The organism is Parabacteroides goldsteinii DSM 19448 = WAL 12034, from assembly GCF_000969835.1.
GTDB lineage: Bacteria > Bacteroidota > Bacteroidia > Bacteroidales > Tannerellaceae > Parabacteroides > Parabacteroides goldsteinii.
In genome coordinates this window covers 3,310,773-3,354,815 of the sequence record NZ_KQ033912.1, presented here as the reverse complement: position 1 = coordinate 3,354,815, position 44,043 = coordinate 3,310,773, and the positions used below count along the sequence as shown (strand labels likewise).

32 protein-coding genes (1 of these 32 cut by a window edge) are annotated in these 44,043 nt (G+C 43.0%); 13 read left to right on the top strand and 19 right to left on the bottom strand.

Features of this window, described 5'->3' with window-relative positions; translation table 11 throughout:
* Window positions 1-597: 597 nt before the first annotated feature.
* Both HMPREF1535_RS12255 and HMPREF1535_RS12250 read right to left on the bottom strand, forming a co-directional pair.
* Window positions 598-1,743: a 6-bladed beta-propeller gene (locus HMPREF1535_RS12255; protein ID WP_046146272.1), complete on the bottom strand. Its 1,146-nt coding sequence runs from the start codon at window positions 1,741-1,743 to the stop codon at window positions 598-600.
* Between the two features lie 150 nt (window positions 1,744-1,893).
* Window positions 1,894-3,585: a hypothetical protein gene (locus HMPREF1535_RS12250; protein WP_046146271.1), complete on the bottom strand. Its 1,692-nt coding sequence runs from the start codon at window positions 3,583-3,585 to the stop codon at window positions 1,894-1,896.
* Between the two features lie 139 nt (window positions 3,586-3,724).
* Between HMPREF1535_RS12250 and HMPREF1535_RS12245 the strand changes: the two genes are divergently transcribed.
* Window positions 3,725-5,014, top strand: coding sequence for a 3-keto-disaccharide hydrolase (locus HMPREF1535_RS12245; RefSeq protein ID WP_046146270.1), 1,290 nt, complete (start codon window positions 3,725-3,727; stop codon window positions 5,012-5,014).
* A 60-nt stretch (window positions 5,015-5,074) separates the two neighbouring features.
* Here HMPREF1535_RS12245 and HMPREF1535_RS12240 read toward each other — a convergent pair whose 3' ends face one another.
* The 6 genes from HMPREF1535_RS12240 to HMPREF1535_RS12215 all read right to left on the bottom strand — a co-directional run bounded on the left by HMPREF1535_RS12240 (window position 5,075) and on the right by HMPREF1535_RS12215 (window position 14,980).
* On the bottom strand, window positions 5,075-5,440 hold the full coding sequence (locus tag HMPREF1535_RS12240) for a Spy/CpxP family protein refolding chaperone (RefSeq protein WP_010800627.1): 366 nt from the start codon (window positions 5,438-5,440) through the stop codon (window positions 5,075-5,077).
* Between the two features lie 108 nt (window positions 5,441-5,548).
* Window positions 5,549-7,144 (bottom strand): beta-N-acetylhexosaminidase, encoded by a 1,596-nt coding sequence (locus HMPREF1535_RS12235; RefSeq protein ID WP_046146269.1) that lies wholly within the window; start codon window positions 7,142-7,144, stop codon window positions 5,549-5,551.
* A gap of 165 nt (window positions 7,145-7,309) precedes the next feature.
* Window positions 7,310-8,731 carry an FAD-dependent oxidoreductase gene (locus tag HMPREF1535_RS12230; protein ID WP_082150458.1) on the bottom strand — a complete coding sequence of 474 codons (1,422 nt, stop codon included), beginning with the start codon at window positions 8,729-8,731 and terminating at the stop codon, window positions 7,310-7,312.
* Between the two features lie 16 nt (window positions 8,732-8,747).
* Complete coding sequence (locus tag HMPREF1535_RS12225; protein WP_046146268.1) at window positions 8,748-10,391, bottom strand: RagB/SusD family nutrient uptake outer membrane protein; 1,644 nt, start codon at window positions 10,389-10,391, stop codon at window positions 8,748-8,750.
* Window positions 10,392-10,403: 12 nt separating this feature from the next.
* Window positions 10,404-13,745 (bottom strand): TonB-dependent receptor, encoded by a 3,342-nt coding sequence (locus HMPREF1535_RS12220; RefSeq protein WP_082150459.1) that lies wholly within the window; start codon window positions 13,743-13,745, stop codon window positions 10,404-10,406.
* A gap of 176 nt (window positions 13,746-13,921) precedes the next feature.
* Complete coding sequence (locus HMPREF1535_RS12215; RefSeq protein ID WP_046146267.1) at window positions 13,922-14,980, bottom strand: FecR family protein; 1,059 nt, start codon at window positions 14,978-14,980, stop codon at window positions 13,922-13,924.
* A gap of 164 nt (window positions 14,981-15,144) precedes the next feature.
* On the opposite strand from HMPREF1535_RS12215, the gene HMPREF1535_RS12210 reads away from it, so the two are divergent.
* Together HMPREF1535_RS12210 and HMPREF1535_RS12205 are read left to right on the top strand one after the other, a co-directional pair.
* Window positions 15,145-15,708 (top strand): RNA polymerase sigma-70 factor, encoded by a 564-nt coding sequence (locus HMPREF1535_RS12210; protein WP_046146266.1) that lies wholly within the window; start codon window positions 15,145-15,147, stop codon window positions 15,706-15,708.
* 731 nt (window positions 15,709-16,439) lie between these two features.
* Window positions 16,440-19,241, top strand: a complete 2,802-nt coding sequence (locus HMPREF1535_RS12205) for a TonB-dependent receptor (protein ID WP_046146540.1) — start codon at window positions 16,440-16,442, stop codon at window positions 19,239-19,241.
* 90 nt (window positions 19,242-19,331) lie between these two features.
* Here HMPREF1535_RS12205 and HMPREF1535_RS12200 read toward each other — a convergent pair whose 3' ends face one another.
* Together HMPREF1535_RS12200 and HMPREF1535_RS12195 are read right to left on the bottom strand one after the other, a co-directional pair.
* A complete protein-coding gene (locus HMPREF1535_RS12200) occupies window positions 19,332-20,618 on the bottom strand; it encodes a Gfo/Idh/MocA family protein (protein ID WP_046146265.1) in 1,287 nt (428 codons plus the stop codon).
* A 107-nt stretch (window positions 20,619-20,725) separates the two neighbouring features.
* Window positions 20,726-21,319 carry a rhomboid family intramembrane serine protease gene (locus tag HMPREF1535_RS12195; protein WP_046146264.1) on the bottom strand — a complete coding sequence of 198 codons (594 nt, stop codon included), beginning with the start codon at window positions 21,317-21,319 and terminating at the stop codon, window positions 20,726-20,728.
* 96 nt (window positions 21,320-21,415) lie between these two features.
* Between HMPREF1535_RS12195 and cls the strand changes: the two genes are divergently transcribed.
* Window positions 21,416-22,855: a cardiolipin synthase gene (cls, locus tag HMPREF1535_RS12190; protein ID WP_046146263.1), complete on the top strand. Its 1,440-nt coding sequence runs from the start codon at window positions 21,416-21,418 to the stop codon at window positions 22,853-22,855.
* Here the strand turns inward: cls and rsmD are convergent.
* Genes rsmD through HMPREF1535_RS12175 form a run of 3 tightly spaced genes read right to left on the bottom strand, consistent with a single transcriptional unit; the run spans window position 22,852 to window position 24,852 of the window.
* Complete coding sequence (gene rsmD, locus HMPREF1535_RS12185) at window positions 22,852-23,400, bottom strand: 16S rRNA (guanine(966)-N(2))-methyltransferase RsmD (protein ID WP_009859705.1); 549 nt, start codon at window positions 23,398-23,400, stop codon at window positions 22,852-22,854. The genes cls and rsmD overlap by 4 nt on opposite strands.
* The gene (locus HMPREF1535_RS12180) at window positions 23,388-24,215 is read right to left on the bottom strand and encodes a DUF3822 family protein (protein ID WP_009859706.1); all 828 of its coding nucleotides are present in this window, start codon (window positions 24,213-24,215) and stop codon (window positions 23,388-23,390) included. The genes rsmD and HMPREF1535_RS12180 overlap by 13 nt, the downstream gene beginning before the upstream one ends.
* 10 nt (window positions 24,216-24,225) lie before the next feature.
* Window positions 24,226-24,852 carry a hypothetical protein gene (locus HMPREF1535_RS12175; protein WP_009859707.1) on the bottom strand — a complete coding sequence of 209 codons (627 nt, stop codon included), beginning with the start codon at window positions 24,850-24,852 and terminating at the stop codon, window positions 24,226-24,228.
* 94 nt (window positions 24,853-24,946) lie between these two features.
* Here HMPREF1535_RS12175 and HMPREF1535_RS12170 point away from each other — a divergent pair, with 94 nt between their 5' ends.
* From HMPREF1535_RS12170 to HMPREF1535_RS12150, 5 genes are all read left to right on the top strand, one after another.
* Entirely contained in the window at window positions 24,947-26,362 is a 1,416-nt protein-coding gene (locus HMPREF1535_RS12170; RefSeq protein WP_046146262.1) for an ATP-dependent DNA helicase, read from the top strand.
* A 129-nt stretch (window positions 26,363-26,491) separates the two neighbouring features.
* Window positions 26,492-27,310, top strand: coding sequence for a hypothetical protein (locus HMPREF1535_RS12165; RefSeq protein ID WP_046146261.1), 819 nt, complete (start codon window positions 26,492-26,494; stop codon window positions 27,308-27,310).
* 13 nt (window positions 27,311-27,323) lie between these two features.
* On the top strand, window positions 27,324-28,028 hold the full coding sequence (gene rsmI / locus HMPREF1535_RS12160; protein WP_009859710.1) for a 16S rRNA (cytidine(1402)-2'-O)-methyltransferase: 705 nt from the start codon (window positions 27,324-27,326) through the stop codon (window positions 28,026-28,028).
* A gap of 19 nt (window positions 28,029-28,047) precedes the next feature.
* Window positions 28,048-28,920, top strand: a complete 873-nt coding sequence (locus tag HMPREF1535_RS12155; protein ID WP_010800641.1) for a Cbp1 family collagen-binding glycoprotein adhesin — start codon at window positions 28,048-28,050, stop codon at window positions 28,918-28,920.
* Window positions 28,920-29,612: a YjjG family noncanonical pyrimidine nucleotidase gene (locus HMPREF1535_RS12150; RefSeq protein ID WP_187386434.1), complete on the top strand. Its 693-nt coding sequence runs from the start codon at window positions 28,920-28,922 to the stop codon at window positions 29,610-29,612. Before HMPREF1535_RS12155 ends, HMPREF1535_RS12150 begins: the two co-directional genes overlap by 1 nt.
* 859 nt (window positions 29,613-30,471) lie before the next feature.
* Here the strand turns inward: HMPREF1535_RS12150 and HMPREF1535_RS12145 are convergent.
* The 5 genes from HMPREF1535_RS12145 to HMPREF1535_RS12125 form a co-directional block, all read right to left on the bottom strand.
* Window positions 30,472-31,467, bottom strand: a complete 996-nt coding sequence (locus HMPREF1535_RS12145; protein WP_046145281.1) for an IS110 family RNA-guided transposase — start codon at window positions 31,465-31,467, stop codon at window positions 30,472-30,474.
* 391 nt (window positions 31,468-31,858) lie between these two features.
* Window positions 31,859-33,439 (bottom strand): peptide chain release factor 3, encoded by a 1,581-nt coding sequence (locus HMPREF1535_RS12140; protein WP_010800643.1) that lies wholly within the window; start codon window positions 33,437-33,439, stop codon window positions 31,859-31,861.
* Between the two features lie 86 nt (window positions 33,440-33,525).
* Entirely contained in the window at window positions 33,526-34,386 is an 861-nt protein-coding gene (gene rfbD / locus HMPREF1535_RS12135) for a dTDP-4-dehydrorhamnose reductase (RefSeq protein ID WP_046146259.1), read from the bottom strand.
* Window positions 34,387-34,390: 4 nt separating this feature from the next.
* Complete coding sequence (locus HMPREF1535_RS12130) at window positions 34,391-34,939, bottom strand: DUF4924 family protein (protein WP_010800645.1); 549 nt, start codon at window positions 34,937-34,939, stop codon at window positions 34,391-34,393.
* Entirely contained in the window at window positions 34,936-35,862 is a 927-nt protein-coding gene (locus tag HMPREF1535_RS12125; protein ID WP_046146539.1) for a Mur ligase family protein, read from the bottom strand. The genes HMPREF1535_RS12130 and HMPREF1535_RS12125 overlap by 4 nt, the downstream gene beginning before the upstream one ends.
* A 95-nt stretch (window positions 35,863-35,957) precedes the next feature.
* Between HMPREF1535_RS12125 and HMPREF1535_RS12120 the strand changes: the two genes are divergently transcribed.
* From HMPREF1535_RS12120 to HMPREF1535_RS12105, 4 genes are all read left to right on the top strand, one after another.
* Complete coding sequence (locus HMPREF1535_RS12120; protein WP_046146258.1) at window positions 35,958-36,788, top strand: MBL fold metallo-hydrolase; 831 nt, start codon at window positions 35,958-35,960, stop codon at window positions 36,786-36,788.
* Window positions 36,789-36,913: 125 nt separating this feature from the next.
* Window positions 36,914-39,235: a glycoside hydrolase family 20 protein gene (locus HMPREF1535_RS12115; RefSeq protein WP_046146257.1), complete on the top strand. Its 2,322-nt coding sequence runs from the start codon at window positions 36,914-36,916 to the stop codon at window positions 39,233-39,235.
* Window positions 39,236-39,330: 95 nt separating this feature from the next.
* On the top strand, window positions 39,331-41,190 hold the full coding sequence (locus HMPREF1535_RS12110) for a sensor histidine kinase (RefSeq protein WP_046146256.1): 1,860 nt from the start codon (window positions 39,331-39,333) through the stop codon (window positions 41,188-41,190).
* A 104-nt stretch (window positions 41,191-41,294) separates the two neighbouring features.
* Window positions 41,295-43,781, top strand: a complete 2,487-nt coding sequence (locus tag HMPREF1535_RS12105) for an alpha/beta hydrolase family protein (protein ID WP_046146255.1) — start codon at window positions 41,295-41,297, stop codon at window positions 43,779-43,781.
* 148 nt (window positions 43,782-43,929) lie between these two features.
* Here the strand turns inward: HMPREF1535_RS12105 and HMPREF1535_RS12100 are convergent, their stop codons facing one another.
* Window positions 43,930-44,043 carry the 3' portion of a hypothetical protein gene (locus tag HMPREF1535_RS12100; protein ID WP_009859721.1) on the bottom strand. Its footprint extends 1,245 nt past the window's final position, so 114 of the gene's 1,359 nt are visible here — the last part of the coding sequence; its start codon lies beyond the right edge, outside the window — the gene reads right to left on this strand; it ends in the stop codon at window positions 43,930-43,932.

Here is a 44,043-nt window from a genome sequence, read left to right as displayed (position 1 = left end):
TTTTAATACTTGTACTACTTGTTGATATGTAAATCTTTCAAAGAACTTTCGCTTTCTTTTCGATTGCGGCTGCAAAGGTAAGGACTTTTTTTTAACTACCAAATTTTTTAGAAGAAAATTTGAAAGGTTTTTTTTGAGTCGCTGTGGCGGTTGGAATTTTGCTTAGAACCTCTAACCTCATCCCCTTTCCTCAGGTTACCTCTTTCATCATGTTGGTGCGCCGTTCTCTCTCGAATGCGGGTGCAAAAGTAGTAGATTACTATATACGATCCAAACTTTTTACCAACTATTTTTCATTTATTTTTTCACGGCAGGCACTGTAATATAATGTACGCACAAAGAAGACTGAAAAAATATTCCTCACTTACCGGTACTACCCGCATCTTTCGATTCGACTATACGGTTACTTTAGGTTTTTGTCAACTTATTTCAGGACACGACTTCCCTTTCTTTTATTCGTTCAATATATATCGAATGAATAATACACTATTATCAAATGAATAAAGCATATATGTCTTCTTTGCGTTTGATATATATCAAACGAATCACTTATACTGTAGCCGGGCTGAGTTCGATACTATTTTTTAAGATTTTGAATCAGAAGTTTTTTATCTTAGCCAGCATAACCACAGGATTATCCTCTTCCCCTAAATGAGCTGCTATTTCTTTTAACTGACCTTTCAATTTACCTTTCCCTTCAATAAGTGACAAAGCATCCAAAGATACGGCGAAAGCAACCTCTTCGTTTAAAGCACATACCGACAAATCCTCCTCACGATTATCAAAGTCAGCATTATGAACTATAGAATGATAAATCTTTTTTTCCTGCCTGTCATATATTAAATCAACAGTTGGCATTTTGTCATTCTTTTCGAAATCGCATTCCTTTTTCACCGTCTGCATAAAATAATAACGATCCGTCAAGACTCCCGGAAAAAGAAAAACTTCCGGCGTCATTGTCTGTACAGAAGGAGTCCTGACCATAAACGGACGAAGATCTCCGTTCGGCCGATGGGCATAGATAGTATCGGCTGAAGGTTCACTCAAAATCCAATCGCCCTGATAAGAAGATATAAAACTATTACCGGGAACACTTGCGTAAATCCCATCCGCTGCACGCTTTACGATTACCGGAGAGATTCTCTTCCCGTATGGAAGCTCAATATCCGTCCAGCTTCCATCTTGTGTAGACAAAAGAAAGAACGTAGACGAAGAAGACTCGTTCTCAGGCGAATAAACATTCTGAGAAAGAAAATGATTTTCATCATAATCGTACAAGTTCGTGACAAGTGCACCCTGTTTATAAGGGATTGTCCTTTTATAATTGCCATCCAAATCATATACCTGGATTTTACTTGAAGGACCGTCATTCACAAACATCTCATCCTCTTCTTTATTCAAATGAACATTAAAAGGCAATATATACTCTTCCGGACCTTGACCTCTACGATTAATCTTCTTCAATCCTTTGCCAGTCGACCGGTCAAATATCAAAATTTCTCCCTGACGAACATTCGTCAATACCAAGATATCTTTACCGACATCCGTGATCTTGCCTTTGACAACAAATTCATCCGTCGTCTCCAACGGAATATATTCCACATCCATAAAATCCTGCAAAACCAGTTCTTTCTTTGGATAATTTGCCGTAACATCTACTGTGACAAGACTGTCTGATTTATCAACTCCGCATCCCATTAATATGAATAGAATAGCACCCAACATAAGATTTCTACTTTTCATGTTTTCAGTTATATTAGTTATTAAACATAGACTATTTTATTTGGATTCGTAAAAGTAGAAACCGCCCCAAAGACCACCAAGGATTTGATGTCACAAAAATGTCACATTTTTAAGTATCTAATAAACAACATCATAGAGGGAATAAAAGTGTCAAAAGGTTTTGATGAACTTATCGAAATCCTGTGCGGATCCCTTCTCTTGAGTCAATTTTTCATACAAACGCTTACGTTTATTGGATATCGCCTGACTATTCACTGACAATAAAACAGCAATACGCCCTACCGGAATCTCCAATTTTACCAAATAACACACATTCAAATCCAACTCAGATATACGGGGATACAACATTCTTATCTTACCTGTAAAATCTTTATACAATATATGATCTATCATTTTAATGACCTCCGCCCATTGTACTTCATCCAGTTTTTTCCATTCTGCGTACACTCCCCGATATAATTCAGAGGTGAAGAACGGATGCGATGAATTTATCTTCTCCTGAACAGACGTTGTAAACCGGGAAGATTGTTCGGATAATTGGGCCACAACCGCTTCATACTGTTGTTCCAACTGCGCCATAACTGCATTTCGCTCTTCTAAATATTGCTGACTGTTCAAGTATTGCTGTTCCTTACGACGCAAAGACTGGTTAAGCTGCTCCTCCTTCTTTTTCCTTTCTTTCCACAGATAAAAAATGATACAGACGACGAACAGCAGACAGCCAACGCCCCCCAAAGAGAGTTTATACAACTTGCCTGTCTTACGATCCGATTCTTGCCGATAATATTCCTTTTTCTTTTCAATCTCACGATAGTCATACAGTCGTTGCAACCTGGCAAGGGTCTCCATTTTGGTCAGGTTATCAATCGAATCACGAAATACGTTATATTGCTCCTGATAAAAAGCATAAGTCGGCCAATTATGCCGGGACTTTTCGAATTGCGCCAAATATAGATAGAGATCTTTTAAGGTATACGGATCTGTACTTTGACGACAGAAAGACAGATAATGATATGCCGAATCTTTCTTTCCCATTCTTAAATAAAGACTCCCCAACGCCAGGCTGACTAAACAGGAATCCTCAACAGTCTCTGCCCGATCATAAGCCATATGAGCGCAAGACACCCCTTTTTCATAATCTCCCATCCGTGCATACGCACCAGTCAATTCATTAAACATACAAAATTTATGTACATCCGAAGTATACTTCAATGCTTTTGTATAATTAACGACCGCACTATCCAAACGATGCTCATTCAGATGAATCCGAGCCATATCCCTGAACACCAGCGATAAACGAACCGTATCCCGGTTTTTCTCAAAATAGCTGACAGCTTTTTGCTGGAAATGCGAAGCCTGGCTACACAATTCCTGATAGGTATACAACGTACCCAAATTAGCACATATACGTCCTAAGAACACGTATCTTTCCAATTCAATTCCTAATTTATAAGCTCTCAAATAGTAGTCCTGCGCCTGAATTGCATCGTTTAAATCTTGAAGAACAATTCCATAATAATAATATGCCTGCATCTTACGCTCGGGCAAATCATTCTTCTCATAATAACTCACTGCAATCTGTATCAAAGAATCTGAAGTATGTTTTATCTGCTTTCTATCTAGCACCGACGTATACAACAGACACCAAAGAGCTTGTTGTTGCTCTGATAATTCTTCCATCTGTTGAATACTATCCAACAATATCAACGCCTTGTCCGGTTCTTTCTCAATAGATTTTTCTGCCACTCTCAACAAGGCAGTCACTTCACCCTTTTTGCTACCAAAAAACACAAAGCCGAGCAGAACCAATAGAAGGGAAAAATGTAGTATCCACTTATCCATAGGTATGATTTAAGGCATGCAAGATAAAACTTTATTTTCAGAAAGACAGTTACCCTCTTCGTGTATTTTTGCAGAATCTTTTAAATAACTTTTTTATCTTTGCAATTTATCATTATCATTAATTTAAACTTAATCTAAAATGGAATCAGTAGTGAAAAGAGTAACAGCCACAAGCTTATTGGCCTCTTGTGCAGTATCATTGGCCTTGTTTACCTCTTGTGCAGGTGTTGAGCAAAACACGCTTACTCCCGAAGAAGTCGCTGACGGATGGCAACTTCTTTTCGACGGAAAAACACTCAACGGGTGGAAAGACTATAACGGAACCACCCTGACACAACCCTGGCACGTAGTAGACGGATGTATCCAGGCAAAAGGTGACGGCAGCGATGCCAGCGGTTATATCGTAACCGACAAACAGTATGAAAACTTCGAATTGTCATGGGACTGGAAACTATCTAAAGGCGGTAACAGCGGTATGCTTTATCATGTTGTTGAACGTCCGCAATTTGCCGTACCCTATGTAACAGGTCCGGAATATCAGTTGATCGACGAGCCTAACTTCCCGGAACCTCTGGAAGAATGGCAGAAACTAGGTGTCGATTATGCCATGCATTTGCCTGACAAATCCAAAATGAAGGTTAATCCGCAAGGCGAATGGAACAACTCCAAGATTGTATTCGACAATGGCCATGTAGAACATTGGCTGAATGGTCAAAAAATCCTAGAATTCGAAGCTTGGACAGACGATTGGCATGAAAAGAAAAACAGCGGAAAATGGGCAAACGCTCCTGAATACGGTTTAGCTAAAAAAGGTGTCCTCTGTTTACAGGATCATGGTTATCCAGCTTCTTTCCGTAACATAAAGATCAAAGAACTTCCCCGTAAGTCCAAAGAAGTCAACCTCTTCAACGGTGTTGACCTGAAAGGCTGGGAAGCATATGGTACAGAATTATGGTATGTAAAAGACGGTTTACTGATTTGCGAAAGCGGTCCGGACAAAAAATATGGTTATCTGGCAACACGTGATTACTATGATGATTTCGACCTGACAGTAGAATTCAAACAAGAAGCCGACGGTAACTCTGGCGTATTTATCCGTTCTTTCATTGAAGAAGACGTAAAAGTAAACGGATGGCAGGTTGAAGTTGCTCCTAAAGGACACGATACCGGCGGTATCTACGAATCATACGGACGCGGATGGTTGATCCAGATCCCGGATGAAAAAGAAACAATCCTGAAAGAAGGCGACTGGAACACCATGCGTATCAAAGTGCAGGGTGATAATGTACAGACCTGGTTGAATGGCGAAGAAATGGTTAACATCAATGATGAAAAAATCGGTGCCGGCCAGGGCCGCATCGCTTTACAGATCCACGACGGTGGTGGCATCAAAGTATTATGGCGTAATCTGAAACTGAAAACGTTATAATCAACTAATAACACATAAAAATCCCCGGCGGAATGCTCTGCCGGGGATTTTTTATTTCTATCATCTACGTCCATGTCCTTTTTTACGAGGAGCTTTTTTTTGTTTTTCCTGATACTGCTTATATTGTTCGTCCGTCAGAATCTTCTTAATTTGAGCCTCTTTTTCAGTACGCATGGCTGTCATTTTTTCCCGCATCTTTTCGCGGTCATCTTTTACAGCCTCACGTTCCTTATTCATTTGTTCCCGGAAATCAGCCTCAACCTTACGAAACTCCGCAGCTTGCTTATCGTCGAGTTTCAATTCCTCGATCATTTTTTCACTACGTTGAGAGGGATCTCCCTTCTTTCCCTGACGATTACCACTTTGTGCAAAAACTGTTGCCGAACTAATCAGGATAACCAAAAACAATCCTATTACCTTCTTCATAAACTAATACTTATTACTAAATTAATATTTTCCTGTTTGTGAAGCGCTTCGATATAATAGACTTTGTTACATGGAAATAGTTTAATCGTTCTGCAAAAAAAATATTTTTTATTCAGTCGGTCCTATCACTATTCCTTCAGCAGCCCATTTATTCTTAAAGTAATCAAGAGATTTCAGGAAACGATTGTAATCTTTTTTATCCGAACCGCTCCATCCTGTTTCTGCATAAGCAGCAATACGCGGATAAGTCAACCGGTTCATGCTTTCAACCGTAGGAATAAATTCACCCCACATCTGACAACCAAGTCCTAACACTCTGCTTTGTTCTTCAGGAGACAACCCTTCAGGAACCGGATTGAAAGCATAAGCCTTGGATAAAGGTATCGATTCATAATTGTAATCCACATAAGTATACTCATGGTAAGAATTTACCACATCATATCCTTTATCGATTGTTTTCTTGATAAGAGCCGGATCGCCCTTCCAAAAATGAACGATCGTACCTTTTGCCAACTGCTGTTCTGCTTCTTTTGTATCCTCTTCCGACTGATATTCATGCAGTTTATCTCCGGTAATCTCATTCCATCCCATCATTCGCTTACCTTTTGCCGCCAGCATATTGGAGATTTCATTTGTGAAATAGATCTGAAGTTCTGCCGGAGTCTTCAAACCTTTCTTTGCCATATAACTACGTATTGCCGGAGATGCTTTCCACTGATCGTATTTCACTTCATCCCCTCCGATATGGAATACCGGGCTTGGGAATAACGCTATTACTTCATTGGTTACATCATCCAGAAATTGCAACACTTTAGGATCGGAAACATTCAGCACTTCATAATGTACTCCGAATTTTCCGGGAACTTTGATCTGCTTTCCGCTTGTGCCCAACCAGGGATAAGAAGCGATAGCCGCACTGGCATGTCCCGGCATACTTACTTCCGGAACAATAGTAATATGGCGTTTAGAAGCATAATCAACAATTTCTTTTATATCTTCCTGTGTATAAAATCCTCCATGCCGTTTCCCGTCATACACGTCACTACCAAAATGGTTGATTTCTGAAGAATCGCGGAAAGCACCGATTTCAGTCAGTTTCGGATATTTTTTAATTTCAATCCTCCAACCCTGGTCATTGGTAAGATGCCAATGGAACATGTTCATTTTCAGTTGTGACATTTCATCCAAAAGTTTCAGGACAACATCTTTTCCTTTAAAGTAACGTCCTTCATCCAGCATAAAGGCACGCCAGGAAAAAGCCGGATAGTCAGAAACAGAAGCTCTCTGTATCATATATTTTCCATCTTTCTCCTTGATGATCTGCCGCAACGTCTGCACACCATTCAAAATACCGGCAGGAGTTCCGGCTTTTATCTCCACTTTTCCGGAAGATACTTCCAGTTGATATCCTTCCGGCTTATCCGGTAAAACTGCCGGATCAAGTACCAGGTTAATATCACCTTTACCTGTATCCTTTACAGTAGCACTAAGTGAAAAATCAGAAGAAAGAGCCTTTTGCAACAACCCTGCCTCATTATTCAAATCCCCGGAATAAGAAATAACCGGATGATTCCCCATTTTGAAAAAACCAGGTGTATAGGAAATTTCCTGAGGCTGCGGGATGATTGCATACTCTTCGACTGGTGGAGCCTGGCAGGCACAAAGGAAGACAAAACACAAAAAAGTCAGAATGTTTGTTTTCATGTACTTTAGATTTATTAGATATAAGATATTGTAAAAAAACACTCTACAAAGTAATAAGATAAAAACAGAATACACAAACTTAAACTAAAAAAACAACAAAAATGAAATTAACCGGACTCAGGAATAGTATCCCAAGTCCGGTTTCCAATAAAAATAAATTCTAACCTAGATAATTATAGATCCCCCTTTTCTCAACTCGTTCCTAACTTCGTTACTTGAAACATCCCTAATTCTTTTTTGCTGTTGTAGTGCCAGATATGAAGTAACACCGGCAGCCTCACCAACCTGATTCATATTCACCATAACCCTTATGCCGGAATAAGCAATAATCGCAGCATCCAGCATTCTTCCGGCAACCATCAGATTATCATGTTTTTCTGGTATGATCGAACGAAGCGGTATTTGATAGAAAGTTGGATCTACATCCATTTCTTTTCTCCACCGCCCTTTCTGATCGGCAAAACCCGGCCTTACATAGACCTCAGAACCATCAAGATATCTAAAAGTCAAACCTGGTTTATCCTGATGATGAATATCTAAACGATAGCTTCCATTCGCTATCGCATCATCAAAATGTTTTCCATACATCGCGTCTTCATCACTAATCTGATAAAGACATTTTATATGCCTTGTTTCCCGTATTCCAATGTATGACGGTAAAGCAACCAGACCAGGGAGATTTTCCTTCTTCCCATATTTCCTCAACATATCCATAATTGCACGAATTTGTCTTCTGCCTTCTATTTCCGCTCTCGTTAAATCATCTGCAACAGCGCAATCCGCTTTATATACCCGTGTTCCCGCAAGCATATAAACATTCGTCTCAGGCAGCGTTGCTCCCCAAACAAATCCATCCGGAATATTAAATTCTGCTCCATGCTTTTTTAATAGTTCGTCGAATTCTCCAGAATTCCAACCTTCAAAATGTGCACAAGTCGTGGGAGGTTGCAGTAATTCAAAAGCATAAGATTTTAGACCTAAACGATAACAAAGGTCTCCATCCCCCGTAGCATCTATAAAATATTTTGCTTTAATAACTCCTCTTCCCGATTTATTATCAATCACAATACCAACAAGCTTACCAGACTCATCCAGACAAGGCTCAGAAAACAATGTATGCAGATAAGGATGAATGCCAGACTCCAATACCAATTCATCCAACTCTATTTTTAGTTCTTGAGAATTAAATGTATAAGCGGAACTTGGATGATATGGATTCGTCATAACTGCATTACGCAAAGACAAACGTTCTATCATCTCGCTTGTCAGCCCTGCTATAATCTGTTGTTTTGCTTCCGTGTCATATAAAGAATGCCAAATATTAACTAAAGAACTTGTAGCCACACCTCCAAATGCGTTTTGCTTTTCTACGACTGCAACTTTTGCACCTAATCGAGCAGCCCGCACTCCTGCAAACACACCGGTACAACTCCCTCCCAATATACAAATATCCACTTCCTCAACAACAGGCAACTCCATCGGAGTGGCTTTCCATTGAGTACTTCCGTTACAAGCTGTAAAAGAAGAGAGTGCACTGACCCCAACTCCACCCAACAACCTATTTAAAAAATTCCTTCTTGTTTGCATACGACAGATCTATTTTTTAATACCCATAATTTTGAGTCAAATTTTTATTGACATCTCTTTCTGTTTGAGGAATAGGCCATAAATAATCTACATCCTCTCTGAAGAACGTTTCATCAATCAAATAATATCCATTTTCATCAACCGGAACAGTTGTATATGTAGGAGCATCTTTCGCTGAACAAACTTTCATACCATGAAAACGGGTCCGCAAATAAATATGAGCCGTGCGCCATCGGAACAAATCAAATAATCGTAATCCTTCCCAAGCCAATTCAACACGCCGTTCACGTCTTAAGATAGTGGTCAACTTATCCGGATTTGTTTCTGTAACAGAAGGCATCTTTATTTCTTCACGCCCTCTGACACGATTGATGGTTTCATCTAATAAATGCTGAGTTATAGGACTTCCAGACTCTATATTAGCTTCCAGATAACTCAACAAAACCTCTGCATAACGAATCATGGGGAAATCACAACCATAAGAATTCAAATTACCTTCATAACTTTCATCACAAAACTTACGCACAGCATAACCACTCCAAGGACGTCGCAACAATTGATCCATATAAATAGATGGATTAGAATCCGGATGAGCGATATAAAGTATTCCTTTAAAAACAGACACATTATCAACAAATACAGTTTTCAATAACCTCGGATCCCGATTTTCATATGGCTTCTCCGGATCAAATAACGGAGATTCGTGAATTGGTAATCCATCTATACAACAAAACTCTTCTACCAATTCATTATAAGGGCTGAAATGATGCCATCCTCCCCATGTAAAACCTTGACAAACTAGCTGAATCGAATTAGTATAAAGATCTTGAGTACGCTTGCTCACCAATAAAAACTCCTTACTGTTTTCGCCCTTTTCAATAAATAAGTCACTAAATCGCGGATCTATTTCATAAACACCTAAGTTCATAATTTGCTTATAGGTATCTTTCGCTTCTTCCCATCTTTTTTCCGCTAAAAACACCCTACCCAAGATCCCCAAAGCACCACCTTTAGTTATCCGTCCATAATCTTCATTTGGACGCGTAACTGGCAAATCACGAATAGCCTCTTGCAATTCTGTCACAATAAAATTAACAACCGTCTCTTTCGAATCACGAAAAACACTATTTGCTTCATCAACAGTTAATACTTTTGTCACCAAGGGTACATCTCCCCACAAAAATGACAACCAAAAATAATTATATGCCCTAATAGATTTCACTTCTGCTTTCATGACTTTCATTTCCTCGATATCCATTTCCACACGATCTATATTTTCGAGAAAATTATTACATTTTATAATCTTCTGATAAGAAGTAGCCCATAACTCTGCCGTCCTTGCAAATGAAGCCGTCAAATCACCACTATTAATATCAGCCACATTATAATCTTTGTCAAATCCATTATCTGTAGAAGCTTCAAAAAATCTCAAATAAGTATCTTGATTCCACAAATCATAAATCGTTTTTACAGTTGTCGATCCAGTCAATTTATCTGTTTGATAAACTCCTGTCAACGCCAATTTTGCATCACTCTCCGTTTTCCAAAATGTTTCAGTAGACAAACAATCCAATGGATTCTTATCCAATAAACTATCACATCCCATCAGTCCGAATGCAAGGATAATCGAAATAAAACCATATATTCTCATAACTTTCATATTACTTGTTTATTAAAATGTAACATTAATACCAAACATAAAATCTCGAACTGCCGGGTATTGGCTTCTCCTTTCCGGATCCCATCCCTCTAAATAATTATGAAATGTTACAACATTCTTTACACTGGCATATAACCGCAAATTCGACATACCCAAAAAATGTATCTGTGAAGAAGGAAATGTATATCCAATCTGTATATCATTGATACGCAAAAAAGAGGCATTCATAAGCCGGTAAGTAGATGTATATAATTGTTGTTCATTTCCTCCTAAAATCAACATTCTAGGATAAGTTGCATCATGGTTTGTTTCTGTCCAGTGTCCCTTTGCCATCCATTCCTGAGGATTCGACCCCCAATAAAAAGCATTAGCCTGAAACCCATCTATAAGTCTATGCATACCGGCCACTCCACTCATATTCAACAAGAAATCTACCTGTTTATATCCAACATTCATATTTAATCCAAAATTCCAATTAGGAAATTTATCACCAATTATCTTACGATCATAATCAGCATTTACCACTCCATCCGGAACTCCGTCGGGACCACTAATATCCACTAACTTCAAATCACCAGGTTTAGCAGTTCTTGGTTGTTTTGCATAATTATCTATTTCTTCCTGACTGTTAAAGAAGCCATCCGTCACATAACCATAAATTGATTCCAAAGAATAACCGACAAAAAGACCTCCATCAATATCTCTTTCCACATTTGCTAACTTTTTTACTCTGTTCTTTACATACGACAAATTACCTGCTATGCTATAAGAAAAATCACCTATTATATTACGATGTTGAATAGAAAGATCTATTCCTTTATTAACCACAGTCCCTGCATTTTGAACAGAAGGGGTCATTCCCAATATCTTCGAAGCGGTTACATTATATAATATGTCGGAAGTTTCTTTATTATAATAATCTGCAGTCAATGTCATTTTATTATCAAATAAAGACAAATCAAATCCCACATTCGCAACTTTAGTCGACTCCCAAGTTATATTTGTACTCGGTACTACTGTTGCAGCAGCTCCAGGCCATAAGACCTCCGACACACCGAAAGGAACATTCATTCCTAGCGTAAGCACTTGTTGATAAGGATAATTTCCAATATTTTGATTGCCTAATGTACCCCAAGATACTCTCAATTTTAAATTATTAATCATCGGCACATCAAAAAAATCCTCTTGTGATACAATCCATCCACCTGAAATAGAAGGGAAAAATCCCCACCTGTTACTTTTAGGGAATCTGGAAGAAGCATCATATCTGGCACTCATTTCAAGAAGATATCGATCTTTGAAAGAATAATTAATTCTTCCGAAAAAAGAAGCCAAAGCCCATTCTGATGCAGAACCACTATTCTGCTGGTTAGATGCGGAACCTGCATTTATTTCATATAAAGCATTGTTGGGAAAATTATCACGATAAGCTTCCACCCATTCATCCTTATTACTCTCCTGTGAATAACCTAAAAGAAAATGAAACAAATGATCCTTCAATAATAAATCATAATTCAAATAAGCCTGTAATGTCAATAACGAGTTTCTCGTATTACGCACTCTCAAATCGGAAGGAGAAGCAGTATTATATTGATCTATCACCAATGTTGGTCTAAATTTTTTAAAATCATTACTGGTATAATCATATCCTGCAATCCCTGTCAACTTCAAATCCTTCAAAATATTCCATTCAAAATTGGCACTTGCAACAGCATTTACATCACTGTATTTGATAAAAGACTCGCTATCCATCCATCCTTCAACAGTAAATCCTGTTTGGTTTCCATAATATCCGTCCGAACGTTTTCCTGCAACCGTATTCGGAATCTTCAAAGAATAATCAATAAGCCCCTCCACACCATCACTAGGAGCACTGTCTACTGCGGTAGGTTCATGACGGTCTCCTCGTTGTCCTGCAAATTTTACATTAATCTTAAAATTATCTCTTATTCTACTATTTGCATTAAACATCACATTGTACCGTTTGTAATTAGTTTCATCAACAATACCATTTTGATTAAGATAGCCCAAAGAAAACATATATGAATTCTTTTCCGTACCACCTGTTATTCCTACGTATTGATTCGTCTGGAACCCGTTACCGGATGAAATAAGATCATCATAATGTCGTTTATTCGGATAGTTATCCGGATCTTCTCCCGATTTAAACTTCGCAATCTCTTCGGCTGTATACTGTGGACTTCCTCCACTATTAATCAACGCCTCATTATATAGCTCCGCATACGTCCAGGAATCTACAATCTTCGCTTTATCTGCCACTCGCGAAAAGCCAAAACTTCCCTGATATGTAATATGCGCTTTCCCCTCTTTACCATTTTTAGTCTTGATTAATATCACCCCATTAGCAGCTCTGGTTCCGTATATAGAAGCTGATGCAGCATCCTTTAAAACAGAAATACTCTCAATATCATTCGCATTCACATTATCCAACGAAGAAGACAATCCGTCAACCAATACTAATGGAGAGTTTCCCGCACTACTGAAAGTTCCCAATCCACGAATCGTTACAGAAGAGTGATCACCTCCCGGTTGCCCGGAACCTTGTGTAACATTGATGCCACTAACCATTCCCGATAACAATTGAGAGGTTTGTGTCACTTTCAATTTCTCTATATCTTTCGTGCTTAATGCCGATACAGATCCCGTCAAATTGACTTTTTTCTGCGTACCGAATCCCACAACTACAACTTCATCCAAACTAGTCGAATCTTCCTGTAAATCAACATCGATCACTTCTTTATTACTTACTGTAATTTCTTGTGACATATAGCCTATATAAGAAACAGACAATATATCAGACGATGAAACCTCCAGAGAGAACCTGCCATCTATATCTGTAACCGTTCCATTCGTAGACCCTTTTACTAAAACATTCACCCCGATAACAGGTTCACCTGTACTTTTATCTTTAACTACCCCTGTTATCCTTCGCCTATCCTGTAAAGTTCCGGAAGCTTCATTTGCCGAAAGAATAATATCCTTATCTACGACCTTATAAGCAACATTTGAATTTTTAAATATTTGATCCAGGATTGTAAAAACAGATTTATCTTTTACGTTTACCGAAACTGTTCTATGGATATCGATCATCTTGCTGTTATAAAAGAAATGAAAATCAGTTCGCGTTTCAATCTCTTCCAATACATCAAAAACCGTCCGATTAGTCATGTTCATCGAAAGTATAGCCTTTTGTGCATACGAGTTCGAAGCCCAAGCTAATCCGATTGACAAAAAAAGTAATAGACTGGTTAACTTCATGATTCTTGTGATTTTAGATTGTAATATAAAGGCACTAATATTCCCTTTATATTGGAAATAATAAATCTTTACCATACTTTTGCAGTGATTTAAGATTAAAAAAAATGTTTGATTAGTCTCCCAAGGCCTTTCGAATTTTCATACGGGAATATGTTACCAGCATATTTCCGTATGTTTTCAATAAGGCTTACAATAATCCTGTATTACTTCATAGGCATATATTTTAAGTCGTTAAACATTCAGATTTAACACTATCTCATTTTCTTCAGAGTGACAGTCTCATTTTGAATACCCGAACTATCATCCGATGTCATTCGTTTAATTGTATAATCTATTTGCGAAGAAATTTTCAAGTAGTCCAAGATTTGCGACAATTGTTTATTTTCAAATGTTCCGGTAAAACGATACGTATTGATCACAGCATCCTTTACATCAAACCTTACATTATAAAAATAAGACAACTTCTTCAAAACCTGTGGTATCGGCATGTCTTTAAACATTAAACGCCCCTCTTTCCAGGCCGTATCGTAGTCCGTATTTACGGTAGCTATAGAAACAGAACCGGAAGAAATATCATAGACAGCCCTTTCCGAAGGCTTTAGTTTAATAGTAGACACTATATCACCATTTTTTACAGCTTCTATATGTACAGCCCCACTAACCAATGTCGTTTGTACTATCGTTTCATCTTCATAAGACTGCAAGTTAAATTCCGTCCCCAACACTTTAACACGCATCCGGTCATTAGCCACACTCACTATAAACGGCTGTTCCGGATTATGTGCCACCTTAAAATAAGCCTCACCTGTAAGCGTTACCCGCCTTTCCTCTTTATCATAATGCAACGGATATGAAAGTACACTTCCTGAATTCAAATAAGCAACGGTCCCATCCGGCAGGTTAAAATGCGTACGCATACCCGCATTCGTCTGAACTGTTACTATCTGTGCCTCATCCCCTATTTCTTTTTTCATCCAATAAGACATGGCAGTGGATAAGATCAAGACACCCAAAAAGCAGGCTGCTGCCAGATAAGTGCGATTTATCCAGTTTTTTCTCTGCAAACGTTTAATACGCCTTTCCACTTTACAAAAAGCCTCCAGTGAATTACGGGATGCTATTCTTTTTTTCGTGCGAAGGGCATGGTCTATAGTAGCCAACTGCAATAAAATGTTCTCCCCGGCTTCATCATTCCTTAACCAACCGTCAACCCAGATTTTTTCCTCTTCCGAAGCGGTTTCCGATATATATCTCAAAAGGACAGCTTCATCCGGTTCATCACTGATAATATGTCTATTTTCTTTTTCCATTCTATATATACGACAAAACTACAGGTACAGTACCCTAAACTCATATTCTACTTTTTTCAAAAAAAGTAATTAGTAAATCGTATAAAATATTTTGTATGTATAAAGAAACAATTTACATTTGCTTATAGATTCGAAATACCACAACAGACAAACAATACAACTCCATGAATGATGATCAGATTCTGAATTTGTTACAAAATAACGATAAGAACGCTTATAAACAGCTCTTTCTAAAATACTATTCCCCACTATGCGAATATGCCTCCCAGTATATTTCCGACGAAGATTCTGAAGAGTTAGTACAAGATCTGATGCTGTTCATTTGGGAAACAAGGAAAAGCCTTATAATAGGAACCTCCCTGAAATCCTATCTTTTCATCTCAACAAAACACCGTTGCCTGAATGCCATTAATAAAAAACTATATCATGAACGAATACACAACCATATATATGACAAACTTAAAGATCAGTTTGAAGATCCTGATTACTATTTTATAAACGAACTGACTGAACACATTAACAAAGCTATTAAAGAACTTCCCGATACCTACCGCGACACCTTCGCTTTAAGCCGTTTCGGGGAACTCACGAATACTCAGATAGCTACTAAACTCGGCGTATCCGTCAAAACCGTTGAATACAGAATCAGCCAAGCGTTGAAAATACTTCGTGTCAGACTAAAGGATTATCTGCCACTGCTTTCTTTTTTATTCGGATTTCCTTCCTGAAAAAGAGAAAAGAGATTTGACAAAAGAAGTCAAAACACAACCATATTACGTCAATATGTTACAGAAATAGATTTTATCATAACACGTGAATTCTTCAAATCTCATCTCCCTGAAGATTTATTTTTACAATAATTAACAACAATCATTCTTACCATCCAGTTCCCAGTTCATTTTAAAGGAATTTCCATCTCGTTTAAAACGAGATTTTTTTCATTTTAAACGAAATGAAGATTTATTATAGGCAAAAAACAATGCAAATAGATGTTAATTAACAATCTCAAAAGGACTTTTCAAGCCCCGAATTGTATGTTTACGAACAGTTTTTTTCTCCAGAACGATTCAAAAACAGTGCGCAGTTAAAATATCGTTATATCAGACAATCATCATTTATTTCAGAAAAAGGATTCATATATCCTTTTTAAATCCCTATTATGGCAGAATTACTCCACCATCAAGAACATTATAACATTTTCAAACCTTTCGAGGTTTGTATAAAAAGCAGCATCTCCTCCATCAGTCTTATACAGTTCCTTCCCCAGCCACTTGATATAGCATTTTGATATTCCGGCAGTTCGGGATTTTCATCTGTCAATTAGCTGACAAATGTTTTCGTTAATAAATCAAAATCATCACATATATTTTTAAACTTAATAACCTTCGTCGTGTCTATCTTCTCGTACCCGGAAACCAGTCCGGGAAAATGTTTGTTAGATACAGATAATACATTAGTTATGAAATTGGGAAGGTACTTATTATGGTTATTTTTTATCCTCTTTTCTTTGCCGGCATTTGCGCAGCAGGGTGGAGTTGACATCACCGGAACGGTGGTAGAAGATGGAAGCAATGAGCCAATCGAACAGGCAACAGTACGCTTGTTGAATGTAAAAGACAGCACGATGGTTGGCGGTGTAGCCAGTTCGCGCAATGGTAATTTTACACTGAAAGGTATTAAAGCCGGCAGTTATTTATTACATGTCAGCTTTGTGGGATTCGATCCTTTATACCAACCCATCCGTATCACCGGAAAAACAAATCCTGTCAAATTAGGTAAATTAGCATTAAGCGACGGAGCTATCCAGCTGGGTGAAGCCGTCGTGATCGGCAAGGCTCCGGAAGTGGTCGTTCGCAACGACACGGTCGAATATAACGCTGACTCTTACAAGACAACCGAAGGGGCTGTCCTGGAAGACCTTCTGAAAAAGATGCCCGGCGTGGAAGTTGACAGCGAAGGAAAGATTACCGTCAATGGAAAAGAAGTCAAGAAAGTATTGATAGACGGAAAAGAATTTTTCTCCGACGACCCGAAAGTAGCTTCCAAAAACCTGCCTTCTAAAATGGTGGAAAAAGTACAAGTGTTGGACCGCCTGAGCGATATGGCACGGATGACCGGATTCGATGACGGGGATGAAGAAACCGTGATCAACCTGACCGTCAAGCCGGGAATGAAGCAGGGATGGTTCGGTAATGCCTTTGCCGGCTATGGAAGCGAGGATCGGTATGAAGGTAATTTCATGGTGAACCGGTTTATCAACAACGACCAGTTCACACTTATGGGAGGTATCAATAACACGAACAATATGGGATTCTCCGATATTGCCTCCAACATGTTCTCCGGTATGGGAGGACGACGGGGTGGACGGTCGGGAGGAGCCGGAAACGGTATCACCACCTCCGGAAACGTAGGTCTGAACTTCAGCAAAGAATTCAACTCTAAAATGACCCTGGGAGGTAATGTCCGTTATTCACATTCCGACAATGAAGCGAACAGTAAAATTAACCGGACAAATATTTTGCCGAACGACAGTTCTACTATTTACAATGAAATAAATAATAAAAACACGAAAAGCGATAACGTCGGTGCCGATTTCCGCATGGAATGGAAGCCTGACTCGGCAACCCAAATCATTTTCCAGCCTAGTTTCAGTTATAGCAACAGTCATAACCGGGAGTTCGGTTCGTTCAACACACTGACAAACCTGGGCGATACAGTCAACCTCGGAGAATCCGATTACGTATCCGACGGTGAAGGTTACAACCTTAATGCACGATTGGAATTCAGTCGTAAGCTGAATGACGAAGGGCGCGTCTTCAGTGGTTCTTTAACCGGAGGGCTCAGCGATTCCTACAACAAAGGACTGAATTATTCGAACACAGAATATTTCATGGGAAATAACCAGGATGAACTGATCGACCAGCAATTCAGATATGATAACAAAGGGTTTAACTACCGCGTTTATTTATCATGGGTCGAGCCGATCGGGCATAATAACTTCATCCAGGCAACCTACAGTATCAGCCAGAATAAACAGGAATCCCTGAAAAACTCTTATGTAAGAGGAGAAGACAGCGAAGATTATAATGTACTGGACACTGCATACAGCAAAAGTTACCGCAATAACTTCATCAACCAGCAGGCAAGCCTGGCCTTTAAGGCTGTCCGGGAAAAATATGATTATACCATCGGTATGAACCTGGAGCCTTCGCACAGTGTAAGTGAGAATTTTGTAGGCGATACGACCCTTTCAAAGCTGACGCGCAACGTTGTCAACCTGTCGCCGATGGTCCGGTTCAACTACCGGTTCGATAAACGGACCAACCTGCGCATCAACTATCGCGGTCGTACCAGCCAGCCGTCGATGACTCAACTGCAACCCGTAGCCGACATCTCCGACCCGCTGAACACCATCACCGGTAATCCGGATTTGAAACCGACTTATTCAAATAACTTCTCTGCTCGTTACCAAAAATTTGTTCCGGAAAAGCAGACAGCTCTCATGTTGATGTTGAATGCCAACTATGTTGTCAACGCCATCGTTACCAAATCTATATATGTTGGGGAATCGGGAAAGAAAATGACGACTTATGATAATGTCAACGGGAACTATAACGGCAATTTCCGCGTCATGTTCAACACGCCGCTGAAGAACAGAAAGTTCTCCGTTAACTCGATGACAATGGCTTCATTCGCCAATTCAAACGGTTTCATTAACGAAAAGAAAAATACGAACAAGAATTATTCGGCCATGGAACGTGCCGGTATTGATTTTCGTTCGGATTATATCGACCTGGGAGTAAACGGAAACTTCCGTTATAGTGGGACTAAGAACTCTTTGCAAAACCAGAACGACCAGAATATTTACAATTATGGCGTGGGAGGAACTACTACCATTTATCTTCCACTCGATTTCAAGATTGAAAGCGACATAACCTGGTCTACCAATTCCGGTTACGCAGCCGGATACCAACAGAAGGAAGTTTTATGGAATGCATCCGCATCCAAATCTTTCCTAAAAGGAAAACAGGCGACATTGCGTTTCAAAATTTATGATATCCTGCAACAACGCAGTAATATCTCTCAGAGCGTAACAGCTGACTATACACAATATTCGGAATACAATACGTTGAGTAGTTACTTCATGGTTCACTTCATTTACCGGTTCAGCATCTTTAAAGGGGGAGCATCTGCAAGCGATATGCGCGGACCGGGTGGCAGAGGCCATGGCGGTCCGGGCGGTCCTCCTCCACGGTTCTAAACAAGGGCTGAATAAAAGAGATAGCGGCGGTAAAAGTCTTCATAAACTTTTATCGCCGCTACCGTTTTTCCTATACATTATTATATATAGCTACACTTTCAGGCTATACGGTTCGCGTATCGGATTTCCTCTTCGTCTGTTAGCTTCGTCGTCAAAGAAAAATTCTTCTTTTTCCGGATTCCACACCAGTTTGCGGTCAAACTCGTAACAAAGATTTACGATATGGCAAAGCGAAGCCGTACGATGTCCGATCTCAACGGTACTAAGCGGCTGTTTGCGAGTCTTCATTGCTGTGAGGAAATCATTGTAATGATCGTCGCTCTTATACAATTTGATCTTGTCATCACCGATCACTTCATCCTGTAGTTTGGCAGGTATCGTATCCAGGAAACTACGGCTGATATCGATCACACCGTCCGAACCGATAAAGCGGACTGCATTTCCATCCGCCTTACGGAAAGGCTCATGTGTCATTACTGTTCCGTTGGCATAACGCATGCTAAGCGGTTTCAGTTCTCCTTCCTCAGGAGGAGTAAACTCAATCGGACCGGAATCGTCCATGCCCAAAGCCCATTGGGCTATGTCAAACATGTGGGCACCCCAGTCACAGATCATACCACCACCGTATTCCCGGTAATTACGCCAGTTCGGGAACATATTCCGCTCCATAGGCGGAGCCAGTTCCTCATTATATACATTCATGGGAGCCGGCCCGATCCACATTTCCCAGTCCAGCGTCTTGGGAACCGGTTGCGCAGGAAGATCATATTTAACAGGAGGAGGTCCGATGGAAACTTTTACTTCTTTTATCTCACCGATATACCCATTACGGACCAGTTCACAGGCATGGCGGAAGTTTCGCCATGAACGTTGCATGTTGCCGACCTGCAATACCCGGTTATATTTCTCTACGGCATCGGCCATGGCACGTCCTTCCTCGATACTGTGCGACATGGGCTTCTCCACATATACATCTTTTCCGGCACGGCAGGCTTCAATAGTCTGTACCGCATGCCAGTGATCCGGTGTGGCAATAATCACACCGTCGATATCGCTGCGGTTCAGTAGTTCATGATAGTCGGCATACAATTTAAAACCTTTATAGGCCTGTCCTTTTGCCTTTTCGGTTTCTTTTTCGACAATTGCCTGCATGGCATTCAACTGGCGGGATTCACAGTCGGATGCTGCAATCAGATTCGCACGGCGGGCAAACTCGGGAGCTAACGTCCAGCGTCCCTGTGCCCCGCAGCCGATAATCCCAAGATTTATCTGATCGCTGGGAGCGACAAAATTCGTTCCACCTAAAATGTGACGGGGTAAAATAGTGAAGCTGGCAAGAGCCAGTGCCCCACTCCTGATGAAGTTTCTTCTTTTCATTATGTCTGCATTATGGTATTAGAGAAATTGAGATATTTCCACAAATCTATAAATAATACCTTAAAATACAAACACTTGAACACGAATATATATAGAAAATATTCCGTTTAAAAGTGAGATAGGAAGGCTTTTATCAATGAAGGATTAAGTAAAGCCGGGAACAGAAAACCATATACCGCCCCGTAAAAATGGGCATTGTGGTTGATATTGTCTCCCGCACGTTTAGCCATATATTGACAATAAGCCAGGTAAACTACTCCAAAGATAATTCCCGGTACAGGAATGATCGCAAACAGTAATATTTTACTCCAGGGGTCGAACAATATATAGGAAAACAGAATCGCCGATACGGCTCCCGATGCTCCAATGGAGACATAATAAGGATCATTATAATGTTTTACCAGGTCATAAATGGAAGCAAAGATCATCCCTCCGAAATAAAGTCCCAGAAATCCCCAGATTCCGAAACCCAAGTAACCAAAAACCTTTTCTATATAGGTTCCGAACGACCAGAACGTAAACATATTGACTAACAGGTGCGTCATATCCGCATGAACGAAGCCATGCGTTATCAACCGGTACCATTCACTATTCTTTACCGTGCGGTAAGGGATCAACGCCAGCTTACGGAACAATTCCGCATTATTGAAACAGAGATAAGACACTAAAACGGTTATACCTATAATAATATATGTAATCATCTTCTTTTATTTGATATATCCGGCAAATGTAGTAAAGATTTGTTATTTACAAATTACCTTACTACCTTTATCAACCTGTAACAAAATATAAAAAGAATGCTGGCAGCCATACACATACAATGGGTCGTTGGAGTAATATTCATTATATTATACTCCGTCACCATCCTGGGACTGGTTCTGGTTATTATAGCGGAAAACAGAAATCCGTTAAAAACCATTCCCTGGGTCATCGTATTATTGCTGGCTCCGGGTATCGGCCTGCTGTTCTATTTCTTCTTCGGACAGGACAACCGAAAACAGCGTATCATCTCCCGAAGAACCTACAAACGTATTATGAAGCGACCGCAGGAAGGCAAACTTCCGCAGGACGCTTGTACTGTCCCCGGTCCGTACCAACCGTTAGTCACATTGCTGAGTAACAACAATCAGTCTTCTTTGCTCTATGGCAGCGAAATTAAAATATATACGAACGGAGCTGACAAATTCAAGGACCTACTGGACGATATACAAAAGGCAAAACATCATATCCACTTTCAATATTATATCTTTTGTGACGATGAAGTCGGGACACGGTTCAAAGACGCCCTGATTGCAAAGGCAAAAGAGGGGGTCCAGGTGCGGGTTTTATACGATGACGTAGGCTGCTGGAACGTAAAAAACAGTTTCTTCGACGAAATGCAGGAAGCCGGAATTGAGGTATATGCCTTCCTGAAAGTAGCATTCCCGGTCTTCACCAGCAAAGTGAACTACCGGAATCACCGGAAGATTGTCGTTATAGACGGGCAGATCGGCTATATGGGCGGTATGAATATTGCCGATCGCTATGAGAAAGGTACGGAATGGGGTATCTGGCGCGATACTCATTTCAGGATAATAGGAAAAGGAGTACACGGCCTCCAGTCCGCTTTCCTGATCGACTGGTATGTCATCAGTAAGAAATTGCTGAATGACAAAATATATTATCCGCTGACTCCGATATACCACGACGACAATATTATGCAGATAGCCACCAGTGGTCCGGTCGGGCAATGGCGCACGCTGTTGCAGGCCTATATCTTTGCCATCGCTAATGCTAAAAAGTACATTTATATACAAACCCCTTATTTCCTTCCGACCGAAGGATTGAACCAGGCACTGCTGATCGCAGCGTTGGGAGGTATCGATGTACGCCTTATGTTACCCAAACGCTCGGATACCCGCAGCGCCAATATGGCGACACACTCTTTCATCGACGAGATGGTGAAGGCTGGTGTGAAAGTATATTTCTATGAGCCGGGATTCCTCCATTCCAAACTGATGATAACCGACGATGCGCTTGCCTGCATCGGATCGGCCAATATGGACTTCCGGAGCTTCGAACACAATTTCGAGATAAATGCATTCGTCTATCAACCGTCTTTCGCCATACAGATGAAGCGGGTGTTCATGCACGATATGCACAGCTGCGAACGGCTGATTCCTTCACGCTGGCTAAAACGGCCAATCAAACAGCGCCTCGCCGAATCGTTCATGCGCCTGTTCTCGCCGCTCCTTTAAGCCTTTTCTTCTTTTATGAAAATACTGAAATTCACCGAACCGTATACACGTTGCTGGTCAAAATACGGCAGGTGGGAGAAATCATTCGTTTTCGGATGCTCCATCACGAAGATACCGCCGTCGCGCAATAAGTCACGCTCAAAAACCAAGGCAGGGACCTCCGGCAGTTCCTTCAGCGCATAAGGGGGATCGGCAAAGATAAAATCAAAACCCTGTTTCGGTGCCGAATGAAGATAACGGAACACATCGCCACGGATCAGATGAAGTGAATCTGTCTTTAACTCTTTCGCTACCTTTGCAATGAAAGAGGCATGTGCATTGTTCTTCTCGACAGCCGTCACGCTTTTGCATTCTCTCGACAGCAGTTCGAAAGAGATACTCCCCGTTCCGGCAAACAGATCCAGCGCATCGGCACCTTCCAGGTCGGTCAGGTTGTTGATCACATTAAAGAGATTCTCTTTCGCAAAGTCAGTAGTCGGCCGTGCACTGAAAGATGACGGTACGTCAAAACGCCTCCGGCCATATATTCCGCTTATAATTCGCATACAGATAAAGCTATTAAATCCAATGGGGCCTGAACAACCTCGGCACCCAACAAATAAGCATCCGACGGTATCTCGGCCGGACTGATATATTGTATATAATTACGTAACGTAGTTGTTATGCTGTTACGCAGGGAGACACCTCCATAGATATGAAGCTGGTCCCTCTCCTGATCCATGCCGACCTGTTTCCATACATATAATATATAGTACAGGATATCATCCGGCTTATCATACTCAAACGTATTGACAAAAAGTAGTTTCCCCTGTGCAAAACAAACCACGTCCATCATCTTCCGATGCAGCACTACATACAATTGCCGGGGGATCAACATACGGCTCTGCTGTTTCCATAAAGCCAGCTGGGGAGTCATATGATGGATAAACGACGGATTGATCAGCGAACGGGAACAAAACTCATACACCTCTTCATCCATGCCGAACACGACCTCCGCCGCCTCACGTGTCAGCAAATTATGCAGACATTTATTCTCCGGGGCAGAAAACGTAAACGACAGCAGATCCGTTTTCTGCTTGTCCGTAAAGACTTCTTCCGGCACCACCGTATACTGCGGCGTGACACAAACCAGGTTCGTCCGCCTATACGAATAAGTCATAAACTCGTGCTCAAAGAAAAACTCTTTCAGGGAAGAGACATAAGGCTTCGTCCGGTCGAACTCCACATTTCTGTAAAAGAAAGTCTCGCTCTCCGAAGGGCTGTATCCTGAAAAAGAAAGTCCATCCGACCTAAGCCGGATGGACATTATGTATTTTCCAGAATTATCAGCAGTCAACGTATCAGGAATACTGATAGTCATAAGCAATTGATTATTCCCAGTTACCTGCGTTGTTATTAATTTCAGTCAGTGAACCAACACGTAAACCCGGATATTTTTCCAGCTTTTCAGCCTTGTCCTTCAGGTTTACAACCAACTGTTTGTCCAGGTCACCCAGATAATCGTCATACTTAACGCCTGCTTCAAATACTTTTACAGTATAACCGGAACCGGAAGTCAGTGTAGCTGTATCCATAGAGAACTTAACGCTTGTTCCCGGAACATTGGCCAGATCATCAGCATTGTAGCTGGCACCGAACAAGGTATCTTTTGCCAGGACCCAGATAGTATCACGTCGGATCAAACCTTTCTTCACAGCTTCTTTCTCTGTCATACCTTTTTCCAGCTGCTCGTCAGTCAAAACACCTTCCTTGATCAAGAACGGAAGCTTATCTTCCTTCAGGAACTTAACCAAGTCATTGAAACTACCAGCATGAGTCTTATACACATTCTTGTACTCGATCTGAGCTTTACGAATATCGATCAGACGAGCTTTAATAAGACTTTCACGCGCATCTTTTTCTTCATTGAATTCGATCGGCGTCATGATGCTTCTGTAGCAAATGTAAACTAGCAGGAGAACTGCAGCAGCTAATAAAATCTTTAATGTAACTTTCATGGTTTGTATTGTTTTTTTGAATTTATTTCGTTCGGCAAATTTAAAAAAGAATATTTAATACACTACCTTTATCACCAAAATTATTGCAATCAAAATGATAAATAGTTATTTAAGCCGCCAAATTACGCAAAATTTCCCACATAATCCGACGGAAGACCAGTTTTCTGCATTAAAAACGCTCACGGATTTTCTGCTTTCGGTGGAATCGGACACACTCCTGTTGCTGAAAGGATACGCAGGAACCGGAAAAACGTCGTTGGTCGGTGCCCTGGTCAAAACTCTGAACGAACTGCAACAAAAAACATTTCTGCTGGCTCCAACCGGCAGGGCAGCTAAGGTTTTTTCGAACTATTCGGGGCAAAAAGCTTATACGATCCATAAAAAGATTTACCGCCAGAAGGCATTCTCCAACGAGCCGACCGGGTTCATGCCTGCTGATAATTTACATAAAGATACGTTATTTATTGTTGATGAAGCATCCATGATTTCCAATGACGGAATCGACTCGATTTCTTTCGGGACGGGACGGCTGCTCGACGACCTGATACAATACGTCTATTCGGGGGAGAACTGCCGCCTGATCCTGATGGGCGACGTAGCCCAGTTGCCGCCTGTCATGCAGACCGAAAGCCCGGCACTCAACCCGGAAATACTCAGAGGATACAACCTGCAAGTACAGGAAATCACCCTGACACAGGTCGTCAGGCAAAGTGGCGATTCGGGCATTCTGCTCAATGCAACCCGTTTGCGGGATGCGCTGCGGAATAACACCGTAGAAATCTATCCTAAACTTCAGTTGAAAGGTTTCGCCGACTTCAGAAAGGTCAACGGGGATGAACTGATCGAGGAAATATCATCGGCCTACAGCCATGACGGGATCGAAGAAACAATGATCATCACGCGCTCCAACAAACGAGCCACCATCTACAATAACGGCATCCGCAACCGGATACTGTACCGGGAAGAAGAATTATCGACCGGTGACCGCTTAATGGTTGCCAAAAACAATTATTACTGGACCTGCGACTGCAAGGAAATGGACTTCATCGCCAACGGGGAAATCGTACAGATACTCCGTGTCAGACGGACGACCGAGCTTTACGGCTTCCGTTTTGCCGATGTAACCGTCCGCTTTCAGGACTACGACCTGGAACTGGATATAAAGATACTGCTCGACACCCTACAGACCGATACCCCTGCCCTGCCGAAAGAGTTAAACGACAAGCTGTTCTTCACCATCCTGGAAGATTATGACGATATCCCCACCAAGGCCGGAAAAATGAAGAAGATGAAAGCCGATCCGCATTACAATGTAGTACAGGTAAAATATGCCTATGCCATCACCTGCCATAAGGCACAGGGCGGACAATGGATGAACGTCTTCCTCGATATCGGATATATGACGGAAGAAATGCTGGGAGAAGATTTCTACCGGTGGCTCTATACCGCTTTCACCCGTGCCACCCATCGGCTGTATCTGGTTAATTTACCGGATGAATTTGTTGAGTGACAGCACACTTTTTCACATATTAAGTACGTTACATAAATAGAAATAGTTATTTTTGCTGCAATATAAGACAGAGAGGTCGCAAATAGTGCCTTTTGGGACACAACGCCTCTTGCAAATTAAAATAAAGGAATGGCAAATAAAGAAAAAATAGATTATCTGTTACTTGATATCAAGGAACTGGAGACGTTGATAGCCGGTATGCGCGACGCAGAAGTATATCCGGTATCCTTCTTTAGCCAGACATTCAATCTGACGCATAAAATACTGAATGACCTTCATTCGCTGGAAACGGCACAGATTGAAATGTTACGTAAACAAATGGAAGCCCATCAGGCATTGATACAGTCACTTCCGAACCCGGTTGCCACGGCGGCACCCGCTCCCGAAGAATACAAACCGGAAATAAAAGAACCGGAAGTAAAAGAAGAGCCGGTCGCAGAACCCGTGATCGTCCCGGAGCCAAAGGTGGAACCTGTGCAGGAAGTCATCATCGAAAAGACGGAAATCGTCACCGAGGAAAAGGCTACCGTCCAACCGGAGCCAGTCCGTCAGCCGGAAACAGTCAAAGAGGAAGCAGTTATCCCGGAACCGGCCGTCGCTGTACAGCCCGAACCGGTACGCCCTATCGAACCGGCAGGACATAAAGTTCAGTCTGAACCTCCCCATAAATCCGTCACTTCGGAAAAGCAAAGTGTTTTCCTGAGTGACATTCTGGAGAAGAAGAACCTGTCCGACTTCCGCAAGGCATTCAGCCTGAACGACCGCTTCCGTTTCCGTCGCGAACTGTTCGGTGGCAATGAAGAGAAAATGAACAAGGCGATTACCGACCTCAACGATATCCATTCGTATGAAGAATCGGTAACCTACCTGAATAACGAACTGAAATGGAACATAGAAGATGAAGCCGTAGCCGACTTCATCAAGCTATTGGAAAAACGATTCCTCTGAAGAATTGAAAATTATGGCAAAGTTAACAGTTGTACCGACTCCCGTAGGAAACCTGGAAGACATGACCTTCCGGGCCATCCGTGTGCTGAAGGAAGCCGACCTGATCCTGGCCGAAGACACCCGCACGACCGGTATTCTGCTGAAACATTTTGAGATACAGAACAAGATGCAGTCGCACCACAAGTTCAACGAACATAAGACTGTGGAGCAGATCGCTTCCCGCATCAAAGGCGGTGAAAACATCGCACTCGTATCCGACGCCGGGACACCGGCCATCTCCGACCCGGGCTTTATGCTCGTCAGGGAATGTGTGCGGCAGGGTGTCGACGTGGAATGTCTGCCGGGAGCCACCGCATTTGTTCCGGCCCTCGTGGCCTCCGGGCTACCGAACGAAAAGTTTTGTTTCGAAGGATTCCTTCCCCAGAAGAAAGGCCGTCAGACCCGCCTGAAGGAGTTGGCCGTCGAATACAGGACGATCATTTTTTACGAATCACCTTTCCGACTGGTAAAGACGCTAACCCAACTAGCCGAATTCTTCGGAACCGACCGACAAGTATCCGTGTCGCGCGAAATATCCAAGCTGCACGAAGAGACCGTCCGCGGAACCCTGGAAGAGGTTATAGCACATTTTACCGTGAACGATCCGAGAGGTGAGATTGTTATTGTATTAGCAGGCTTAAAAGATAAAAAGGAAAAAGAGACAGAAAAAGATGTTTAACTCAAAAAACAAAAAGAACATGAAGAAGTTATTATTAGCTTGTACCTGCGCGACATTGCTGGTTTCCTGCGGACAGAACTCAGCCGAATACAAAAAGCTGAAAGCCGAAAACGATTCTCTGAAGATCGAGAATACGAAAGCGACCAGCGAAATGAATGAGATCCTTTCTACATTAAATGATGTAGAGGCAGACATACAGTCTATCCGCGATGCGGAAAACTATCTGAACCTCCAGCAGCAGACTGGCGGTGAATTCAGCAAAAGCAACCGCGAACAGATCAAGCAGAACATGCAACTGATCAGCGAAACACTGAAAAAGAACAAGGAAACGATCAGCCAGCTGGAAGACAAGCTGAAAAAGAGCGGCATCCAATCGGCTGCCCTGCGGAAGACAATCAGCCGCCTTTCTTCCGAACTGGACCAGAAAGCTACAATGATCGTCGCTTTGCAGGAAGACCTGGCAAAGAAAAATGTACGTATCCAGGAACTGGACGAAATGGTCTCTTCGTTGAACGAAGATGTGGAAAACCTGGCTACAACAGCTGCCGCCCAATCTGAAAAACTAAACGAACAGGACAAGGCGCTCAACACGGCTTACTACTGCTTCGGTACGGCAAAAGAACTGAAAGACCAGAAAATCCTTTCCGGCGGCGGTCTTTTCTCCAAATCAAAAGTATTGCAGAGCGGTTTCAACAAGGACTACTTCATCTCTGTCGACGTTCGTGAAGTAAAGGAAATTCCGTTGTTTGCTGCAAAGGCAAAACTGAAATCCAACCATCCGGAAGGTTCTTACGAATTCGTGAAAGACGAAGACGGCAACCTGACACTGAACATCACAGACCCGAAAACATTCTGGAGCCTGGGCAAATACCTGGTGATCGAAGTAGGATGATGAAATACAAAAACCTCTTTATAGATCTGGACGATACCCTTTGGGATACGTACCATAATAATAAAGAATGCCTCGAAGAGCTTTATACCGATCACCACTTTGACCGGTATTATGCCTCCTTCGAGGCTTTCTTTGCTATCTATTGGCCGCACAACGAGCTGCTTTGGAAGCAATACCGTGCGGGAGAGATCGACAGGCAGACGCTTATCATCGACCGCTTCCGTTATATGCTGCGCCCGATGGGCATCGAAGATACCCAGGCGGTACTGGCCGTCAACAATGATTTCCTCAGGCGCACGACCACCAAGACACGGCTGGTTCCCGGCGCGATCGAACTGCTGGAATATCTTCGTCCTTCCTACCGCCTGTATATCCTGTCGAACGGCTTCCGCGAAGTACAGGACAAGAAACTGCGCAACTCCGGCCTGGCACCTTATTTCAAGCGGATGATCCTGTCGGAGGACGCCGGTATCCAGAAACCGCACAAGGGCATCTTCGACTTTGCCCTGATCAATACCAACTCCCGCCGCAGCGAGACACTGATGATCGGCGACTGCTTCGAGGCCGACATCTTCGGTGCCCGCCAATCGCGGATCGACCAGCTCTGGTTCAACCCGCAGGGACTGCCGCCCCAGGAGTTTACCCCGACCTATACGGTCAGCAGCCTGGAAGAGATAAAAACACTTTTGTAAATAGAATACCTAAAGGGGAGGAAGAGCAGATAATCTAATTGTATTATCAAAATGAACTATCATACTATCATATTATCTTTTAACGCACATGCAATCAACACATTACACCATGACAGTTAGCATTTTCAACTATCATTTAACTGTCATAAACCGTCATAACCTTGTCTTGAAACCTGATACATAACAGTCTTTTTCTGCTAAGTATATTGCTTATTTTCAACAGTATAGTTATTTATGTTGCCTGACACCCGGGTCTCGATAACCTTTACACCCGGGTCTGAGCATCGTCGACATCCGGGTGTAAAACAGGTCGAAACGGGCGTCTTAAAAACAAAAAGCAAGTATTCCCGGAAAATTAGTCTATTGTTTTTGAGAAATTATTAAGCAGGGAAGAGCAATATGAGATGCAGAATACTCTTCTTTACAGTGATTTTTCGGGAGGTAAAAGAGCGATGATTTTGTTAAATATGTATCATATGCCTGGATAAAATGAGGGTATGATAGATGATATGATAGTTGTGGCTTTCAACCATCACACACTAATAGATTAATAATAAACACATTACATCCATTTATGACAGTATGATAGTTGATTCGCTGAAAAACCTTATTGGAAAAGGTTCAAATATAGAAAAATATGAACTATCTGCTTAATAGTGCCGGGAGTAACCAATTCCCCTCTTGAGAGGGGATAAGGGGTGAATTCTAAGTCCTCTCCAAACAATATCTATAAAATCTTACCCAAGTTTACGAACATTAACGTATCCTTGGGTAAGTTCGTATATAGACATAATTACTCTTCAGAAGTGTATAGCTACTTCCTAAATCTAAGATGTTTTCGAAATTAAGGGCCTTTTTATTATACGACTAATGTTACAAATGGAGTCTGTCTTCGTATCACAGCAAAAGACCTTGCTATGATTTTGGCTCTTACAGCATTGATTACAGATGCTTTATGTTTCCCCTCCGCTATTTTCCTTTTATAATATGCTTTCATCTGCGGATCCCAAGAGATGGCAGTAATAGCTGCCCGGGTAAGGTACACTTTTACTTCTTTGTTAGCCAATGGAGAAGTCTGCGTTTTTCCCCGTATGGAAATACCTGAAGTATGTTCAAAGGGAGCAACCCCGCAATAACAAGCAAACTTCCTTGGGTTGTCAAATCTTTGAAAATTGTTAGTAACACACAGTAATACAATGGCATTGATTATCCCTACACCTTTTATACTTCTTAATAACAAGTAGTTTGTGCAAAGAGAACAACTAGCGGCTATTAGTTGCTCCATAGCCTCTTCCACCTGCAGGATCTTTTCTTTTATCGACTTGAGCTGCTCTTCCAAAAAAGAAATGGAGTCTGTCACATCAGCCAACTTGGCCATCTGGGAGAATGTTTCCAATAACTTTATGCTTGATACTTTTTGCTTGACCAAATTGTCACGTATAATAATCCATCCCCGCAGTCTCACCAAGTCTTTGTCAGGCAATTTGTATAACTCTAGTTTTCGATAGTGTAATACCGCATAGTTCGCTATTCTTTTAGCGTCAATGCGGTCATTTTTGCCTCGTTGCAAGCCTATGGACTTCTTGATGGTCAACGGGCAAACCAAAGCTAGGGAAAAACCCATAGAGGCACTGGAAACAGATAACTCTGTGACATAACTTCCCATGTTTTCAGCACAGAACAAGAGTTTGGATAAAGAGAGATGATAACCTGCTATCCAATCTAATAAAGATTGGATCCCTTCTGAAGTGTTATCAAAAGACTTGTGAGACAACTCTTTTTCGTCCGCAGACATTAAGGATGCATCGAAAGTTTTTTTCCCTACATCAAGACCTACAAAATGAGAATAATTCATAACTTTGTATTTACAGTATTAAACATGAAGGAGAAACAGCTAATACATTTATTAGGTCGTGAGCCTACAATTCTAACTGGCTAGGTTCTCCAATTAAGAGAGTTGCAGTCTGATTCAGCCCATAGTCATTTAAGACTAGTGTCAAAGTTAGTTCACTGCAACTCTTCTTTTCAAATATACACTTATATTTTTATTAGGATATTTAATACTGCAAATGTAAATGTGTTAAAGCTAGTTATAGGGCGAAACTATGACACACCCCCTTCCCCCTCTCAAGAGGGGAGCCAGTTACAACCAGTCAATAATTAGATAGTTCAATTCTGATAAATTTTGAATGAATCCCAATCCCCCAATTTATGATGGAAAGCGGCAAAACCGGACACGTTCCTTATCAGAATTCCGACGTAAAATGGAACCTGATATCCGGGAAATCCTGCTGTGCCATGGTCAGCACATAGCCGGAATCGGCCAGATAAACGTCGCGCCCTTCTTTGTCGAGCGCCATATACTGGGATTTACGTTTCTTGAAATTCTCTAAAGCAACAGGATTGTCACTCTCGATCCAACAGGCTTTGTACAGGCTGATCGGTTCCCATTTACATTGTGCGCCGTATTCATGCAGCAGGCGGTACTGGATAACCTCAAACTGCAACTGCCCTACCGTACCGATAATCTTGCGGCCGTTGAACTGATTGGTGAAAAGCTGTGCCACACCTTCGTCCATCAACTGCTCGATACCTTTGTTCAATTGCTTGGCTTTCATCGGGTCGGCATTTTCAATGTATTTGAACATTTCCGGAGAGAAGCTGGGCAATCCCTTGAAATGAAGCTCCTCGCCCGAAGTCAGCGTATCGCCGATCTTGAAATTCCCGGTATCCGGCAAACCGATAATATCGCCGGCAAAAGCCTCGTCCACCGTCTCCTTCTTCTGCGCCATAAAAGCAGTCGGGCTACTGAAACGCAATTGTTTGCCGAAACGGACATGTTTATAAGGAGCGTTACGCTCGAAACGACCGGAACAGATCTTTACGAAAGCGATACAACTACGATGGTTCGGGTCCATATTGGCATGTATCTTAAAGATAAAGCCGGTGAAGCTATCCTCTTCCGGTTCAACCACACGTTCCACCGCCTGAATAGGACGGGGAGACGGGGCAATCTTGATAAAGCAATCCAGCAACTCCTTCACACCGAAGTTGTTCAGGGCAGAGCCGAAAAAGACAGGGGCGATATCCCCTTTCAAGTACGTATCCACATCGAACTCCGGATAAACGCCTTCGATCAGCTCGATGTCCGCACGCAGCTTTTCTGCCAGCGTATCGCCGATATGGTTTTCCAGCTCCGGGCTGTTGATGTCGTTGAACTCGATCTTTTCCGTCACATACTGTTTGCTCGGCGTATAGAGGTCGAGTTTCTGTTCATATATATTATATACCCCTTTGAAACGCTGTCCCATATCGATCGGCCAGCTCAGAGGGCGTACCTTTATCTGCAATTCTTCTTCTATCTCATCCAGAAGGTCGAAAGGATCTTTACCGTCACGGTCCATCTTGTTGACAAACACGATCACCGGTGTCTTACGCATACGGCAGACTTCCATCAACTTACGGGTCTGGGCTTCCACACCTTTGGCAATGTCGATTACAATAATTACACTGTCTACGGCTGTTAACGTACGGAAAGTATCTTCGGCAAAGTCCTGGTGACCCGGGGTATCGAGGATATTTACTTTATGGTCGTCATAGTCGAAAGCCATCACAGAGGTTGCAACGGAGATTCCACGTTGTTTTTCTATTTCCATCCAGTCGGAGGTCGCCGTCTTCTTGATCTTGTTGGACTTAACAGCTCCTGCCACATGGATCGCGCCACCGAACAACAGCAGTTTTTCCGTCAATGTGGTCTTACCGGCATCCGGGTGACTGACAATAGCAAACGTTCTTCTTCTTTTAATCTCTTCTGAATACTGACTCATTTTTATATCGTTTATTTTATTTCAAACAGGGTTATGAACAGAGTTATCAACATACTTATCAACATATCAACAGGGTTATCAACAACCTACAGTTTCTCCATGCAAACGCGGAGACTCTCTTCCCAATGCGGGATGACGATGCCGTATGTTTCTTTTATCTTCTTCTTATTCAACACGCTATAAGGAGGACGGACCGCCTTTGTCGGGTAATCTTTCGTTTCGATCGGACGGACGCGGCATTCTATTCCGGCCACCTCAAGGATTTTCACCGTAAAATCATACCAACTGCAAACACCTTCGTCGGAAAAATGGTAAATCCCCGGCACAAAGGCATCCCGCTCGCCAGAGTCAACCACCGTGAGAATGGCTGCTGCCAAGTCGCCCGCATAAGTCGGCGTCCCGATCTGATCGAATACGAAACCGAGCTCATCCCGTTCTTTTCCCAGACGGAGCACCGTCTTCACGAAATTATTCCCGAACTCCGAATATAACCAGGCGGTACGGATAATCACCGCATCGGGACAAACTTCCTGTAAAATCTCCTCACCGGCCAATTTAGTCCGGCCGTAAGCCGAAACAGGCCGGGTGGCATCGGTCTCCACATAAGGACGACAGTTTGTTCCACTAAATACATAATCGGTAGAGACGTGAATCATTTTAGCTCCCGCCTCATGTGCAGCTTTACCCAGTACACCGACAGCAAAAGTATTGATGCGGCGGCACAGGGCCTCGTCGTCTTCCGCCTTATCGACGGCCGTATAGGCGGCACAGTTCAATATATAGTTCACTCCGTTGTCCTTTACCACCGCCCGCACAGCAGCAGGATCGGTAATGTCCAACGTGTCGACATCCGTAAACAGGAAATTATATCCGGAATATTTGCCGGCTAACAAACGAATCGAATTACCCAGTTGCCCATTGGCACCGGTTACCAGAATTGTTTTCATGTCATTAATCTTCTAATTTCAATTCTCCGTTCATATCTTCACGATACTTTTCGGCAAGGAGGGCCAGAAAAGAACTGATCTGTTTGATCGCTTCCTGCGTTTCCGGACTGACGGTTTTTCCCTGCATACGGAGAAGCAGATAGCCATAGATTGCATTAAAACAGGTCTCCAGTTCAGGTAAGTCCTCTCCCCCGGATTTTGCGCGGAGTTGCACTATATAAGGGAGCGTTTTATAGTAGGCCGCCCCGTAAACCATTTCTTTCGTAGATTTAAGCAGCCGCAGATGCAGGTCGGTCAAGGCTATGATGACATTCTTGTTCAACTGGATATGTCCTTTTTCCTTGACACCTTCGCTACGCATCATCTCAATCAGTTCCTCATACCATCCGGCTATTTCTTCCTTCACATCGTCCGGCTGGTCGTATTGGGCGATCACCGTACGGCGGATCGAATCGATGTCAAACTGGTTGGCACGTATCAGGTCTTCCACCTGCCACATGTATAACAGATACTCGGCTATATTTTCTTTTCTTTTTTGCTTCGCTACAATCATGGTTGCAAAGATACACTATATTCGGATATCGCCCGATAGAAATCAGCATCTTTAACACCTAACTGACGGCAAGCCAGACGTGCAGCATTGAGGTTTGTCAGGAAATAACTGTCCGGGACATGTATCGGGAAATCCCCGTAACGGGTCTGGAGGAACGTCGCCCCGTCTTTCTCGATCACAGGATGTTCGCCGTAAGAGATGGCTGTAATATCCTCGCGCACTTCCTCAGCCAGCTGCTTCACAGCCGGGTCGCCTTCAAAATAGATCAATTTGCCTTCACGTTCGATCAGGGTCGTGAAGTTCCTGAACGTATCATAATAAGCATCCGGAGTGGGATGGTCGGTATCCGGCGTCCATGACAGATTGGTCAATATCGCGATATGGGGACGGAAAAACTCCAGCTGGAAACGTTTCTCCAAAGCAGACGTAACATGTTCATCACCTTCGATCAGGGCGATGCGTGCTTCATAACTCATATGTACACGATTCGGCAACAAAGGAATCTCGCTGGTCAATGCATAGTCGAAAGCCAGCTTCTGACGTTGAAGGGCACGAATGATCATCGAGATAATTGTTTTCTTTCCGCGGCTTCCCGCAACAACTACCCGTGTCTTCTCTTTGGTCCGCTGAAAAATAAATTCAGGTATAGAGAGAATTAATAACCCTAATTCCTTAGCTCTTATCAGTTCCGGATTATCCTGTTTGACAGTGGCACCCAGAACGACAAAATTATTATCCTTTGTTAATCTCTCCGGAAACCAACCGTTTCCATGGCAAGTACAACCGGCAGCGTGCAGCTTTGCTATCACATCTTCTGTTATACCATTGCCGGAAACACTCACATCATATCCCTTCTCATGAATAGCCAAAGCCAGGTCAAGCACAAGAGGTTCGGTTACGGAGATTAAATGAACTTTTCGCATCACTTTGAATTTGTCGCAAATGTACACATTTTCATCAAGCATCAACATATAAGGAATAGAAAAAACATGCTTATCTTTGACACAAAAAAAGTGAAATGGATATACAGATAATCGATACGGGCTACTTTTATGCAGATGGCGGTGCCATGTTCGGAGCGATTCCGAAAACTGCCTGGAGCCGGCGTTACCCCAGCAACGAAACCAACGGCTGCGTCCTTGCCATGAGGAGCCTGCTTGTATCAAACGTTCCCGAAAAAGTGATCCTTATCGACAACGGAGCAGGCACGAAACATCTCCGGCAACTGAGCTATTATAATTTCTTCGATCTGGTCGATTTGGGGGAAGAGTTACATAAACGCGGCATCTCGCCCGAACAAGTGACGGACGTTGTCCTCACCCACCTGCATTTTGACCATTGCGGTTATTCAACCTTAAAAAATGAAGAGACGGGAGAAATCTATCCGGCCTTTCCCAACGCGACATACTGGGTCAGCCGCAAGCAATGGGATAATTTCCTGCATCCGAACGCACTGGAAAAAGATTCTTACTTCATAGAAAACATGAAGGCGATAGCCGACAACGGACAACTGCGCCTCATCGATACCGACACGGAACTTTGTCCGGACATCGACCTGCGCCTCTTCGACGGACATACGCCGGGGCAGATCGTTCCCTATATTCAAACCGGCGAACAGACTTTCGTCTTTGCCGGAGACGTGATTCCCCTGGCAGCCAGTGTTTCGCCAGAGTGGATTTCGGCTTATGATACTTTCCCGGTCACTTCTTATCAGGAAAAAGTCCGCATGCTGGAAGAAGCCGCCAGGGAAGGTCAAGTCCTTATCTATTGCCATGATGCTTATACCAGATGCAGTACGGTAAAGAAAGTCAACGACTTTTTCAAGAAAGATAAAACGATAGAAATATAGTAAGTTTACCGATTACCATCCGGATTCATTTCAGAAATAAAATAAATCACTATCTTTGGAAACAATCTGTTACAGATCATAAGATATATGAAAAAGACATTATCATTTATAACTTTTAATAACGCATGAATAAACTAAGCAAACTAATGCTGTTGTGTGCAGCTTTTGCCGGAATGATGGCATGTTCCGATGGTAAAGTCGCGAAAGGCGATTACGGCATCATCCCTCTTCCGCAGGAAGTTTCCATGGTCAATGGAAGCTCTTTTGTGTTAACGCCTTCTACTTCTATCATTTACCCGGAAGGGAATGACTTACTGAAACAGGCTGGCGAGTTCCTGGCTTCTTATATTAAGGAAGCAACCGGCTATGCCCCGAAAGTGGGGACGACAAAAAGTTCCAAGCCGATCCATTTGTCGGTCGACAAAAGCATCTCCAACCCTGAAGGTTACCGGCTGACCGTTACTCCGGAAGGAATCGAGATTGCTGGTGCGAGCGAAGCCGGCGTATTCTATGGCGTACAGACTTTACGCAAATCGATTCCCGCAGTGGCCGAAGGGATGAACATCGAACTCCCGGCCGTAACGATCAACGACTATCCCCGTTTCGCTTATCGCGGAATGCACCTGGATGTGTCGCGCCACTTCTTCCCGGCCGACTCTATCAAGAAATACATCGACATATTGGCATTGCACAATATGAACACGTTACATTGGCATCTGACAGACGACCAGGGATGGCGTATCGAGATCAAGAAATATCCGGAACTGACGACAATCGGTTCCCAACGCAAAGAAACAGTGATCGGACGTAACTCCGGTGAATATGACGGCAAGCCTTACGGCGGTTTCTATACTCAGGACGAAATCCGCGACGTCATTGCCTACGCCAAAGAACGTTTCGTCACAATCATCCCCGAGATCGACCTGCCCGGACACCAGCAAGCTGCGTTGGCGGCTTATCCGGACCTGGGTTGTACAGGCGGCCCGTATGAAGTATGGACACAATGGGGCATTTCCGACGATGTGATCTGTGCCGGCAACGACAAGGCGATGCAGTTCCTGGAAGATGTGTTGTCAGAGGTGATCGACCTGTTCCCGTCCGAATATATCCATATCGGAGGCGATGAATGTCCGAAAGTACGCTGGAAAACCTGTCCGAAATGCCAAGCACGCATCAAAGCGGAAGGCATCAAGGGAGACCAGAAACACAGCGCCGAAGAATATCTGCAAAGCTACGTGATCTCACGCATGGAAAAATTTGTGGAAAGCAAAGGACGCCATATCATCGGCTGGGATGAAATCCTGGAAGGCGGACTGGCTCCGAATGCGACGGTAATGAGCTGGCGTGGTGTAGACGGCGGTATCGAGGCAGCCAAACAACATCACAATGTGATCATGACACCGAACACGTACCTTTATTTCGACTATTACCAATCTACCGACACAGAAAACGAGCCGTTGGCTATCGGTGGTTACCTGCCGCTGGAACGGGTTTATTCACTGGAACCGACTGCCGGTATTCCTGACGAATATAAGAAATATGTAATCGGCGTACAAGCTAACCTTTGGACAGAATATATCCCGACATTCTCACAGGTTGAATACATGGTTATGCCGCGTATGGCAGCCCTTGCCGAAGTGCAGTGGACCGACCCGAGCAAGAAAGAATACCAGAGTTTCCTACCCCGCCTGGTCCGTATGACAAAACTGTATGACCGCCTGGGTTACAACTATGCCAAGAATATCTTTGACATTCACGCAGAATTCACTACCGATACGGAGAACAGTGAAGTCGTCGTAACTCTCTCTACCCTGGGTGACGGTGATATCTACTACACACTCGACAGCAGCGAACCGACAAGCGCAAGCAATAAATATGAAGCTCCCGTAAAGATCAAGGAAAACGCAACCATAAAAGCCGTTGTCGTTCGTCCGACAGGCAACAGCCGCGTATTCTCTGAAAAAATCAATTTCAGCAAATCGACGGCAAAACCCGTTACTTTGCGTGTCGCTCCGAGTAAAGGATACGATTTCAAAGGTGGTCCTGAAATGACGGACGGCCTGACCGGTGATACAAACTACAAAACCGGCCGTTGGCTGGGCTTCCAGGGAAAAGACCTGGATGCGGCGATCGACCTGAAACAGCCGGTTGAAATCAGCAAGGTGGCTTTCAATACCAATGTGGTTAAAGGCGACTGGATCATGGGGGCTGCCGGAGTTACCGTAAAGGTATCCGAAGACGGTAAGAACTTCAGGGAAGTGGTATCCAAAACAATCCCGTCCCTGAAACAAACCGATAAGGATGGCATCTATCCGCAGGAAATTACCTTCGATCCGGTAAAAGCCCGTTACGTGGAAGTGATCATCAAAAGTGACAAACTGCCGGCATGGCATGGCGGCGCAGGTAATCCGGCCTATCTGTTCGTAGACGAAATTATTATTCAATAGGGTAAAACATCAACATTAAAGCCGTCTAAAAGACTTACCTCTTTCCGACAGTAAGTCTTTCAGACGGCTTTTTTACATCAAATTATACAGGCTTTATGCGAAAAGCAATCATCATGCTAAGCCTTTTCCTCTGCCATTTCACACTAGTATACGGTAATAATCAAGGCAAGCAGGAATACATTCTTGTTCTGAACTCCGTTAATTACGACGAAGTCTGGACGAACGGAGTCTATCAATCTATCTACAACACCTTTAATGGCTCGCAATATGCAATCCGCACAGAAGAACTGATGGTTCCTACCATCGCGAACGCGGATGAAGCCGAAGCCAAAAGAAACTCCTTACTGGAAAAATATCCCATACGCCCCAAAGTAGTTGTCTTTATAGGCGATCCCGGATGGATAGTATACCGTTCCTTATTCGACAGTGAATGGAAAGAGGTCCCTGTCTTAATCTGCTATTCACGCAAAACCATGCCAGGTTGCATCGAAAATCTTCTTTCCCGGAATATATCGGACAAAGAACTTGTCCCTGCCAGCCAGATGTTGAAAGGCTATAATATAACAACCTTATATCAACCTTTCTATATGAAAGAGACGATTGAACTCATGCAACGTATTCAACCGGAGATAAAAAATATTGCTTTCATATCCGATAATCGCTATATCAGCCTGTGTGCACAAAAAGAAGTGGAACAAGCAATGGCTGACTATTATCCGTCACTGAAGTTAGATATTCTCACTACAACCCGGCTTTCAACCGAACAGTTGCTGGACACAATATCACGTTACAATAAAGAAACCGGAATATTGTATTACTCCTGGTTCTCTAAACAGGTTCAAGAAAATAATTACCTGAATGACAACATACAACGAATCGTTTACGGCTTTGCCCATAATCCGGTATTTACCGTTGCCGACCTACAAGCGGAAAACGGGAACTTTGCTGGAGGTCATTATATCTCGCTACCCGACTTTAGCGAGGAGGTTATTCATACTTTACAGCAAATAGTAGACGGCACTCCGGCTCGTGATATCCAGCCGCACAACGGAGGTGAACCACAAACCTACCTGAACTACCGGCATTTGAAACTACATAATACCGACAGCAATCTCTATCCTCGCAATGCGGTCTATTATCAGCGTCCTCCGAGTTTCTATGAACAGAACAAACTGGCTATTATCTGTATCATCGCACTTGCTTGTGCCATAGTCATAATCCTGGTGATGAGACTCCGGTTTTACTGGCAAGTACAACAGGAGATACGCGAACGCGAAAAAGCCGAAGAAGCCAACCGCCTTAAATCGGCCTTCCTGGCAAACATGAGCCATGAGATACGTACCCCGCTGAATGCAATCGTCGGCTTCTCCACCCTGTTAGCCAATGAAGAAAATCTGGAAGAAAGGCAAGAATTCATCAAGATCATCGAGAACAACAATGAGTTATTGCTCCAACTGATCAACGACATACTGGACCTCTCCAAAATTGAGGCAGGAACCCTGGAGTTCATCTACTCGGACGTAGACGTGAATTCTTTACTGACGGAGATAGAACAAAGCAGCCGCATCCGTAACCGGCATCCGGAAATCCAAATCTCTTTCGAAGAACGTCTGCCACAATGCATCATCCATACGGAACGAAACCGCCTGACCCAGGTCATAAACAACCTGCTGACCAACTCTATGAAGTTTACAATCCGGGGAAGTATCCGCTTCGGTTATCGACAGGAAGGCGACAAGCTGCGTTTCTATGTAAAAGACACCGGATGCGGCATCCCTGCGGATAAGATAGATTCAGTCTTCGGACGTTTCGTCAAACTGAACAACTTCCAGCAAGGAACCGGCCTCGGCCTCTCCATCTGCAAAACCATCGTAGAAAAGCTCGGCGGAGAGATAGGTGTCGAGTCGAAAGAAGGGGTAGGGACTTTATTCTGGTTTACTATTAAGGTTGAATAAAGTTCTTCTTTCATTTCTTACAATACATTTCAGGATTTCAAAAGCATAGGTCTCCCTGTCAAAAAAATAAATACCTTTGCAGGAAACATCAAATTTTATTCGCCATGAAAAGAAACCTATTGCTTCTGGCAGCTATCTGTTCCTGCTATAACCTTTTCGCTGAGGAGGTCATAGTCAAGCAATTCAGATATGCCGGCCCGTATGAAGTGAAAAAGCCGTTCCTGAAAGACAGCCTCGACGTAAACAGTAAGAAATTCACCGAAAAAGAATTATTGAAAACAGCCGTTCCGTTTAGCAATGTACGTCAAAGTACACAATTGCTGGAAGCAAATGCCGACGGAGAAAGTACACTTCCGGCCGGCAACCAGTCTTCTTATATCGGACTGGCCTCTTTCTATCTGAACAGCGACCGGTATGTAAAAGGGACTTTGCAGGTTAAAGGCCCGGAAACATACGAGGTCTATGTAAATAACGAAAAACAAACAGCCCCCGACGGAAAGGTTTCCCTGTCACTGGAACCTCATCGTTACGAAATCGTTATCAAATATTTAGCCGAAGGCGATAAAGCCGAAACCCTGAAAGTTTCGTTCGATACGGAAAAAGAGGCTGTTATCACGGCTACCACCGATCCGGAAAAAAGATATACGATCAGCGACGTGTTCGACGGAACACGTTTCCGCTCCGTCAGCCTCTCCCCCAACGGAAAATATCTGCTTACCTCCTATCAGACTACTTATCCCGGCGGACAGACCGTATATTTTCAGCAGATTACCGATAAAACCAACGGACAGGTACTGATGGAAAGCAGTACGAACAATTTCAGCTGGATGCCCCAAAGCAACCGTCTTTATTATACCCGTAAAGGATTACAGGGAAAAGAACTGGTGACCGTCGATCCGGTAACAAAAGCCGAAACAATCCTCTCCCAGAATTTGCCCGATGGCTGGTTCAGCATCGCCCCGACAGAAGATTTTCTGATCTTCACGATCTCCGAGAAAGGGCCGGAAAAAGACAAAGACATGGAAGAAATACTCGTGCCCGACGACCGTCAGCCGGGATGGCGCAACCGTTCCTTCCTACACAAATATGACCTGGCAACGGGTGTTCTCGAACGCCTCACTTACGGCCACAATTCCACTTCGCTTAACGACATTTCGAAAGATGGCCGTTATCTGTTGTTCACCAGCAGCCGGCGCGAACTGACGAAGCGTCCGTTCAGCACAAAAATCCTTTACCGAATGGATTTGCAGAACAGGCAGGTTGATACACTCCTGGAAGATCCGTTCATCAACTATGCCAGTTTTTCACCGGACGGAAAGCAACTGGCTGTTTCCGGTTCGGGAGAAGCATTTAACAAGATTGGCTTGAATATTGCTCCGGGACAAACATCCAACCTGGCTGACGGACAGTTGTTCATCTACGACCTCTCCAATAAGCAGGCGACAGCCGTAAGCAAGGATTTTAATCCGTCTATCCAATCATTTACATGGAATACCGGAGATAAACAAATCTACCTGCAAGGAGAAGACAAAGACTGTGTCCGCCTGTATACGCTCAACCCAGCAAACGGAAAGATCAGTCCGGTTCCACTGAAAGAAGATATATTATCGGATTTCACAATTGCTGAAAATGCCCCCGAACTTGTTTATTTCGGCGAAAGTGCCTCCAACTCACAACGACTCTACTCCATGAATCTGAAAAAGAAAGAGAAAGAGTCTGTCTGCCTGAAAGACTTGTCCAAAGACATTCTGAAAGATATTACCCTGGGCGAAGTGCACGACTGGAATTTCCAGGCGGCTGCCGGAGATACAATCTACGGTCGTTACTATCTGCCGCCGCATTTCGACCCAAGCAAGAAATATCCGCTGATCGTTAATTATTACGGTGGGACAAGTCCGACGGAACGCTCACTCGAAAACCGTTATCCGTCGCATACCTATGCTGCACTGGGATATGTGGTTTATATCATACAACCCAGCGGTGCCACCGGTTTCGGACAGGAATTTTCCGCACGCCACGTCAATGCCTGGGGAAAACGTACGGGAGACGAGATCATCGAAGGAACAAAAAAGTTTTGTGAAGAACACAGTTTCGTGGATGCCAAAAAGATCGGCTGCATCGGCGCCTCTTACGGCGGCTTTATGACACAGTACCTGCAAACTAAAACCGATATCTTCGCCGCCGCCATCTCACATGCCGGTATCAGCGATATTACCAGTTATTGGGGAGAAGGTTACTGGGGATATTCTTACAGTGCACTGGCTACCGCCAACAGTTACCCCTGGAATGCACGGGATATCTATGTAGAACAAAGCCCCTTGTTCCATGCCGACAAGATCAACACGCCGATCCTGTTCCTGCACGGCTCCGTCGATACAAACGTACCTGTAGGAGAAAGTATCCAGATGTTCACTGCCCTGAAACTACTCGGCAAGCCAACAGCCTTCATACAGGTAAACGGACAAAATCATCAGATACTGGATTATAAGAAACGGGCGGAATGGAACAAAACCATCTATGCCTGGTTCGCCAAATATCTGAAAGAGCAGCCGGAATGGTGGGAAGCTCTCTATCCGCCAAAAAGTCTGTAAAAGAATTGCGTCGGGATGCGACGCAACGTTACATCGACATGCAGTGCAACGTTACATCGACATGCAGTGCAACGTTACATCGACAGCTGATGTAACGTTACATCGAACCCCGATGCAAATAACACATATTTCATCAGCACTAACGATTTCAGAATCCATACTTTTTTATCAGCTCATCACAAAAAGAGAAGGCCTGTTGCCATGCATAGGCATGTTCGGATTTTTCAATAAGCAATAAACTGAGTATTTCCCGGGATTTGCG

Excerpts from the sequence above, each read along its gene's own strand:
- HMPREF1535_RS12245 (WP_046146270.1), top strand. The coding sequence starts at position 3,725 with ATGGAATCAGTAGTGAAAAGAGTAACAGCCACAAGCTTATTGGCCTCT.
- HMPREF1535_RS12225 (WP_046146268.1), bottom strand. The coding sequence starts at position 10,391 with ATGAAAGTTATGAGAATATATGGTTTTATTTCGATTATCCTTGCATTC.
- HMPREF1535_RS12120 (WP_046146258.1), top strand. The coding sequence starts at position 35,958 with ATGGATATACAGATAATCGATACGGGCTACTTTTATGCAGATGGCGGT.
- rsmI (WP_009859710.1), top strand. The coding sequence starts at position 27,324 with ATGGCAAAGTTAACAGTTGTACCGACTCCCGTAGGAAACCTGGAAGAC.
- HMPREF1535_RS12220 (WP_082150459.1), bottom strand. The coding sequence starts at position 13,745 with ATGGTAAAGATTTATTATTTCCAATATAAAGGGAATATTAGTGCCTTT.
- HMPREF1535_RS12230 (WP_082150458.1), bottom strand. The coding sequence starts at position 8,731 with ATGCAAACAAGAAGGAATTTTTTAAATAGGTTGTTGGGTGGAGTTGGG.
- HMPREF1535_RS12105 (WP_046146255.1), top strand. The coding sequence starts at position 41,295 with ATGAAAAGAAACCTATTGCTTCTGGCAGCTATCTGTTCCTGCTATAAC.
- HMPREF1535_RS12110 (WP_046146256.1), top strand. The coding sequence starts at position 39,331 with ATGCGAAAAGCAATCATCATGCTAAGCCTTTTCCTCTGCCATTTCACA.
- HMPREF1535_RS12125 (WP_046146539.1), bottom strand. The coding sequence starts at position 35,862 with ATGCGAAAAGTTCATTTAATCTCCGTAACCGAACCTCTTGTGCTTGAC.
- HMPREF1535_RS12205 (WP_046146540.1), top strand. The coding sequence starts at position 16,440 with ATGAAATTGGGAAGGTACTTATTATGGTTATTTTTTATCCTCTTTTCT.
- HMPREF1535_RS12180 (WP_009859706.1), bottom strand. The coding sequence starts at position 24,215 with ATGACTATCAGTATTCCTGATACGTTGACTGCTGATAATTCTGGAAAA.
- HMPREF1535_RS12150 (WP_187386434.1), top strand. The coding sequence starts at position 28,920 with ATGAAATACAAAAACCTCTTTATAGATCTGGACGATACCCTTTGGGAT.
- HMPREF1535_RS12240 (WP_010800627.1), bottom strand. The coding sequence starts at position 5,440 with ATGAAGAAGGTAATAGGATTGTTTTTGGTTATCCTGATTAGTTCGGCA.
- HMPREF1535_RS12145 (WP_046145281.1), bottom strand. The coding sequence starts at position 31,467 with ATGAATTATTCTCATTTTGTAGGTCTTGATGTAGGGAAAAAAACTTTC.
- rfbD (WP_046146259.1), bottom strand. The coding sequence starts at position 34,386 with ATGAAAACAATTCTGGTAACCGGTGCCAATGGGCAACTGGGTAATTCG.
- HMPREF1535_RS12200 (WP_046146265.1), bottom strand. The coding sequence starts at position 20,618 with ATGAAAAGAAGAAACTTCATCAGGAGTGGGGCACTGGCTCTTGCCAGC.
- HMPREF1535_RS12140 (WP_010800643.1), bottom strand. The coding sequence starts at position 33,439 with ATGAGTCAGTATTCAGAAGAGATTAAAAGAAGAAGAACGTTTGCTATT.
- HMPREF1535_RS12115 (WP_046146257.1), top strand. The coding sequence starts at position 36,914 with ATGAATAAACTAAGCAAACTAATGCTGTTGTGTGCAGCTTTTGCCGGA.
- HMPREF1535_RS12215 (WP_046146267.1), bottom strand. The coding sequence starts at position 14,980 with ATGGAAAAAGAAAATAGACATATTATCAGTGATGAACCGGATGAAGCT.
- rsmD (WP_009859705.1), bottom strand. The coding sequence starts at position 23,400 with ATGCGAATTATAAGCGGAATATATGGCCGGAGGCGTTTTGACGTACCG.
- HMPREF1535_RS12195 (WP_046146264.1), bottom strand. The coding sequence starts at position 21,319 with ATGATTACATATATTATTATAGGTATAACCGTTTTAGTGTCTTATCTC.
- HMPREF1535_RS12130 (WP_010800645.1), bottom strand. The coding sequence starts at position 34,939 with ATGATTGTAGCGAAGCAAAAAAGAAAAGAAAATATAGCCGAGTATCTG.
- HMPREF1535_RS12210 (WP_046146266.1), top strand. The coding sequence starts at position 15,145 with ATGAATGATGATCAGATTCTGAATTTGTTACAAAATAACGATAAGAAC.
- HMPREF1535_RS12165 (WP_046146261.1), top strand. The coding sequence starts at position 26,492 with ATGGCAAATAAAGAAAAAATAGATTATCTGTTACTTGATATCAAGGAA.
- HMPREF1535_RS12170 (WP_046146262.1), top strand. The coding sequence starts at position 24,947 with ATGATAAATAGTTATTTAAGCCGCCAAATTACGCAAAATTTCCCACAT.
- HMPREF1535_RS12155 (WP_010800641.1), top strand. The coding sequence starts at position 28,048 with ATGAAGAAGTTATTATTAGCTTGTACCTGCGCGACATTGCTGGTTTCC.
- HMPREF1535_RS12255 (WP_046146272.1), bottom strand. The coding sequence starts at position 1,743 with ATGAAAAGTAGAAATCTTATGTTGGGTGCTATTCTATTCATATTAATG.
- HMPREF1535_RS12250 (WP_046146271.1), bottom strand. The coding sequence starts at position 3,585 with ATGGATAAGTGGATACTACATTTTTCCCTTCTATTGGTTCTGCTCGGC.
- HMPREF1535_RS12235 (WP_046146269.1), bottom strand. The coding sequence starts at position 7,144 with ATGAAAACAAACATTCTGACTTTTTTGTGTTTTGTCTTCCTTTGTGCC.
- HMPREF1535_RS12175 (WP_009859707.1), bottom strand. The coding sequence starts at position 24,852 with ATGAAAGTTACATTAAAGATTTTATTAGCTGCTGCAGTTCTCCTGCTA.
- cls (WP_046146263.1), top strand. The coding sequence starts at position 21,416 with ATGCTGGCAGCCATACACATACAATGGGTCGTTGGAGTAATATTCATT.